This is a genomic window from Kordiimonas sp. (assembly GCF_048260245.1).
Taxonomy (GTDB): Bacteria; Pseudomonadota; Alphaproteobacteria; order Sphingomonadales; family Kordiimonadaceae; genus Kordiimonas.
In genome coordinates this window covers 1-57,671 of sequence record NZ_JBLXGZ010000021.1, presented here as the reverse complement: position 1 = coordinate 57,671, position 57,671 = coordinate 1, and the positions used below count along the sequence as shown (strand labels likewise).

Below are 57,671 nucleotides of genomic sequence, written 5' to 3'. Positions count from 1 at the left end.
AAAAACGCCGGGCCGAGACGCCCAGATCTTTGCACAAATCATGCACAGCGTCCTGCACCTTTCGCGCCTCAGGCTCATAGGACCGGGTCATATGCACAGCACTCGCATCTGCCGCAGAAATCAAGGCTTTCAGGCACTCTATGGTGTCACCATAGCGCAGAACCAGCCCACTGCCCGCCTTCCGCAGGGAAGCTTGCAGCGACGACAAAGACTTAAGAAGCCACCACCTGCGAGCACCACCCAGTCGCCATGCTCCGGCGGACGCATCATCAAGGATAAAAACAGGAATGACAGGGGCGCCAGTGTCGCGTGCACGGGCAAGAGCCGGATGGTCATCCAGCCGAATAGCGCCGTTCATCAGGATAATAACCGGTTTCACAAAAAGCCTCTGGATCAAAAAATACGACGTATATGTTCGTAAAACTGTACGTCAGAGATCCATGATCCGATCAATATCTTTTGGCAACGGCTTCGGCTTTTCCAGTAGTGACACCCCGATAAAGAGAATGAGCGACGAGAGCATAGCGAGGAACCCCGGCGAGATCGCGTATGGTACCGCAACGTCGAACAACTGAATGCCGAGGTTAATGGTCAAACTGGCTGCAATGGCAACGATGGCCGCCCGCGCGCTGGCCTGCTTCCAGTTGAGGCCAATAACCACCACCGGCACAAGCGCCGCCGCAAAAGTGCCCCAGCCAAAGGCACCAAGGATCGCCACCAGCGCATTGCTGCCATAGTAGCTATAGAGCGCGAAACCGGCCGACAGCGCCGAAAGTCCGATGGTGGCGGTGCGTGCCCAGAAAAGCTCATTGTCCAGCGAGCGGCCCCGGATGGCTTTTGGAATATCGTGGATGATTGCCGCTGCACCAATATTGAGGAAACCGTCGGCGGTGGACATGATTGCCGCGAAAAGCCCAGCGAACACAATGCCCGCCAAAAGCGGGTGAGCATACGTTGTCAGGAACGCCGGTGCAGCTTCATCTGGAGCGCCCAGAGGCAAGGCCACATCGCCAAGCACCAGCGCGCGCATCACCACACCAACCGAAATCCACAGCATCGCGGCAACAACATAACCCAGCACAGTCATCGGCATGATGATGCGGTTATCGCTCAGCTTACGGTTCATCATCATTTTTGTGGCCACATGGGGCTGGCCGGCAAGACCCAGACCAAAAAGGAAAAACCAACTGAGCGACGCCATGGTACCGAGCGTGCCAAACGGCATGATATCCTCACCGTCCCGCTCAAGCAGGATGGCGCTGACCTCGGTAAAACCGCCATCGAACACGCTGGCCGCTGTGATCACCACAAGTGCACCAGAGACAATCATCACAATCCCCTGCACAAGATCCGTATAGACGGAGGCAAGTATACCGCCTGTCACACAATAGAAAATCAGCACCGTGGAGGAAATCAACACACAAGAAATCAGGCTGATATCGGCCAGCATTTCCGTCGCGGACAAGATGGACTGCAACACCAGCGCCATGGCCAGAATTTGTGTCGCCAGATACCCAAGTACGCCGAGAAGGATAGTACCCGCCGTCAAAAGCCGCGCTGTATTGCTGCCATACCGGGCAAACACCACATCCGGTAGCGACATGGTATCCCGCACCTCCGCCACCATACGGATCCGTTTTGAGATCAGATAAAAGCCTGTCGCAAAGCCCAACGCCGAACACACGGCCATCCAGATCGAACTTAGTCCGGTTGCATATACAAGCCCAGGCCCACCCACAAAGCCAAAGCCGGACAGCGTGGACGAAAACACCGCAAGGCTGACAACAATGGGCCCAAGGCCACGGCCAGCCACAAAAAAGTCACCCGCCGATTTTGTGCGCCGCATGGCCCACAGGCCAACCCAGATGCACATCACCATGTAAAGCCCCACACAGGAGAGGATAATCGCCTGACGATATTCTTCCATTAGGCTTGCTCCTCGTCTGCCTTAAGCTCGGCAACGAGGGCATTGAACGCGGCCTCATCTTCTTTGGGCAGGAAATAACGGCGGAATGCCACCACGTAAAACAGGTCAAAAATCGCGAAGCTTCCCCAAATGCCCCAGAACATCCAGTTTGTGGGAACAGGAAAGCCAAACACGACATCCGTTTCTCCGGTCGCAAGATAGTCCTCATAACCGCTATACAGCATGTACCAGATAAAGAGGGCGATCGCCGTCATTGACAGAATGGCGGCTTTCAACACCTTGTCACGCCGATGTTCCGCGATGCCCATATAGAGCAGGGTCGCCGCAAAACCGATCACGCCAAGCTGGAAGTAAAAAGGTGCCCGGCCAATGCTTGCAAGACGCGCGGCGCCGTCACCGCCAAGCTTCATGCCGGCAATGGCATCGTGAGCTACGCCGCTTGCGCCCATCGGGGGATCACTCATGAGAATGAAGACCGTAATACCGGCGATCGCCAGTAAAAATGCAAAGGCTAGATGAATTGCTTTCACAGATGGCCTCCCCTCCACCAGTTGGACGCAGAGCCTAGTGGCCTTTGGCCATGACGGTCAAGGGGAGATCCGTAGAAATTTCAACGATCGTTCAAATTATTAAAGGATATAGGGTTTCACAAGCAGTAAACTCATACCGATCAAAATCAAAAGCGTACCCAAAGCTGATACAAACCTCGCCATTCGACGCCACGCAACAGGCCGCGCGTCTGCTTTCAAGCTTACCGCATGGAGAATTCTCAGGAACAGAAGCGAAGAACCAATGGCATGTAAAAGAACGGCTCGCGTGTGAGCAAGCTCCAACACAAGGAACATGACGACCATCATCGGCATATATTCTGTATAGTTACCAAACACGCGTATTTTTGTTTGTAAATCAGCATGTCCGGCGTCGCCGAACTCCACATCAAGCCGGGCGCGTGAAAACGACACCCGGATGGAGAGGAACGCCATGAGCAAACCATAAAGGCCCGCATAAAGAATTGTGACCGGTATAACGCCCATTATATGCCCCCGCCTGACCAAAGCCTTATCAAACAGTGCCGCGCGGCAAAAAGCAATCAAGCGTGTTGGTTTTAAACAGCTTCAACTGCCGTCCGGGCCAACTCGCGCACCAGCGCAAGATCAATCGCACCGCCTTTACCCCGAGGGGTTATCCAGGAACCGCCCACAGTCGCCACGTTCGGCAATGACCTGTAGTCCGGCGCGGTATCAACTGAAACACCACCGGTAGGGCAAAACACGAGATCCGGCAGCACACTATTCACCGCCTTGAGGAACCCTGTACCCCCGGATATATTGGCAGGGAAAAACTTAAGGGCCCTAAACCCCCATTCACGCGCTTGCATTGCTTCTGAAAGCGATGCTACACCGGGCAAGAAAGGCCAATTCAGCTTAGTCACGGCTTCCGCAAGACTGGCGGTCAGGCCGGGGCTTACGCCAAATTCAGCCCCAGCCTCAATTGCAGCCTCCGCGAGATACGGTGTGATAACTGTACCAGCCCCCACGCAAGCATCAGCAGGAAGGTCAGCTTTCACGGCATTAATGGCTGAAAGCGCACTGTCGTGACGCAACGTAATTTCAAGCACACTCAAACCTTCGTCGAAAAGCACCCGGCATACTGCCACTGCCTCCTCCTCGCTTTGGAATGCCAGAACCGGAATGACCGGTGACCTTTTCAGAACATCAACAACGTCAGACATTACTACCCCTCATTTTCGGTGAAAACAGATGCGCCCTTGCCCGCGGGGCCCACCAGCGCCCGCATACCTGCAAATAGATTACGGCCAAATGTTTCAGGATTATTAGGCCCTTTGGATGGCGCACGGCCAGCAAATTCTTTTTCATCAACCAAAAGCACCAGTTCGCCCCGCTCTGCGTCGACACGAATCATGTCGCCATCTTTCACCCGAGCAATCGGCCCGCCGTTCGCGGCCTCCGGTGTCACATGAATCGCGGATGGCACCTTGCCACTGGCACCCGACATACGCCCATCGGTCACCAGCGCGACCTTGAAGCCCTTATCTTGAAGCACACCAAGACTTGGTGTTAACTTGTGCAACTCGGGCATGCCGTTGGCGCGCGGCCCTTGAAAGCGAATAACTGCAACAAAATCACGTTCAAGCTGCCCGGCTTTGTATGCCTTCAGCAGGTCGTCCTGATCTTCAAAGACCACCGCCGGCGCCTCGACAAAACGATGCTCAGGTTTCACGGCAGAGATCTTCATCACCGCTTCGCCCAGCGCGCCTGTCAACAGCGCAAGACCTCCATTTGACTGGAACGGATTATCTATCTTGCGCAAAATCATGCTGTCAGAAGGCTCTTCCGGCGAAGCTTGCCATGTAAGCTTGTTCCCAGACAGCGCAGGCATTTCGGCAAACGGCTTGAGCCCGCGGCCAACGATAGTTTCCACATCCTCATGCAATAAGCCTCCTGCCAGCAATTGCTTGATAACAAAGGGCGTCCCCCCGGTCTCATGGAAAGCATTCACATCGGCGGTGCCGTTGGGATATACCCGCGCCAGCAACGGAATAATCTCGGAAAGCTCTGCGAAATCCTGCCATGTGATCTCGATGCCCGCCGCCGCCGCAATGGCAACAATATGCAGCGTATGGTTGGTGGACCCTCCGGTGGCCAGCAGGCCGACAGCACCGTTCACAACCGCCTCAACCGTCACCATCTCGGCAAGCCCTGTACCGTTTTTTGCTTCTGACAGTTTAACGATGCAGTCCGCAGCAGCTGCGTCCAGCGCTGCGCGGATACCATTCTCGGGTGTGAAGAAACTTGAACCTGGTAGTTGCAGCCCCATCATTTCCAGCATCATCTGGTTTGAATTGGCTGTGCCATAAAATGTGCAGGTCCCGGGGCTATGATATGCGCGACTTTCGCTTTGAAGCAGAGCGTCCCGGCCCACCTCACCGGAGGCAAACTGCTGGCGCACCTTGGCCTTTTCAGAGTTTGAAATACCGGTCGGCATTGGTCCTGCCGGCACAAAAACAAATGGCAGATGGCCAAAAGCAAGTGCACCGATCAACAGCCCCGGTACGATCTTGTCGCATATCCCAAACAGAAGCCCGCCATCAAAAACGTTATGGCTCATGGCGATGCCAGTTGCCATGGCGATAACCTCGCGGCTGAACAAAGACATTTCCATGCCCGGCTGACCCTGGGTCACCCCATCACACATAGCCGGCACCCCCCCCGCCATCTGGGCAACACCGCCTGCCTTGATCACCGCCTCTTTAACCTCATCAAGCTTGGCGTGATAAGGCTGATGTGCCGAGAGCATATCGTTATAAGCGCTGACAATACCGATATTGACCATGCCTTCCTGCATCAGCTTCGCCTTCTCGGCTTCCGAGCAAGCCGCAATGGCATGCGCAAGGTTACCGCAAGACAGGTGAGGCCGCGCCGGGCCTGAGCCGCGCATGGCCTCGATACGTGCCATATATTCCGCACGGCTTTTGTTCGACCGCGCGCGAATACGTTCGGTGATCTCGGTCAGCTTTGCATTTGTCATGGTACGCTCCCGTCATCAAGACGTTGAGGCTGCCCGGGGACTTAGGGCGCCCAATAAACTGTTATATTGGCTACTTCCGCGAGCCGCGCAACCGGCAGGTGGGTATCCTTTTCAATAGCCCGTTCAAGGACCGTTTTTTTCTCTTCCCCTGTGATCATCAGGGCAACATGCGGGGAGGCTGCAATGGCGGAGGCACTCAGGCTCATGCGGTCGATCTCATCACCCGTTACCTCGCTTTTTTTTGCGGTCACGGCTGCACAAAGCGCATCTTTACGCGTATCCAGCGCGGCCTCCAACCCTTCAGCATCCGGGAAAAAAGATGCCGTATGGCCATCGGCGCCCATGCCAAGCAGCACGCTGGCAAAAGGTTGCGCAAGGCTGCTGTAACGCCTATTCACCTCGGCGACGGCTTCCCACGGGCTATCGTGCTTGGTCTTCATACCGACAAAATGCGCTTCGGCTGCAAGGCCTGTTTGCAGGGCACCGCGCATGAAAGCCTCATTGCTGCGAGGATGATGCGTATCCACCCAGCGCTCATCCACAAGCGCCACCTGCACATCTTCCCATGGCAACGCCACGTGTGCCATGGCCTCGAAAAGGGGCTTTGGCGTAGAGCCACCTGAAACAGCCCAGGCCGCCCGGCCATTTTTTCGGATCGCACGACTAAGCGCCTCGGAAGTATCTTCCTCAAGCGCATCAACCAGCTGTGTCCGGTCCTCAAACTTGCGCCAGTTGATCAACGCGCAGCCTTTCTATTGTTAGATTCATGGAACCATTCGCGCCGGTCTCGTGTCATCAGGTCATGAGCTTCATAAGGCCCCCATGTACCAGATTGATAAGTCTCTGGCGGCTCACCTGACTGATCCCAATGCTCAATAATGCGGTCAACCCAGCGCCAGGCATGCTCAACCTCATCACGGTGGACAAAGAGGCTTTGGTCACCCCTCACGGCATCAAGTATCAGGCGCAGATAAGGACCAAGACGAATGGTGTCGTCACCCGTGACATCAAGGTTCATCTCAACCTCTTTCAGCGTCTCGGCTTTCGCGGAATGGTTTTTAACCATCATACGCAGAGCCAGATGATCCTCCGGCTGCAGACGAATGATAAAGCGGTTCGGCTTGATGTTGTTACCCCAACCCGGGTGCGGTGAATGCGGGACCTGCTTGAACTGTATGACAATCTCGGCAAAACGGTCCGGTAATCGCTTGCCCGTTCGCAGGTAAAATGGCACGCCGGCCCAGCGCCAGTTCTCTATATGCGCCTTGAGAGCAACGAAAGTCTCGGTATTGCTCGGGTGATCAAGCTTCAAGTCTTCAGCATAACTTCCAACAGCAGCTCCGTTCATGGCCCCCGACGCATATTGTGCCCGCACCACATCTCTGTCGATCTCGGCCCCTGACAGTTGCTTCAACGATTTGAGCACTTTCAGTTTTTCGTCCCGGATGCTATCGGCATCCATGCGCGCGGGCGGCTCCATGGCCACCAAACACAAAAGCTGCAACAGGTGGTTCTGCACCATGTCACGCATGGCACCCGTACCCTCGTAAAAACCCGCGCGCCCCTCAACACCCAGATCTTCCGCAATGGTGATCTGAATGTGATCGATAGTGCGTCCGCTCCACAGTTCTTCGAAAAGGATGTTCGAGAAACGCAGAGCGAGCAGGTTCTGAACCGCTTCCTTGCCAAGATAGTGATCGATACGGAATGTCTGGTTTTCCTCAAATGCACGTCCCACGTCTGCATTGATCGCCTGCGCGGAGGCAAGATCATGCCCCAGCGGCTTTTCAAGCACGACACGGGCGCGTTCACCATTCAACTCATATTTACCAAGCAACTCACAGGTGCTGGTAAACAGGCCGGGCGGAATGGCAAGGAAATGCACGAGGGGACGTTCGTTTTTGCTGTCGAGCGATTCTTTGAGACTGATCCAGTCTTCACCCTCTTCTGACAAGCCAAGCTGGACAACGGAAACCATTGAGGCAAATGTTTCCAACTGCGCTTCTTCAACCGGACAAGCAGGCTGTGATTCGGCAAACACCTCCTGAAGCCACTCATAAACGTCGCCCTTGAGGCCGGAACGAGAGGTAAGATAAATCCGGCTTTCAGCCGCGACACGCCCTGCTACAAAACCCGCATAAAGCGCCGGCAGCAACTTCTTGCGCGAGAGGTCACCACTGCCACCAAAGATGACCAAATCGAAAACATCTAGCATCACATTCTTCCCAAATATTACTCGCGCCGGAAACTACGCCTAACTGACACCGCTGTCAATTTCACAATGGCCTGCATAAGCCAAAGCGTTGCAAAACCTATGATAAATTACTTACGTTATATTTTCGAGTACAAAACATTCTATTTTGGTATTTAATTGGTATTATATATGTGATAAAGATGTCTTCTTCCTCTAGCCAAGAAGATAAACAATGGCACTTTCAGACCTCATCGGAAACTTGGACGGCAGCAGCTCGCTGCCTAAATATCAGCAACTTGAACGCGCTATAGAACGGGCTATCGAGCGCGGAGCCTTGCCCAAAGGGGACGCCCTGCCGCCAGAGCGGGACATCGCAACCGACATGCAGGTATCGCGCATCACTGTTCGAAAGGCGCTGGACGGACTTGTGGAAAATGGCCTTCTGGACCGCAAACAAGGGGCTGGCACCTTCATATCCGGACGTGTAGAAAAGCCTTTCTCCCGCCTTTCGTCCTTTTCGGAGGACATGGCTGGCCGAGGTTGGTCCGCGCGCAGTGAGTGGGTAACCCGCGCAGAAGGCATTATCACACCGGAAGAAAGCCTGAATCTTGGCCTTGGCCCCGGCACAAAGGTGTATAGATTCACCCGCATCCGTTATGCCGACGACACGCCAATGGCGATTGAAACGGCCATTATTCCGGCCTTCGCCTTACCCGGCCTCGATACGGTCAAGACATCGCTATACACAGCGCTCGAAGGCACAGGACACCGACCCGTACGCGCACTGCAGCGCTTGCGTGCCGTGACCTTCACACCAAAGCAGGCCAAACGCCTGGGCGTTCAGGACGGAGACCCCGGCCTTTTCATCGAACGAAGAGGTTTTCTCGCGAACGGCACAACCGTGGAGGTCACCCAGTCATACTATCGCGGCGACGCTTACGACTTCGTCGCCGAACTACATGCATGAGTAAGGAAAGTATCATGACAGGCAATACCAACATCACCGCTGAAAGCACCTTAATGTACCGCGAAGCAAGGGAAGCCAGCCATGTAGTTGCCAGACAACTGGACTGCAATGAAACCCTCTTGCGCGATCTCGGCCAAAAGCTGCGCGAACTCAAGCCCCGTGCTGTGGTGACCTGTGCGCGCGGCAGTTCTGATCACGCCGCGATGTTTGCAAAGTATGTCATTGAGACAAATTTGGGCCTTCTCGTTTCAAGTGCCGCGCCGTCTGTCAGCTCCGTCTATGCTGCGAAACAGATGCTGGAGGGCACAGTGTGTATTGCCATTTCCCAGTCCGGCAAAAGTCCGGATCTTGTAAGGACTGCGGAAGCAGCCAGAGCTGGCGGTGCTTATATCATTGCCCTCGTGAATGTGGCCGAATCACCGCTGGCCAAAATCGCCGATACAGTCATCCCCCTGCACGCCGGACCGGAGAAAAGCGTCGCAGCGACTAAAAGTTATATCGCGTCTCTCAGCGCTATATTGCAGATGGTTGCAGCATGGACGGAAAGCGATACGCTGAAAACAGCCTCTGCCTCGCTGCCTGGCAAACTGCAGGAAGCCTGGCTTCTGGACTGGAGCGCCGCAACCCTAGCCCTTGAACACGCCCGCAACTTTTTTGTGGTCGGCCGCGGCGCGGGTTTCGGCGTAGCCCTTGAGGCAGCGCTGAAATTCAAGGAAACCTCAGGACTACATGCAGAGGCCTATTCCGCTGCGGAAGTCAAACATGGCCCGATGGCCATCGTGAATGCCGATTTTCCGGTCCTTGTTTTTAGCCAGAATGACGCAACCCGTGAGAGCATTGAAGACCTTGTAAAAGACTTCACTGCGCGAGGCGCCACAGTTATGACTGCCGGTTTCAAAGCGGCTGGTGTAACCGCCCTCCCGTATGTAAAAAACGCCGACCCAGTGATTGAGCCGATCCTGTTCATCCAAAGTTTTTACAAAATGGCAAACGCGCTGGCACTGGCGCGCGGTTACAACCCGGATGAGCCACCTCACCTCAACAAAGTAACGGAGACGGTCTGATGGCATTTGCATTGACTGAAGCCCGAACCTTCATTGGCCCGCGCTGGACAGACGAAATCGCGTTGGTCCTTGAGGGTGACACCATCAAGGAACTGCGTAAAACCACAGATCTGCCGCAAGACATGAAAAAATATCCGCTTGGTGGGCAAATGCTCATGCCAGGCTTTATCGATGTCCAGGTCAACGGCGGCGGCGGCGTCCTGTTTAATGACGCCCCCACAGCCGAAGGCATTGGGAAAATTGCTGAAGCGCATCGCCGCTACGGAACCACCGGATTGCTGCCCACGCTTATCAGCGATGACCTCACGGTCGTGGACAAAGCCATGCGCGCGGCCGAACAGGCGATCGAAGAAGGTGTAGCGGGGATACTTGGCATTCACATCGAAGGCCCCTTCCTCGCAAGCGCGAAAAAAGGCGTGCACGATGCAAGCAAGTTCCGTGCAATCGATGAGCAGGCTTTCAAGCTGCTGACCTCACTCAAGCACGGCATCACTCTCGTCACGATCGCGCCCGAGACCACCACACCAGAGATGATCCGCCGCCTGACAGACGCAGGCGTCATTCTATCCACCGGCCACACAAACGCCAGTTACGAACAAACATGCGCGGCACTCAAAGCCGGCGTCAGGGGTTTCACCCACCTTTATAACGCCATGTCCGGGCTCGAAAGCCGCGCTCCGGGCGTTGTGGGGGCCGCGCTTGAAAGCCGCACCACATTTGCGGGCATTATCGTGGACGGCTTTCATGTGCACAAAGCCGCCCTCAACGTGGCGCTGCATGCCAAAGGCGCCGACCACCTGATGCTTGTGACCGACGCCATGCCAAGCGTGGGGGCGAGTGAAAAGAATTTCATGCTGCAGGGCCGGGAGATCACCGTCACAGACGGGCGCTGTACTGCGTCTGACGGCACACTTGCGGGCTCGGACCTTGATATGGCATCCGCCGTACGCAACGCACACAGGATGCTGGGCATCCCCATTGAGGGCGCGGCCAAAATGGCCAGTGCAACCCCGGCGACCTTCCTGCGCATTGCTGACCGTTATGGCAGCCTGCGTGCAGGCATGCGAGCCGACCTTGTGCTTTTGAACGACAATATCGAAGTCCAGGACGTCTGGATTGGGGGCACCCGCTATGGCGGGCAATAACATGGGAACCGGGGAAAAGGAGAATAACGTTATGGATGCAGCATTACCCGAGGGGGATAAGAAAAACGGCACCATGATCCCGATGGCAATCATCGGACTGCTGTTCTTTATTTTTGGTTTTGTCACCTGGCTGAACGGGGCGCTTATTCCGTTTTTGCAGATCATCTGCCACCTGAACGAGTTTCAGGCCTTTTTTGTCACCACCGCCTTCTATTTCGCCTATTTCATCATGGCGTTTCCGATGTCATTGGTGCTGGGCAAGATCGGGTACCGGAACGGCATGGCACTTGGTCTTGCGATCATGGTCGCAGGTGCCCTTCTGTTCATCCCCGCAGCGCTCGCAGCCAGTTATCCCATGTTCCTGTTCGGGCTTTTTGTTCTAGGCACCGGGTTGACCATCCTGCAAACGGCGTCCAACCCCTATGTGGTACTGCTGGGTCCAAAAGAGAGCGCCGCGACACGCATCAGCGTCATGGGGCTGATCAACAAAGGGGCTGGCGTTATTGTGCCCATGGTATTCGCCGCGTTGATTTTCTCGGACCTTGGCGACACCTCCCCTGAAGCGCTGGAAGCCCTCACAGCACCGGAGCTACAGACACTGTCGGAAAAACTGATCATGCCGTACCTCTATATGGCGGGAGCGCTGGCCTTCCTGATCGCGCTTGTAAGATTTTCGCCACTGCCGCACATTGAACCCGAGGACGAACCTTCCATCGCTGCCGGTAAAGAAAAAGAGAGTATTTTTCAGTTCCCTCAGGTGGTGCTCGGCGCCCTGTCGCTATTCGCCTATGTCGGCGTTGAGGTTATCGCCGGCGACAGTATCGGGCTGTTTGGCAAAAAACTGGGCGTCAGCCACTTTGCCACACTCACCAGCTACACTATGGTGTGCATGACCATCGGGTATGTCATCGGCGTCACCTGCATTCCGAAGATCATCAGCCAGCAGCAAGCCCTCCTCGGCTCAGCGATTGCAGGCACTCTGTGCGTGATGGGCGTGGTTCTCGCTTCAACTGAAAGCCATTCGCTGTCCTTGGCCCTGATCGGCTGGTCAGGTATTCCCACAGTACCCAACGCGGTGATGTTCGTGGCGCTAATGGGCCTTGCCCATGCGCTGGTGTGGCCTGCACTTTGGCCGCTGGCGCTTGACGGCCTTGGCAAGTTCACACCGCAAGGCTCGGCGCTGCTGATCATGGGAATTGCGGGTGGCGCCGTATTGCCACCCATACTTGGCGCACTCTCGTCCAGCTTCGGTGACATGCAGCCCGCCTACTGGCTGTGCCTGCCATGCTACCTGCTCATCTGGTTTTATGCAGTCAAAGGCCACAAATTGCGCGCATGGAAATAAGCTGCACCAAACAAAAGAAAAGCCGCGAGATTGTTCGCGGCTTTTCTTCCCGACCACTGACCGGTCAGATCTTTTTCACAAATTCCGACTTCAGGCTCATCTGGCCAAACCCGTCTATCTTGCAATCAATATCGTGGTCACCGTCTACGAGGCGAATGTTTTTCACCTTGGTACCCACCTTCACCACATTTGATGAACCCTTGACCTTCAGGTCCTTGATCACTGTTACGGTGTCTCCATCCGAGAGTGGGTTTCCGTTCGCATCGGCAATAACCTTCTCCTGTGCCGCAGCGGCTTCTTCGGTCGCCGTCCATTCATGCGCACACTCCGGGCACACAAGCATGTCCCGGTCTTCATATGTATAAGGCGAGTTACATTTCGGGCAGGGAGCGAGTTCACTCATGTTGGATCCTTTCAAGCTTCCGCTCTCTATAAGTCCTGAAAAAATGCAGTACAATCACTAAGTCACGAGCTTGATGCATTCTCATGAGGTGCCGGCACGTCTGGAAAGCTCGGCATATGCGTCGCCAAACAGGCAAATCGGCCCTCTTTGAGCAGGTGAAGCTACAATCTCCAAGAGTATGCTTTGTGTTCTATTGATTTTTTGCAACACTGCTTGCCGCCTTGACCGATAAACTTATTTTTTATCAATTACATTCATCGACAGCCCGCTTGAAAATCCCTATAACTTTCTTCGTACTCAAATAATAAATTTAATAATTATCCTTTGCATTTGCGTAGCCGTGCTGACAACGGCTTAGGGCTGGGTCCTATGCGTGCATAAACAAAAAAATAGGAGACGCTCTGTCATGAACGCTAGGAAGGCACTGAAATTAAGCCTTTTAACATCCGCCTCAATATTGGCGCCTATCACATCTGCCTCCGCAGAAAGTGCTGCAGGCGGCCGCATCGAAGAGGTCGTTGTTACCGCAACAAAACGTGCCGAGAGCACACAGGACATTCCTGTTGCTGTGCAGGCCATGGGTATGACCGCGCTTGAGCAAACAGATGTGGATGTGTTTACCGACTACCTGCTCCAATTGCCCGGCGTATCCGCAGGCGGTAGTGGACCTGGCCAAGGCACGATTTACATCCGCGGTCTGGCTTCCACCACTCCGAACCTGACAACCGCTGGCGTTGCGGGCCTAGCTCCAAATGTTGCACTCTATCTTGACGAACAGCCTGTAACGCAGGTGGGCCGCAACCTTGACGTATACGCCGCCGACCTGAACCGTATTGAAGTGCTGCCCGGATCACAGGGCACTCTGTTTGGGGCCAGTTCTCAGGCGGGTACCATACGGTTGATCACCAACAAACCTGATACGCTTGAGTTTCAGGCCAAGGTTTCAGGCGGCCTCTCTTTCACCAAAGGCGGTGAGATGAGTGAGAAGGTCGAAGCAATGGTCAACTTCCCAATTGCAGAGGATAAGTTCGCTGTACGTGGCGTCTTTTATGTGGATAACCAAGGCGGCTATATCGACAACGTACCCGGCACAATAACGGCTGCCCGAAGCGCCCGCTTTGCGGGGTCAGTAGACCGCCCGAATGGTGTGCCGACATCGCCCGGTTTCCAGGCCGGAGCCGACTTGTCTGACGTTACCTTCCTTGAAGCAAACAATCAGGCATTGGTCGAAGAAAATTTCAACGATGCATCCTATACTGGCGCGCGGGTAAGCGCTGTTTACTATCCAAACAGCGACTGGTCGGTAAACATGAGCCACACCCGCCAACGCATCGATAGCGAGGGCGTCTTCTTCTATGATCCTGAACTTGATGACGAGGATGACCTGTCCGTACAGCGTTACTCACCGGACGAGATCATGGACGATTTCAACAACACCGCGCTGACAGTAGAAGGTCGGTTGGGTGCACTTGAAATGGTGTATGCCGGGGCTTACCTCAACCGCGATACCGACCAGACAGTCGACTACACCGACTATCTTTTCGTAGGTCAGTATCTGCCGTATTATATCTGTGACGCTTCCGTAAGCTATCCCGGCGATGCTGCGCCATCAGGCACATGCCAAGCGCCGAACCTTTATGTGGCATCGGAAACTGAAACAAAAGTTTGGACCCACGAACTGCGTTTCAATACGCCTTCAGAAAAACGTCTACGCGGTACATTCGGTGGGTTTTATAGCGACCAGAAGCTGGTTGAGCGTAACGATTTCACCTATCCAGGCTCCATCAACGTGCAAGGCTATGGCCCGGGTGAAGTTGGGTTCCCGCAAAATGGTCCCCTACCCGGTTCAAGCGTTAGCGACCCGACCCCAAGACCACAAGGTGTGATTTTCTTTAACGACATCACCCGCACCGACAAACAGGTTGGCCTGTTCGGGGAAGCAACTTTCGACCTTATTCCGGACACGCTTTCGATCACAGGTGGCGCCCGCTGGCATGACGTAGACGTACGCCTGAAAGGCAGCGCCAATTCATCTTTCAATAACCTTTTCTATCAGGAAGATGTGAACGACTTCGGCACCAATCTTGATACCCAGTTTGATGGTACTCAGGTAATCAACGGCGTCCCCGTGCCAAAGGGGGCAGAAGCCAAAGGCTGGGTGTTCAAAGGTAACGTATCCTGGACACCGAATGAGAACACGCTGTTCTACTTCACCTATTCCGAAGGCTTCCGTCCGGGCCTACCCAACAGACCAGCAGGTGCCGGGGGTGGTGCTGTTCCTGCTGTGGTGCGTACTGACGAGGTGGTCAACTATGAATTTGGCTGGAAACTTGACCTTCTGGATAATTCGCTCCGCTTCAACGGTAGCGCTTTCTTTGTCGACATCAAGGACCTTCAGACCACGATTTTTGACCCGACAGTGACCAACCTGTTCTTCTCTGACAATGCAGCGAATGCCGAGATCAAGGGAATTGAAGGCGATGTGACCTGGGTCCCTCAAAGTGTGCCGGGCCTGTCAGTTTTCGGGGCCTTCTCCTTCCTGGATACAGAGATCACTGAGCTGGTTGGCGCCAGTGTAGCGATAGCTGGCCCAGGCGAAGAACTCTCATATGCGCCGAATTTCCAGACAAACTGGCGTGCACGTTATGAGTGGTTCATCACCGAAGACCTGGAAGCTTTCATTCAACCCTCCATCGCTTATTCTGCGTCTTCTTGGTCGGACATTGTACTCATCAACAGAGCCAAACAGGATAGTTATGTGCTTGCTGGTCTTTCCTTCGGGATTCGCAAGGACAACTGGATGTTTGAAGTGTTCGGTGAAAACCTGACAGACGAACGTGCGCAACTGAACAATAACCTGGTGTTCGACCATGAGCGCATTTCAACCAACCGGCCACGCACATTCGGTGTCCGCTTCTCTGTAGACTACTAGGCCACAGATCAGAAAACACTTGAAGGCGCTCCACATCGGGCGCCTTCTCTCTTCCCCACCCGGTCGACAGGCCCTATGGTAAGCCTATGCAGCAAACCTCCCACATCACCGCGCTTAAAAAGGTACAGACGGCGATTTATGATGGCCGGTTTGGTGATGCGCTCACCATGCTGACCACAGCCCTTGACGCCAATCCTGTCGACCTTGATGCGCTTTATATGAAGGCCGTGTGCGAACGCTATTTAGGCGACACCGACAGCACGCTTGAAACGCTAAACCAGCTTAAGGAACTTGCGCCTGATTTTGGCAGGGCACTGCAGGAAGAAGGCCATGTATTCAGGGCGCTTGGGCAATCCAAAAAGGCGTTGACAGCTTACCGCCTGGCATGCCGTGCAAACCCCGCCCTGATTGCCAGTTGGCAGGCCCAAGCCGAACTCTTGCAAAACGCTGGTGAAATGGCAGCAGCCCAGCAGGCCGCTGCGCAAGCGACAAGGCTCGCGAAACTACCGCGCAAGCTGCAAGCAGTGACCAATTTTATTTATGAAGACAAGCTCCTCAAAGCGGAAAAACTGTGCCGGGCCTTTCTTAAGGGAAACCCCAAACATACCGAAGGAATGCGCCTTCTGGCAGACATTGGCACACGCTTCGGCGCGCTTGAAGAGGCCGAGTTTTTATTGGAAAGCGCGCTGGCTTTTGAGCCTGCGAACATTCAGGTACGGCTGGACTATATCGCGGTACTACGGAAGCGACAAAAGTTTGAGGATGCTCTGGCTCAGGCTAAAACCCTGTATGAGAGCGCGCCGGAAAACCCTGTCTTCCAGAGCCATTTCGCAATCGAGAGCCTACAGGCCGGCGACTATGACACCGCATTGAAAACCTTTGAAAAGATTCTTAAAATCCTGCCTGCCGATGCTGCAACGCTGACCTCCCAAGGCCATGCCCTTAAAACCATTGGCCGGCAGGAGGAAGCCATTGCCTCATATCTGGCGGCGGTGAAAGCCCAACCCGATCATACCGATGCATATCACGCACTGGCAAACCTGAAAACATACCGCTTCGAAGGTCCGGAACTGAATGCAATGCTGGCGCAGGCCTCGTCTGCGGCATTGCCGCTCGACAGCCGTATCCAGCTGAATTTTGCACTGGGCAAAGCGTTTGAAGACCGGGAGGACTATGGGCGTTCTTTCAGCCACTATGAAACCGGCAACAAGCTAAAACATCTTCAATGCCGCTATAGCGCCGACCAAATGGAAGAAGAACTGACGGTACAGGCAGAAGTTTGTACCGCCGAGCTATTCGACAAGTTCAGCGGCAACGGCAACCCGGCCCCAGACCCTATTTTTATTGTTGGTCTGCCGCGTGCAGGCTCTACCCTGCTGGAACAAATCCTGGCATCACATAGCCAGGTGGACGGTACGATGGAGTTGCCAAACATTCTGTCGCTCGCCCATAAGCTCCGGGCGCAACGGCATACCCGCGCGGAAGACGGTTACCCGAAAAACCTGTGGCAAATGGAGGCCAAGCAGCTTGAAGCCATGGGCGCTGCTTATCTCACTGACACCCGTGTCCACCGCCAAGGCGCACCCTTCTTCATCGACAAAATGCCCAATAACTTCCGCCATATCGGCTTGATCAACCTGATTCTACCTAACGCCAAGATCATTGACGCCCGACGGGATGCTATGGCCTGTTGTTTTTCTGGCTTCAAACAGCTGTTTGCCGAAGGGCAGGAATTCACATACGGGCTGGAGGAAATGGGCCGTTATTATCGGGACTATGTCAAACTGATGGACCACTGGGACCGGGCATTGCCAGGCAAGATACTGCGCGTTAGGTATGAAGATGTGGTCGAGGACCTGGACACGGAGGTCCGGCGCATTCTTGATTTTTGCGGCCTCGCATTTGAAGAAGCCTGTCTAAACTTTCACAAGACACAGCGATCGGTTCGCACGGCAAGCTCCGAACAGGTACGCCAGCCAATTAATCAAAAAGGGCTGGAGCCATGGCGCCCGTTTAATGAACATCTGGCTCCGCTGAAAAAAGCACTTGGACCGCTTGCTCAATAAACAGCAATATTCGATGCGGCATTACGCCCTCAAACCTGAAAGCTTCGTTATGCCCGGACAATGTTCAGGAAGTGAACGTGCTTGTCATATTGACTGAGGATGTCGTGGATCAACTGATCCTGCGAAAAACCAAACACACCATAGTGCTGACTGCCTTCCAGCAGGTGGACTTCCGCCCAATAAAAACGCTTACTTTGTGTCCCCTTACCCGTGTATGAAAAATCAGGCTGCAGCAATGGCCGAACCTCAATCGAATAGAGAAAGTCGATCTCATCGCCATGCAGGATACGGATTTCGGTCCCATCCTCGGATAATTCCACTTCTGCAGCATGGTCACAGCCCCGCATTTCAACCGCCACCTTTTCAAGGGCGGGTCTAACGGTTTCCATGACAAAAGCATCCATTTCCGCACGTGTTGGATAACTTAAAAGCGCGTCCAGGCGCTGCTTCCATGAGCCGCTGCCACCAACGATTTGTACATCAGGTGCCACACGCGCGCCCATGGCCTTGGCCGCTTCCATCCGAAGCCCACGCATCATCCCCATACAGGCCAGAGCGATCACCAGGGTGAATGGGAGCGCGGTGGCTATCGTGGCAGTTTGTAATGCTCCCAAGCCTCCGGTGAACATTAGCACCGCGGCGACAACGCCCTCGGTCACAGCCCAGAACACGCGGGTCCAGACAGGTGGGTTCATGTGGCCACCCGACGTGATGGTGTCAATGACCAGCGACCCTGAATCCGAAGATGTAACAAAAAAGGTAACGATCAGAAAAATTGCAATAAAGGATACGATATTTGAGAGCGGTAACTGCTCAAAAAATGCAAACAAACCCAGAGGCATATTTGCCGCCACAGCATCGGCCAGGCCCGCCCCGGCCATTTCAAACGACAGGGCGCCATTGCCAAAAGCAGTCATCCAGATAAATGTAAAAATTGAAGGTACCAGAAGCACGCCAAACACAAATTCCCGGATCGTGCGGCCGCGTGAGATGCGAGCAATGAAAATTCCAACGAAAGGAGACCAACTGATCCACCATCCCCAGTAGAACAGCGTCCAGCTTGCCATCCATTCATGATCGCCCGTATAGGCATTCAAGCGGAAGCTACGTTCAACGACAGTCCCTATATACAGCCCCAAATTTTGTACAAAGCTATTGAAAAACAGCACAGTTGGACCAAGCACAATAACAAACAATAACAGGAGGACCGCCAGAATCATATTCAACTCAGACAGGCGTTTAATACCCGCATCAAGGCCTGACACCACTGAAATCGTGGCGAAGGTGGTGATGGTAGCGATCAGGATCACTTGTACAGTTGAAGTGATCGGAACATCAAACAAATGATTCAACCCTGCATTAACCTGCGATACACCGACCCCCAGTGACGTAGCCACACCAAAAAGCGTACCGATGACCGCCAAAACATCGATCGCGTGACCAATCGGGCCAAAAATTCGCTCGCCAATCAGAGGATAAAGCGCTGACCGAATTGTAAGCGGCAACCTGTGGCGGAAACTGAAATAAGCCAATGCCAAGCCCACCACCGCATATACGGCCCACGCATTGATGCCCCAGTGGAAAAAGGTAATCTGCATGGCCTCTTTCGCGGCCTCAATGGTGCGCGGGTCCGCATCTGGTGGCGCCAGATAATGCATCAGCGGTTCAGCGACACCAAAAAACAGAAGCCCGATGCCGATACCTGCGGAAAACAACATCGCAAACCAGGAGATGAAACTATATTCAGGGCGCGAATGGTTAGGGCCCAAGCGGGTTTGCCCATGCCGACTGAACCCTAAATATAGGCAGAACACAAGAAAACCTGTGACCGCCAACATGTAAATCCATCCTGCGGTTTTCGATATCCAAGCCTGAACAGCGCCAAAAAAAGTTGCCGCATTGTCGCCCATCAAAATGGTGGCGATGACAAGAAGGCCAATAACTATTGCCGCCGGGAAAAACACGGGTGGCGAAATGCCCCACTTATTACGTGATTTTTGTGTCCCGTCAGTCTGAGAATACATCGGCACCCCTTTTAAAGTTTCGCTCTCTAACTATAATCAGAGAGGCCTGACATCTAAGGCCCCTATAAAAAATACCTTAATTCAACAGTTTATCCAATTATCATTCTGTTAAATGAACCTTTCTGTCAGTCTTAACTATTCGAACTCAACATAACAAGGCCCAACAATATCAATAGCAAGGAATGCGAACAGGCACCGAAGCGCTAAAGTCTGCAATCTAGCGTTTACGTCCTTATTAGAAAGCTGACCGCTTCCCGCCCTTCATCGTGGGTTTGTTAGCGCCGTTCCAGCTGCACCCAGTCGAGCGCCCACAAGGGTTCATAGTGGCTTGCCGCCACCTGAAAGCACAGCGCCTGCGCCTCTGCTGCACCCTCCAGCGGGGCCTCAAGTGTCGTCACGCCGTAGTGTTTGCTCGCCACTTCCAAGGGCAAGCGCGCCAGTTCCATACCGCTATCACAGCTATCCTTAAAGACGACAATTTCACCTGCCTCGGTTTGCGGCTCCTTCAGTTCAACCTTGTTGATCAGATCCCCGATCTGAAAATTATACGGCAGGTTGCCAACACTGATCCGGACCCCGGTCACCCCCGCCATATCCGGTGCTTCATAGACCCAGCACGGTTTGACGATATCGATCAGGAAGTTGGCGCGTTCACCATCTCGCGGCCAATCATCATCCAGCTTGATGGCAAGGTCTGCGGAACACAGCGCCAGTTCATCCTCGTTACGGAAAGTGCGGGAGGACCAGTCCAGCTCCTGCTCACGCACGTGTGACAAGGCTGTGCCTTGATAGAAACTGGCGGCACGCACCACCGCATCGTCCCCCAGCACCAACGGTGCCTGGTAGACCGGGCTGGCCGCATTTGGCTCACCTCCGTCCAGCGTATACCGAATGATACCCTGCCCTGACTGGGTATCAAGTGTAACGGTATGCTTGCCACCCGTTGCCGGGCTTACATCAAAGCGCACCGCATAGGTGCTGTCAGCAGGGTGCAGTCCGATAGCCTTCAACCGCGCCATATGGGGCATCAGGCGGCGAGCAAAATCATCAAACGGTTTAGCGCCTTCGGGAGACCAGACACGCTCCGCCAGCGCGAGCGCGCGCGGAAACGCCATTTTTTCAACACGCTCTTCGGTGCGCATATGCTCCGTGAAGACGGTTACCTGCGCCCCAAGCACGGCCTTTGCTTCCTCGTCTGACAAACCCTCAAATGGATCAAACTCATAAATGTCCTGAAGGGTTTGCACATGGTCGCGCCCCGGAGGTTCATCCGGCAGGTAACTCTGGCGGTAATCGGTATAATAAATCGGGCTTGGTGCCATCACAACCTGACGACCCGCCTTCGCCGCTTCCACCCCGCCCTTGATGCCGCGCCATGACATGATTGCGCTGTCGGCGATTGAGCCGCCTTCGAGGATTTCATCCCAGCCGATCAGACGACGGCCACGCTCGGCCAGATAGTTGGCAAAATGGCGGGTGAAATAGGGCTGAACTTCATGCACATTCTCAATACCCAGTTCTTCCATGCGCTCTTTGATACGCGCGGAGTTTTCCCATTGCCTGGTGGCAACTTCATCCCCGCCGATATGCACAAATGTGCTGGGGAACAACGCAAGCACTTCATCCATCACATCTTCAAGGAAGGTGATTGTCGCTGGTTCAAGGTTGAAGGTGCTATAGTATATGCCCCAGTCTGAACCCACAGCTTCCACTGGCTCTGTCCCGAATTCAGGGTAGGCCGCCACGGCTGCTGATGCGTGGCCGGGCAAGTCAATCTCCGGCATCACGGTGATGAAGCGCTCAGCGGCATAGGCCACCACGTCCTTCACCTGTTCCTGCGTATAAAAACCACCATACAGACGCGGCTCTCCTGTGGCGGGGTCTATGTCCGCCTGCGGTGCGTCACCTGCCGGCACACGCCACGCACCGATGCTTGTCAGCTTGGGGTATTTTTTAATCTCAATCCGCCAGCCCTGATCGTCCGTCAGGTGCCAGTGGAACACATTCATTTTGTGAACGGCCATCCAGTCGATGAAGTTTTTCACAAAGTCCACGCTGCGGAAATGGCGGCTGACATCCAGCATGGCGCCGCGCCATTCAAGCCGTGGGCTGTCCGTGATCTCCACGAACGGCATGAAGGTGCCGTGCGCCTGTGGGTCAGCCAGTTGCCAAAGCGACATGGCACCATAGAAAAAACCTTCGTCCGTGCTAGCCTGAACGATGCCCCCCTTGGCATCAACCGCAAGATTGTAGGCACCAGTTCCCATGGCGCCACTCGCCCGTGCAAACCGGATGCCCGCGCGGTTATCTCCCCCTTCAATAACCGTCAGGGTCAGGCCTGTCGTAGTGCGCAATTTGTCAGCCAGATATGCTGCTGTGCGGGCCAACACCTTGTCACCCGCGGGCACCGCAATGCTGGTATTGGCGGTCAGTTCAAAACTGCCCTCGCGAGTTTCAAGCTGCGCCGGCGCCGGGATAATTGCAGGTGCCTGTATAGTTTGTGCGGTGCCCTCCTCGCGGCAGGCTATCAGGAACCCCGACAACACAAGTGACACCGCGACCGTTACCAGCAATTTCATTTTCATCGTCTTCCCCCGGCCCAAGGCCCCTAACTCACTATCAGTATAAAAAATGGGCGGTGCAGTGTCCTACACCGCCCAGTTCCCCAATGTTCAGCCGAAATTCGACTGATTGGCTGGAAACAGGCTCCCGTGGGAGGTCATGCCCGGAGCCTGCAACCATCCTGGTGCACCGTGCGGGTGCTAAACTCGCAGTTTCTGCAAATAGGCGTCGTGGGGCATTGTCGCCGCCAGCGCCTGTTTGCTCATATTCCTGACCCCCGCAAACAACCCCTCTACCGCCACGTCACTCATGCAGAAATTCAGCTTCGGATAATGCTGCATGCCGTAAAGGATGTAGCGGTAGTTCTCGTCTGAAAACGTAGTCGAAAAGCTGCCCGCAAGGTCATGAAACTCACAAACCTTGTGCCGCCAGACCTCAAGCTGGGCTTCAAGCCACGGCACCTCTTTCACCGTTGCTGGCGCGGCGCGCCAGAAGTCACTATCGTCCCGGTCTGTCAGGCAATAGTGCAATACGATGAACTGCTTGAGATCCTGATAAAAGCCACGCATCAGACGGTTGAAGCTGTCGCGACTGGCCCGTGCGGGACTATCCGCCAGCAAGTGTGTGCCCATCAACCCTGCCGCTAGATTAATAAGGTGTAGACCGGTGGATTCAAGCGGTTCGATGAAGCCACCCGCAAGGCCAGTGGCAATGCAGTTGCCAACCCAGAATTCTTCCCGGCACCCTACCTTCATATTCAGATGTGTGCATTTCAGTATCTGGGAGTGCGGCCCAAGGAAATCTCGCAACTCGGCCTCTGCCGCTTCACTTGACAGCCTGTTACCGTCATAGACGTAGCCTGAGCCCTGCCGGCCCGTGAGGTCAATCTGCCACGCCCAACCGTTCGACAGCGCGGTTGCCGTCGTATAGGGTTTTGGGGCTTCGTCCGCTGCCAACTCCCGCTGGATTGCCACGGCTTTGTTGCACGGCAATGCGTCGGTGAACGAGTTCCAGTTGTCCGCCTTCAGCTTGTCGATCAACAGCCCACGGAAGCCGGTGCAATCAAGGAAAAAAGCCCCCTCGAAACGCTGCTTCCCCGCGATGACCGCTGCGATATTGTCGCCCTTAACCTGGACATCGGTGATCGTTGCCTCAACATGTTTCACACCCGCCTCAACCGCCTTGCGCCGCAGGAACCGCGCCAGCATGGTGGCGTCGATATGATAGCCGTAGGGCACCACCCCCTGATAGGCAGGGGAATTGGGGCCCTTTGGCCCATGCCCCGCACGGATGAGGGCGGCGCTCAGGCTCACGCCTTCATCGTAACGCTCGACCGCGTCACGGCCCGCGACCATCCAGGCGCTTGAAATATCAATGCCCCGGCCAAGCTTCTGCTGTTCAAACGGGTGGAAATATTCGTGGGTTTTGCCGCCGCGCGGTTTCATCCAGTTCCGGAAGAGTATCCCGGTCTTGAGTGTACCATTCGTTTCCCGTAGCAGTTCTTCTTCATCCAGCCCCATGGCAGCGAGGAAGAAGCGCACACTATGCACCGTTGCTTCCCCCACGCCAATGATGCCGATATCCGGGCTTTCAATGACCGTGATGTCAAAGTTCTGCCGCTCGCGGTTGAACAGGCGGTTAAGATAGGCCGCCGTCATCCAGCCTGCAGAGCCCCCACCCACGATCACCAGTGATTTAGGTTTCTGCGTGTCCATAAAGCCCCCTAAACTCGCTGCAACCCATAGTGTTTGATACGTGCGATAAGCTCGCGGTGCGGTAACAGGCCTGATGCCAGATGCTCGGCATAGGACCGCATGCGCCTGAAGTATTCCTGCGACGCCGCGCCCTCCTGATAACGTGATTTGAGCGGCGCCATGTTGGTCTCAAACCCCATGCCGTATAGTACATAGAGATAATTATCGAGGTTGAAGACATCGAGTTTGGACGCAAAGTCATAGCTGCTGGGTGGCTGGTCACGCCAGACGGCGAGGTTTTCAAGCAAGCTGTCCGGAATACTGGCCTTGTCGCGGTTATCCCGCCAGAACTGGCTATCATCCCGCTGTGACAGGCAATAGTGCAGCTTGATAAAATCGATCACCCGGTCCCACGCATTGCGGACGCGAGCATTGAAACGGGTGGCGAGTGTATCCATCGCCCGCCGGTGCGCCGGGAACTGGTCCGCCAGCATACGCGCAGTTGCGTCATAAATCAGGATGCCCGTGGCTTCCAGCGGTTCCACAAAACCCTGCGAAAGCCCGATTGCCACACAATTTTTGACCCAGTATTTTTCACGGTAGCCAATCCGCATGGGGATGCGACGGCAATCAAGCTTGTCTGCCATGTCACCGACGCTCGTGCGCAGGTAGTTTCGCAAAACCTCTTCCGCTCGGTCATGCTCCGTGTGCCGGGCGCTGTAGACATAGCCCGTACCGCGCCGGGCCGACAGCCCGATATCCCAAATCCATCCGGCTTCTCTGGCCGTCGCAAGGGTATGGCACGGTATTGGCTCATTTTCGCTCAAGTACGGCACCTGCGCGGCCAACGCATGGTCCACAAAAAGCACATCGTCCTTGGAGATGAAACCGACCCCCATGGCCTTTTCAATCAGGAGCGAGGCAAAACCGGTGCAGTCAACAAAGAGATCGGCTTCCAGCGCGCCTTCGCTGTCTGTCATCACTGCGGATATATCGCCATCCCTTGATAGTTTCACATCCGTAACGTTAGTGATCTTGTGGGCGACCCCCAGCCTTTCCGTGGCATGTTTGGTCAGGAAGGCAGCGAACTTGGCGGCATCCAGATGATAAGCGTAATTGACCGCCCCGTCATATTCGGTGTGCGTCATCACCTTCGGGCCAAAGTTACCTTCACACAGATACTCCTGCACCGACACGGCATCCGCAAAGGACGTGTTACTCACCTCCCCCATCAGCCAATAGGGTGTGGGGTCCAGTGTGCGTCGGTCAGGGTAGTCAAACACATGGTGGTAGGCATGACTTTCGCCCGCTCGCGGCGCGTGAAGCCAATCTACAAATTTGATGCTTTGTTTGAACGTCACATCACAGTCGCGCACAAAGTCTGTCTCGCGAATGCCAAGATGCTCGAGCGAGGCACGGATCGCCGGAACCGTGCCTTCACCCACACCAATGGTAGGAATATTGGCACTTTCAATAAGGGTGACCTTCACCCCGTCCGGCGTATCCGGCCTCAGGGAACGGGCAAGATGGCAAGCGGTCAACCAGCCGGCGGTGCCACCACCGACGACAAGAACATGCTTGATGTTTTTCTGCCCGCTGCCATCCTGCGTCATTTCAACCCCGTGCCCTCAATTCCATTAACCCCGTTCGGTCTTGAGTTGGCCAAGTCGGCGCATCTGGTTGAGCGAGATAAGATGCGCGTATATCACTGGCAGAAAACCCCGCCTCTTGAGATCCATAAACTTCTCGTCAGGCAACGCACCCAGTTTTTCCTCATCGACAAAATAGATGCCTGACAAGTTGATCTTTTCCTCACCAACATCAATGTTGAGCGTACGCTCAACAAGCAACTCCATCTCGGCCAGCAAAGCCATAAAGCCTTGGGTGACCTGGCTATGCTCAAAATATGTCTCAACGCCTTTTTGGCGCTTTTTGAGATATTCAGTCGGTTGACCGTCTTCGCCAAAGAGCAGTTCGCCCTCATCGTCATCGGCAAGGGTGCTTTCTTCATTAACCGCAAGAATAAGTTGCTCCTGATTATGACTGTTTGGCATCAGCCTAAAGGGAGACTGGGTAAGGATAGCCGGTACATACATACCAAGCCACTTGCCGTCTTTTGTGTACAGGTTTTCACCGGGCTTGATGCCCAACATGGCAACTGCCTGAAACTGACCTGTGTCAGTGTTTTTTACAAAAACAACAGGCATATCCGTGGCAGCCGCCACAAATTCATGCACAACAAGCGGAATAATATGCTCGCCTTCAACGAGGTGAAACTCAGCCCCGTCCTTGACTTTCAGTTTGCTGTGCTGATCAGGATGCAAAGGTACAATACGCGCCACAGGTCGCTCCCATATTGGAATTAAAATTGATCAGCCAACTTATACCGGTTGAGGAGAAAAGGGGAGTATATCTCCCCTTTTTCTTTGGCCTACATCTAGAGCTTGAAGCTGACCCCCAGCGTCACACGCCGCGCCATCTCAAACTCATATAGCGGGAAGCCTCCGGTAAAACCGCTATTGGGTGTTGCTTCCACATTGTTCCCAAACTGCTTCGAGCGGTCCTCAAGCAGGTTCACGACATCAAGGTTCAGGGAGACCTGATCGGTGATGAAGTAAGATGCACTCATATCCAGACTGCCATATGGCTTATGCAGCCGGTTGCCGTAAGAACCGGATTCGCGCAGCATATAGCTTGACCGCCAGTTGTAGGACACCCGTGTCTGAAACCTCTCAGCCTCATAATAGCCCGTCACATTGTAAGAGTGTTTGGAGCTGTCACTCAAGTAGGGGTTACCATCAACAAAGGTATCCGCATCGGTTGAGGTATCCGTATACGTATAGTTCAGGATCGCACCAAAACCATTTTGGAAGTCCTGCTGGAACTGGGCTTCAAAGCCTTTGATCGTCGCAGCCTTGCCGTTGATCTTTTCCTGCACGGTCCAGCCGTTAGCGGCCTCTTCCGCTGGCAGGTCAAACGGAATTTGCCCTGCATTTGCATGATATTCCGTGAAGTTCACGAAGTTTTTCACATCTTTCATGAACACACCCACGGAGAAGAGCGAGCCTTCAGCGAAGTACCATTCGACACCCAGATCAAACTGGTTGGCGACAAACGGCTTCAGACCCACGTTGCCAACAATCCAGAACTGGTTGTTCGGCAGGTCATCGTTGGAACCTGTCACGTTCGGGTTCACATACATATCCACATACTGTGGCCGTGCCATCGTGCGCGCCGCCGAACCACGGAGGATCACATCATCAGCCAGGTCAATCGCAATGTTGAAGCTTGGCAGAATTTCCGAATAGCTGGCTTCAGCCTCGGTCTGTGCACCATCCAGATAGTATGTAGAGGTCGCATCTGTATGCGCGTAACGAACACCAAAGTTACCGCGGAAGCCATCACCTTCAAACGCAGCCATGGCATATGCCGAGATGTTGATCTCGTCGATCTCGCTGTAGGCACCAAGGTCTTCGTTTTCACCGGTGATGCTCGCCTTTGCCCAATCCTTCAGTGCATCGGCGTCAATCTGCAGCATCTGATAATCACCCGCGCCAATGTCCATGGTGCCAAGGATCAATCCATCTGTAGAAATAGTTGGGTTGAAGCCTGCGGCCTGGATATACTCAAAGCGGCGGCTCGTGGAATTATGATCCGCGTATTTCAGGCCGGTCTTGATTGACTTCACCAGTCCAAAGTCCACATCAAACTCAAGGTCTGCCTGCGCGTATGTCTCCTGATCGGTTTTTGGCGTGCGGTTGAAGTTTGGCCCAGTGCCCATGGTCAGGCTGCCGGGATCATAACTTGAAATATCGAAGCCGTTTGTGTCCCACGTCTGTTCACCATTCGTGAAATCATAGGTGCCGCCCGGTACCGGCACGCCGCCAGAACCGTCATCAACCACCATCTCAAAGTCTGTACCGCCAGTCGATGTCGTGTGACCGCCCTGCAGTTCAAGCTGATAGCCGTCACCAGCATAGGTCGCCGTCACATCATAAACGCTGGAATTCATTGTCGCTTCACGCGGACGCGCTTGATAATACGCAAGTCCGATCGGGCCGCAAACCGGTGTGCCGTTCTGCAGGCAGTTATCAGGCACATCGACACCCGACCAGGACGTATTTCCTTGCGTCAGCCACAGCGCATAGTTGGTGTTATCGGCGCGCATCTTCATGTCCATGTAGTTGGCGACGATATCAAGATTCTCTGTCGGGCGGAATTGAGCTGTCGCTGTAATAGCAGAACGACGGCGATCCTGCTCAAATGCCACAGGGCCTGCGCCCCATTCCCAGAACGCTTCGTTGCCCTGACGCTGCAAGTGACGGCGCTGATATACACCGGAGACCATCAGGCCAAAGTTTTCCTTCTCGTTCTTCCAGCTTACAAGGCCCGAGAACTGCGGATCAATCTTGTCAGAGTCTGTCTGGTGCTGGCCTTCAACGGAACCATAGACGCTGAGCGAATCCATATCGAGCGGCTTGCGGGTGTTGATTACAACCGTACCACCGACACCGCCTTCAGCGAGATCAGCCTGTGAGCTTTTATAGACTTCAATGTTGCCAACAAGTTCAGATGGCAGCAGTTCATAGTTGAAGCTGCGCTTCGCTGGCTCAAGCACGAACCAGCCCGTTGAGGCCACATTCTGCCCGTTCAGGGTGGTGAGCGTCAGTTCGTTGCCGGCGCCCCGGATCGATACCGCAGCACCCTCGCCAAATTGACGCTGGATGGTCACCCCCGGCACGCGCTGCAATGATTCAGCGACGTTTTTGTCAGGGAATTTACCAATATCCTCAGACGAGACCGCATCAACAATCGCGTTATTGTTGCGCTTCATATCGAGGCTTTTACGCAACGCCCCTCTTATCCCCGTCACGACAATTTCTTCAAACTCCTGCACGGAGCCGTCTGCTACCTGCTCCTGTGCAAAAGCTGTGCTGGCACTACCCAACATGGCCAAAACGCTGACAGTCTGGTAGAATATTTTTTTACCCGTTTGCATATTTTCCTCCTGGTTCCCACTTTATCGGGCCAATGCCACTCCCATAACGGCACTAGCCATAAACTCCTTACTTGTTACCCACTCATCCAAGAGCCCTGAACACCCCCGTGCCTCAGTTGCTGCTTAGTGAATCCATGTACCAGCCAGCAGCGCCGATGACGCCTAACTGACCGTGCTCGATTAGGTTGACAGGAATGGCTTCCAGAAAAGGGCGCATGTCGCCCTTCGCTGTGAAGCGGTCCATGAACCCACTCTCAATGAGAAAATTTCTAATTTTTGGCAGGATGCCTCCAGCAAGATACATCCCGCCACGCGCGCCATAAGACAGCGCAAAGTTACCCACCGCACTACCCAGCATTTCACAAAAGAGAGAAAGTGCCTCGACTGCAGCGCTATCGCTGTTTGCAAGCGCGGCTTCCGATATCTCTTCCGGCGACGAAAGAGAGACCACGCGACCATTGATGGTGCCCAGCGCGTTATAAATGTTCAAAAGGCCAGGACCGGATAGTAGCTTTTCAACTGGCACAAAACCGTACTGAGACCTTAGCAGTTTGAATATTTCAACTTCGATATCTGTTTCAGGGGAGAAGCCGGACTGTCCTGCTTCTGTGTTAAGCGCTCTCGGTCCGGTCGCTCCCTGCATAAGGACAGATGCCCCAAGTCCGGTGCCCGGACCAAGCACTGCGATAGCGCCCTGTTCAGGTCGCACAGCACGGTGGTTAAGAGCAACCACATCAGCCGGGTTTAGATAAAGCGTGCCATATGCCACCGCAACGAAGTCATTGATCCCGCAAATTGCATCCAAACCCAATCGAGCGCGGATATCGGCGAGAGACACACGCCAAGGCAGATTTGCGGCAATCAGGTCATCACCAACAAAATATCCGGCGCTGGCGATCGCGGCGCCACGGATATTTCGACAATCAACCCCGGCCAGAAACTCATCCAGAATTTCGCCAAGGCTGCCATAATCGGCATTTCTAAATTTGTGATATTTGCGTATATCAAGCGGACGTGCGGTACGGTCCGCACGCGAGATGAGACTAAGTCGGGAGTGAGTTCCCCCAATATCCGCCGCAACGACAGGTGCCGTTTCAATCATTGCGGCCCCCCTTCGGGTCTATGCCGGATATATCTAGAATGATACTCAAACACATACTCTCCCCGGAGTTTTAACAAGTAATCAAACGCAGCTTTCATGTTTGCTCCTTGTCTTTTAGTTCGATTAATCCGACATCCACCCTCTCTAGAGAGGTAGAACAGAAAGCTGACTTGCTGTTCAAAGCAAACGCCTCATAGTGCCGAGTTAAATAAGCTCAAAAATGACAACGTTGTCCAATAAAATTTAAAAAAAATGTTTACGTTGTCATTTTTATGACATCGTTATCATTGCAAGTGTTTGAAAAGTAGGCCATTTGGAAGATCTTGACCGAATGGTCCACACCGTAACATTGACTAGCCCAGCCCCAGAAGCCATAAAGGTGGCAAGTTGTTTTCGTGGGAGAATCGGGCGAGCCTGCCCGGGCCGGATTTATTTAAGCGACCGCACTTCCGGTCCAGCGATCAGGGGTATTACTTGAGCAAGGCCACCATCAAAGACGTCGCCAGAGTCGCAGAAGTCTCTCTTAAAACAGTTTCTCGTGTGATCAATAACGAACCCACCGTAAAGAATGCCACGCGCACGAAAGTCCTGAAGGCAATAGAGGAACTCAGATACCAACCCGACATGTCGGCACGGAACCTGCGTGGTACCAAGTCTTATGCAATTGGTTTGGTATACGACAACCCAAATCCCTATTATGTTGTAGATGTGCAGGAAGGCGTGTTACGGGCCTGCCGCGAACTCGGTTATAGCCTGCAAATCCACCCCTGTGACGCCAAGACAGGTGATATTGTTGAGGAACTTTCGGATCTCGTGCGTAATTCACGCCTCGCGGGTTTGGTAATCGCCCCCCCTATCTCGGAAGATGATCGCATAACCGATGCATTATATGATCGCGGCATTCATTTTGTCCGAATTATTTCGGCGTCCCGCATACCAACCGGGGCTTCGCCCTGTGTATATGTCAATGACCGAGCGGCGGCCTTCGCGGTAGCCGATCACCTAATAAAAAAAGGCCACAGCAACATTGCCTTCCTGTTGGGAGAAGAGGAACACCACTCCAGCGGCGAACGCTTCGAGGGCTTCCGAATGGCGCTGGAGCAAAACGGCATTAAATTACACACAGACTTGGTTTTAAAAGGCTCATATAGCTTCGACAGTGGGTTTCGACGTGCAACATCTCTGCTGACCGGAAGCAAAAAACCAAGTGCAATTTTTGGCTGCAATGACGAGATTGCCGCTGGCGCACTTGCCGCCGCCAAGTCACTGGGCCTCAATGTACCTGGAGATGTGGCGATAGCTGGCTTTGAGAACAGTCCGTTCTCCCAACATGCACAACCACCACTCACGACGGCCGCTCAGTCGATCGCGGACATTGCCCGGCAGGCAATGATGCTGCTTATAGCCGACTTGCGCCCGCAAGCTGTGTCTGAAAACAATCGCGAACGCAAAAACGAGTTTATTCCGGAGTTGATCGTGCGCACCTCCACCGATGCAGAAGCGCGCTAAATACGGTTAGCCAAACGCGCCAGCCTTAAGCGCAATCAAGCCACTGATTTCCAACACCAGACCGTAAGCTAATTCCAGCTTATCAAAAATCTCGCGATGTGCGGCGACATACCCGGAGGATGCCCCGCCTTCATAAGTGGTTTCCTCGCCGTACACCTCATCATTGCTTTCGAAAGGGGCTTCCGGAAAAATTTTACGCAACTGGGTAATCGTGTCGGGGACTTCAAGGTGCAGCAGTTCCACCAACAACTCTTCAAGCGAAAAATCAAACCGGGTGCTGAAGCGCGGAATTTCCATCGCCTTGAGATATATATACTGAATAAGCCCGATACGGATTTGATGCAATTCAAAGAGTTCCGCATCCGGTGCACCGTCATCGAAAGCAGCTTCCATGGCCTCTTCTGAGATGCAATCTGTCAGGGTACCGGCATCACGGCGCAACTTGCGGATACATGCATCCACGGTATCTGCCTCAAACAGGTCCTCAAGCAACTTTGACAGCCGCCGCAACTGTTCGCGCCGAGCGGTAGCAGGCGTCTCGTCAGACCGGTCAAGCCAGTAGCCGGGGCTCAGGATTTTTGCATAGGATTCGATCACACCGACGTCAGAACGCGCAAGCGCATTCACCGCCAGATTAGTAACCATCTGCAGCCGGTCCGATTTAGCATGCAACGCTTCAAAAAGGTCAGGAGACCGCGCAATAGCGGTGCCGAGCCCCGCGCAACTGTTGGCCAGATAACCAAGCTGTTGCAGCACTGCATTATGTGGGATAGCGCGAATTTGCGAGATACGTTCCAAGCGCTGGTGTACTGCACCACCTGACTGGCGACGCAATGAGCGCGACCCGGTCGGATACAACAAGCTTCGTCCGATCCCGTCGATCAAGCGCACGTAGCCCTTATGGTCAGTCAGATGGTTCTGATACTCAACGAGGGTTAGGAAGAAATCAAGCGACCAACCTTTCTCATCGTAAAACGGGTCATCATCGGCGCTGTACTTGTCAAACCTTACCTCAAGAAAGTCGGTCAGGGTCGCAAGCGCAGTATCCTCTGCCAGAAACCACAGGAACCCCTCCCCGCCCTGAAAGCTGACTTCATGTTTTTCTGGCTGCTCAAGTTCCGCAAGCCACTGACGTACACGTGGCGGCTGAGTATATAGAAAGCGCTTCTTTAGACTTTCAGGATAGGCTCCACGCCCGATGCTCTCACCGTGAGTGTCAAAAAACAAAAGCTGCACATCTCCAAGGCCACGTGCTTTCCAAAGACGGATCACCCGCAATTTGAACCGCTCAATCGCCAATGTCGCTGCGGGCTGGCCGATATAACGCCCGCTGTCGGAAAAACCAAGCTGTAAACAGAAACGGCCTTGCTTCTTGATGTAAGCGAGAAAATGCGGGTTATCCAACAGCTCTGCAATGACACGATCACCGCGCTCCAGCCCCACAGCGGTCTCAAACAGGGGGGAGATTTCCACGTGACCTTCGACACCGAACAGTTTGGCATAATAAAGTGCCGTCAACAGCGTGAAAGGGGTATCCGACTCTGCCACTAGCATACGTATGCGCGTTGCGGCGTCAAAATGCTTCATGAACTGTGCCGCGGTCATAAACACCCGTTTCGCCGTCGTCTGTTCACGAGAGAGAGTGCCGTAATGCACTGACCTAGCCTCAACAGTATCTAACTTTTCTGAGATAGCAGCAAGAAAATGGCGCCGGGTCGCTGACTGATCCGGAGACTTTGTCATCTGTATTTCTGGGCCGATGGCATTGTGAAGCTGCGCTGCGTTAAGGCGGAAATGGATATGGGACAGCCCCAGCCCGATGGAACGCCACTCGGTATAAAGGGTTGCTGCAGCACACCAGCTTTCATGCGGGACGTCGAGCGTTAACAACTTTTCGAAAGCGTCGCCGATACGCGCCGCGGCTGCTTCCTTTCGGGACCGGTTCTCAACCGCGACCTGATTCAGTTTCCCAAGACTGGAGCCTGTGGCTTGATGTTCCTCCAGCGTGCGCGCTCCCATCTCAAAACACGAGCGCAGATCCTCAAAACCAGAGCGAATAGTTGCCCAACAGTTGCCCGCTTCACCGGTAAAGTCGGTCGTATTTGCCAGCGCAAGACACTCGCCAAGCCCATGGAGCGCTGACCGATACCTGAACAATAGACCAAGCGACCAATCAATATCTGTTCGACCATCAAGGTCAAACCCTACCCAACTGGCGACTGTCGCCAACCGTGGGCGTAACGTTTTATAGTCATCCGGGTATAACTTAGCCGCTTCTTTAAACACGATAGTATAGAACCGACGAATGGCGCGGCGTATGTTGCCAACCGCTATACGCGCGTATTCAAGTTCCTCATGCAGGGTCGGCGAGCGCGTCGGGTGCACTGTATCAACTTCAAGGTTTGCTGTCGCTGCGGCGACAGCATCCTTGCCGCCAGACACGGCCCCAAGGTAGGACCGGGCATAAGTCCAGGCACTGTCCGAAAGCGAGAAAGTGGGATGAGCGGTGATCACCAAGCCCGCGAGCTCATCTTCAAGCAATCTGCTGAAATTCGAGAATGGTATGACGCCTCCTTCACCGTCCTCGGCGAAGCTCCGCACCAACGCGGCAAGTCGTTCTTCATTTTCACTTCGGGAAATAGAAGTCCACTGATTAGACAACGCATCCAGGCGGGCGTCAAGGCACCTCTTCCCACGTGACGCAAGGTCCTGAGCCAATGTATCCAGATCATGCTTGCCATCCATAAGTCCGGCGGCGATATCAAACGCAGCAGCCAAATGTTGGCGCCTTGCTTCACTTTTTCCCTGGCCTGGATGGTCAAACATGCATGGTCCCTTTTGTTGGTATTTATACGAATGTCAGGTGACATCGCTGTCAATTTCGCGTGTTTTACCAGAACTCACAGCGATGTCACCTAATAAAGTGTCTCAATACACTCCATTTTAGCATATTTTATTACGCGAATGTGGCGATAGATCGTCGAAACGCATGCCCGGTACAAGCTTAATCTTGCTGTCGGAAAAACAGCATATATGTGGCCGGAACGAAAAGCAGCGTCAGTATCGAAGCGACGGCGAGGCCGAACATCATCACGACGGCAAGTGGTTCCCACAGAGGGCCGCCAAACAAGTATAGCGGCATCAAACCGACAACTGTTGTAATCGACGTGAGCAAAATGGGCCTCATGCGTTGCCCACTCGCTCGCAGGATAGCATCCATTAGCCTGTATTCTTGCCGCTCAATATCAATCTGATCCACGAGTACAATAGCGTTATTAATGATTATGCCGGCGAGGCTGATCAGCCCGAGCATGGCAAAAAATGACATTGGTTGTCCCGTAATCAAAAGTCCAAACGGTACGCCAACAATGATAAGAGGTACACTCATGAAAATGATCGCAATTCTGCGATAGCTGTTGAACTGGTACATCACCACAATGATCATCAACAGAAGGGCAAACGGCAAGCCCGCTCCCAGTTTACCATATATTTCGGCCGAATCCTTCAGCTCACCTGCCACCACCACATCATAGGCATCATCAAGTTCCAGCTGGTTTATCTGCAGCCGCACCCGGTCGTACAATTCAGCTGCGGTAAGAAAGGTGCTTTTCGCCGTCACGGTAATTGTAGGCTGCTGGTTTTTGCGCCAAATCTGCGAATACTCGAGCGATGGCCGAAGCACAGCTGTCTGCTCCATCGCTACCATATCTCCGTCGCTAGGGAGAATAATATTTAGTAAGTCCTCCAAGCTGTCCCGGTCGCGTTCAAGAGCGCGCAAGACAATCGGTATCGTACTGTCATCGTCACGGAAATCAGATACTTCAAAGCCATCAAAATAAGCATTCAAATTCTGTGCGAGAGTTTGCGACGACATATTGAGCCGACGCGCTTTATCCTGATCGACTTCGATCACCATTTTGACCAGCTTTTCGCCCCAGTCGCTTTCATTTTGTACAATACCGGGCACATCGGCAAAGATGCGCTCAACCTGACGGCCGGCCAGCAAAAGAGGTTCATGATCCGGGCCGGAGATTTCAATTTTCACCTGCCCGGACTCACTCGCCCCCATCGCCAGACGCTTGATCGTAAAGCGCGCATCCGGTACCTGTTCGAAGAAATATCGTTTTGCACGCTCACTGAAGGCCGAGGCCGCCTCGGGGGACGTCGCATTCACCAGGACGAAAGCTTTGGATGGTGATGGGTCCACCGGATTGACACTCAGATAAAAACGCGGACCACCTTCGCCTATATAGATAACATGGTTGTCAACTTCCGGATTGACGAGCTTATCCGATATCCAGTCAGACACCTCAAGCGCAACGCGCTCAGTAGCCTCAAAATGGGCACTCTTAGGCATATCGAGATAAATCAAAACTTCGTTGCGATCACTCAGTGGAAACATTTCCTTCGGGAGGGTGGTGAACAACTGCCCCGTTATAACGACAAGTCCATAAGCACCGATCACAACGAGTGCGGCACCGCGTAGACATGGCGCCAGAATTTTTTGGTACCTGCTCACATACTTGGGCACATGGTCATCGTGCGCGGTTTCTTCACCCTCCGCATCTACCGTGCGTTTGCGCAGCACTCTCGCACAAATGAGGGGCAGGAAAAACATTGCGGTAATCCAAGACCCAATAAGGGTCAGGGCCAGTACCGCCCCGAGAGAAAAGGAATATTCCCCTTCCGCACCATCAATAAGGAAAAACGGCGTAAAGGCGAAAATGGTTGTGAGGGAGGAAACCAAAAGCGGTACTGCGTATTGACTTCCAGCCGCCAGCGCAGCCGTGCGTCTTTTGCTCCCGCGATCCACCCGACTGAGAATATCCTCCACAATCACAACACCATTATCCACCAACAAGCCGAGAGAGATAATAACGGCGGCAATTGACACCTGCTCAAGAGCGATGTTCAGGACTTTCATACCGATCAGGGCAAACATCACCGCGAACGGCACGATAGACGCAATCACCATTCCTGACCGCAAACCCAGAAACAACAACACAACTATCAAGACCGCAATAAATGTCTGGGCAACGTTTCCGATCGCACCGGCAACAGTTTTGGAAACTTCCCTCGGTTGGTAGGTGGCATAATCCAGCTCATAACCAATAGGCAGTGTTGACTCGAACTGATGCATTGCCTGCGTCAGGCGTTCACCTACATCTTCGATATCGTAGCCAGGCTGCATTTGCACACCGAGCACCAAAGCGGGCCTTCCGTTATAATAGGTACGACTTTCTGGAGGGGAAACATAGCCGCGCCGCACATTCAAGAGGTCTTTCAGGCGCACAAAATCGTCACTACCGACTGGACGGGTGAGCATGTTTTCAATGTCACGCACATTTTTGAAATCGCCCGTCGCTTCCAAAAGAATCGAGGCTCCCTCCGCATTGATTTCTCCGGCGGGCAGCACCACATTCTGGTTCTGAAGGTCATCGATCAGAATATTGAGCTGCCCCCCAATTGCCTTGAAACGTCGAGCGTCCAGTTCAAGCCAGATGCGCTCCTCCTGCACACCGAAAAGCTCAACCTTTGCGATGCCATCAACTGTATAAAGCATTCGCTGCATGTCCTTGGCGCTTTCCTCCATTTCGCGGTAGGAAAACCCCTCGGCTGTCATTGCGATGCTAGCTATAGTAACTTCGCCGAAGTCGGTGTTTACAAATGGCCCCATCGCACCATCTGGTAGTTCCCGGCTGATGTCAGACATCTTATCCCGCAAAGATTGCCAGACGGGTTCAAGATCGTCGACACTGTCTTTGAGTTCCACATAGCTGCGCATACGACCAGTGGTCAAAATTGTGCGAATTTCCTTAACTTCGGCAATCTCGCGAATCTTGCGCTCGACTTTTTCGGCGACAAGGTTCTCCACTCGCTTGGGTGGCATGCCGGGATAGAGCGCAGAGACAATAGCCGTACGAATAGTGATCTCCGGCGCTTCCCGCTTGGCGAAATCTTTGTACAGAAGGAACCCGCTCATCACGAGTGCGAGCATAAGAAGAAGAGTAAAACGGCTACGACCAAGCCCAAGCCTCGTGAGAAAATTCATCGCGTCCCCCCCTTAATGACCAGCTGGCTTCAAACGCCGGACCTTCTGTCCGTCGTGCAGATAGGAAACGCCCGCCGCGGCAATTAGCTCGCCCGCCTTTAAGCCTTCGGTAACGATGATCATGTTCTCCCGGACACCAGCTGTGCGTACAGTTCGCGCATTGACGGTCGATGTGGCTTCATCGAAAACATAAACCTGCGCATTGCCGCCATTAGTGTGACGGACGCTTTCTGCGCGCTGTAACGCTTCGGATTTCTCCAGCGCAAAGCAGCGTACCGGCACCAAAAAGCCTTCTTCTCCAGTCAAAAGGCCAACATCAAGGGCAACCTCTGCCGCCATGCCTGCCTTCACACCCGGATGGGTCTCTTCAAGGATTACCACTGCAGGAAAGGCTGAGACCTGACCTGCTCGTGAACCAAGTTCCTTGATACGCCCCTGAAGGCTGACCCCCTCAAGATCAGTGACAACAACCCTGGCTTTGTCGCCGGTTGCAAGGGCATTGATCACCGTAGCGGGTACGCTGAATTCTACTTCAAATGCGCTCTGGCTATAAAGTGTGAGCACGGTACCACCTGGGGAAACATTGGAAAAAGACTTCACGTCGACACTGGAAATGACGCCATCGAAGGGGGCCTTCAGCGTGGATTTTTGTAGACGCTCATGCGCTATCGCAAGCTGCTGACGCGACTGCTCCACTTGGGCCTGCGCACTTTTCAGATTGCTCTCGGCGGCATCAAAGGCGGCCCGAGTTACATTGCCAGACTTCAGAAGTTCGGCCTTGCGCTCATAATCCTGCCGTGCGTTCGACAGGCTTGCCCTACCCTGTTCGAGAGCGGCCTGCGCCTGCTGCGCCTCATAACTAAGAGTCGTTGGGTCAAGTGTCAGCAACACCTGACCGGCGTCGACCTTTCGCCCCACCTCAAGCGTCACTTCCGTGAGTTGGCCTGCAATTTCAAAGGACAGTCGGCTCTCGTCAGCGGGAACAATCACACTAGGATAACGGCGTACCATATTATCCGCCGTCTCAGTCACAACAAAAACCTTAAGGCCCCGAACAGGTTCAGCCTGTTCCTTCTGCCTCTCGTCGGCGCATGCGACCAATAGAAAGACGGAAAACAGCACCACCGAAAAGCGGCTGATAAGACCCACGGCAGGATAAATCATGGAAGAGCCCCTAGCTTGGAAAAACAGAATTACTCAGACTAACCTATCCCGTAGCACCATCAAACATGTTTGCCATACTTGGTAGTCCATTAACCTGTTCTAACTATGACATCAACTTCCCTGTCCATCGAAAAACATTGGGCGCCTCTTGCAAATTTACACACTAATATTGCGCAACATGCACCAATCTGGTTTTGCCCAGATAACAGTGACGCTTCCACGTGGGAACGGCTATCGTTTCACCCGGCTTTATAAGACGAAATACACTACGCATGAAATTGTCAGAGAACCGGTAACCGCAGTAGCCACGGGTCATTCAGGAAACCACTGTGAGCGCTCGCTCACAACATAAGGATCCCACCACTGCCCCTGGACCCAAGCCTCAACGGGAAAACGACGCATCACTCACTCGGCCCTTAGTGTTGATCCGCGTAACTTAAGTTCAAAATCAAACCGATCCAGCACTTTATGGTTTTCGGCAGCCCCCTTGCCATTTCCGAGCCGCTCCATCAGAAGATCCGCGGCCTGATGCCCCATTAAACGAATAGGCTGACGTACTGTGGTAAGACCAGGCCATATCTGTCGAGAAAGCGGTGTATCATCGAACCCTGCCACGGCCAGATCTCCCGGCACTTCAAGCTTGCGGCTGTGAGCTTCAAAAATTGCAGCTGTTGCCATATCGTCGTTGGAGGCAAAAATTGCTGTTGGACGATTCTCCAGATTCAACAAACTCGACGCAGCCTTCTGGCCTGAGGCAAAATCGAAGAAACCCTGCTCAATATACCTTGCCGGCACCTCAAGGTTTTCGTCCTTTAATGCTCGACGGTACCCCTCTTCCCTTAGCCCACTGGCATAGTGATCCGGATGTCCCTTGATGAATGCAATCTTGTTATGCCCCTGTGCGATCAGGTGCCGCGTCATCTCGTAGGCGGCGGCTTCTTCATCAATAAGGGCTGCAGGGGCATTCCCTGTACCAAGAGACGATATTACGATTGCAGGGATATTTTCCGTCTGTAAAGCCTCAAGGAGCTCGGCGCTATCGGTCAGGGGGGGGGTAATAACCACACCATCAATAAAAGACTGGCGCACCCAACGGACAACCGTTTCTACCAAATCTGGGGCGTGAAAGGAAACTGGATTCAGAGCCAAGCCATAGCCCTTTTCGTGGCAAGCCTCCAAGACGCCGCCTTGCAAATTTGCCAGGTAATTGGGGCTGGGATTGTCATACAAGAGGCCTATCATGTAAGAGCGCCGAGCGGCAAGTCCGCGCGCAGACTGGTTGGGCCGGTAATTCAGTTCCTTGATCGCTGCATCGACTTTTTCTTTGGTCGCAGCGCGCACATTCGGCTCCCGGTTGACCACCCGGGATACCGTTTTGATTGAAACACCAGCCTTTTTGGCCACATCGTCGATGGTTACAGAGCGCATGTGGTTCCCTTTGCCCTAATTATTCCCTCTTGGTGATAACCGGGTCATCAGGAAAAATAAATCCACATTCCACCAATAAGTACCAGAACGCCGATACTGGCCCATTTGGACTGCGGGGTTGCTCCCACGACAGCCGCGCCGCGAGCAGACATGGTAAGCCCAGCTACCTTTTCCTCATCCGGCTCCTCTGTCATCAAACTGACTATCACCAATACGGCTACACAGATCAGGAACAAAAAGATTGCTACATGGAGAAAGTTGATCGTCGCCAAAGAGAGCAGTACGCCATCGAGGCTGCCTTTGTTGGCCTCAAGCACGAGACGGGTCACGCCTAAGACCAAACCAGTCATCAGCGAAGCTAGCGCGCCGGTAGCGTTCGCGCGCTTCCAAAGGATGCCGATCAGAAAAACGGCTGCAATCGGAGGCGAAATATAAGCCTGGACACTCTGGATATAGGTATAAATTTTGTCGGAGATCAGCTCCATTAACGGAATCCATGCCATGCCCAGAATAACCATTATAATGGTTGCCACTTGCCCTACCCGTTTCAAGTTATGATCGCTGGTTTCTGGTTTGAGGCGCTTATATATATCCATAGTGAATACCGTGGAACAGCTGTTGAAGACACTTGAAAGCGAACTCATCAGAGCGGCGAGAAGCCCTGCGACGACGAGCCCCTTGACCCCAACAGGTAGAAGCGCGCCCATAAGCGCAGGCAAAGCCTGATCTGGCTGATCCAGCGTAATGACGCCCTTGTTCGCCAGCGCCATGGCGATGATACCTGGCACCACGAAAATGAAGATCGGCAATTGCTTGAGATACGCGGCAAATATGGTTCCTTTGCGCGCATCATCCTGACTTTTCGCCGACAACACCCGCTGTACAATATATTGGTCGGTACACCAGTACCAAATCCCCAGAATGGGCGCGCCAAAAAGGATGCCGGTCCATGGAAACTCGGGATCCGTCATGGGCCGCCACAAACTGAACGCTTCTTCTCCCACACTTGCCCGCAATTCACCCCAACCACCAATAGCTTCCAAGCCGAACCATGTAACCGCCACGGCACCACCCAGCAAAACGAACATTTGTACCATATCCGTATAAAGGACAGCCCGCAGACCACCCCAAACCGTGTAGACCGCTGTTGCGACCACGACAATCGTTGCTCCGGTCCAGAAGTCGATACCCATCAGGGTTTCAAAAACGAGGCCACCAGCCATGACAGTCACGGAGATTTTCGTCAGAATATACCCTGCAACCGAGATAATCGCCAGATAGGTACGGGAGCCCTGAGAATAGCGACGCTCCAGAAACTCTGGCATGGTAAACACGCCCGACGCGACATAAAATGGTACGAACAGCCATCCAAGCAAAAGCAGAACAAGGCCCGCGATAATTTCAAATTGTGCCACAGGCACACCGGAAGCAGCCCCTGTACCTGCGAGGCCGATTAGGTGTTCAGACCCGATATTGGATGCAAAAAGCGAAGCCCCGATTACAAACCAGCCCACGTTTCGACCAGCCAGAAAGAAGTCCTCTGACTCCCCGCCTTTGCGTTCCTGACGCCCGGCCCAGATGGCCACACCAAAAATAATAATGAAATAAACGGCAAGAACGCCCCAGTCGACGGATCCCATCACCAGCTCCCCTGAACTTGTTTTCTTCCAGCTCCCCACAGCGAACTATCCGCGCGGGATTTCCGTGCTGAAACTTCCCGGCATCAACATATATTCAATGTGACAGCGCTGTCAATAATTCCTGCACGCAAGTGAACCTTGGGTTGGGGAGTGGGCGCGCGCCTAAGTTTACGGAAGCCTGCCACAACTCGGCGAATGATCAGAACAGAATAGACGGGATGAGACTATCAGGGAGCTTCGGCTGCAGTCGTTTCTTCAGCAGCCGGCGACGGCTTATGCGCAAGAAACCCCGCAACGGCGTGACGTCCAACGGCCTGCTCCACCTCGAGCACATACCGCACAGCAGACTTATAAGGTTCTTCAAGACCGATCACCTCACTGGGCTCAACAGTCATGCGCACTCCCTTGCCGTGCAGCCGCCAAGCATTGGGGGTACAGAACACATATAACGGCTGAGTTGGTGTAGCAATGAAATAATATGGTGTATTTGAAACGATAGGGATGTGACGTGAATATCGTACATTGTAGAAGCTGCAGGATTGAAAGTCCTGCGGTCCAGCCATGCCGCCTATAATACAGTCGCTGAAGCTCGTATCCAATACGCTGGAACCCTCAAAGCTAGTGCATGTGAGATTAGAGGTAAAAAATTCACAGCTTTCTATGTCACATGCCGTAAATCGGGCCCCTGAAAAATCACACTTAAAGAAAATCGCGCCCGACAAAATAAGTAAATGGAACTGGGCTTCAGAAAAGTCGCAGTTCACAAAAATTGTATCGGCCCAACGCAACACGCTTTTAACTTTGAGAGCACTGATATTTTCCTGCGCAAACTGCTCATCCATGACAAGCTTGTGCGAAGGGAACATATTCGTCAGCGTTTTGAGGTCCATACTCACTGTTACTCCGGCACCACGATTTGAATGTCTCTCTCTGGTTTCACAATAGTATACCCAAAGTTGGTGTTGAATCTGTAAACAATTAATTCAACTTTTAACTAATTAGGCATTATTGCGTCAGCCACGGCCTTTGCGAAAGACCCGAAACGCCGCACCTACTCAGCCAAAGTGTCAATGTAGTCCCCTTCTCCCAGACCCTCAAGTGAGGCATGAAAACTCGCAACGGTTTTGCCTGCCTTCTCTGTATTATCAAATTCAGCGACATGGAAAAGCGCGTCTCCTTCATTGACGATTGGCAAATTGGTACGACCAATCACCACACCTTCTTGGGTCGCCTTGACCTCGGATTGCTCATCGCCAAGAAGGTCCGACAATAAAGCCAGCCGGTCGCCTGCCTTCACACGACTACCCAGCTTGATGGCGTCACGAATGAGTCCTGACCGGTTGGCGCGCACCCAGTGCGAACTCTCTGCTTCGAGGCTAACATGTGGGCGCCGCTTGACCTCGCGTTTGATCATACCCACCAGACCAAGAACATTCAGGATCCCCCGAACCCCGGCTCTCACGGCTAATTTGTCGAACCGCAGAGCCTCACCAGCTTCATACAACAGCACCGGAACATTTTTTTCCACCGCATAGCCACGCAACGACCCATCGCGCAAACTGGCGTTCACCGTTACCGCCGTATTAAAGGCCCGAGCAAGGCTGGCCGTCTCTGCATCTGCGAGATTCGCCCGAATGTGGGGAAAGTTGGTCCGGTGATTGGAACCAGTGTGCAAATCAATACCGTAGTCTGAACGGTCTATAATCTGTTTTCGGAAAACATTTGCGACACGGGATGTTAGCGAACCATGTTCAGTTCCCGGGAACGCCCGGTTCAGGTCGCGCCGGTCGGGCATGTAGCGCGTGTGTTGCAAAAAACCATACATATTGACAACGGGCACACATAACAACGTACCCCTCAAGCGGTTAAGAGATTTTTGCTTCAAAAGCTGGCGAATGATTTCGATACCATTGATTTCGTCGCCATGAATAGCTGCGCTGACAAACATTGTCGGGCCACCTTTCCTTCCGTGGATAACGTGAAGCGGCATGGAAAGAGGTGTGTAGCGCGACTGCCCCGGCAGGATCAAGGAAAGGGACGCCCTGCTTCCTGCTTCAACTTTTTGTCCAGCAATCTCAAATGCGGCCCTCCGCGACATGTATTAGCCTTTCCCTTTGGTCTTGGTGCGATGCGGGCGGGCATTCGCTTCGATAAACTCGATAATCTTACCGGCAACATCAATATTCGTTGCCTTCTCAATACCTTCGAGCCCCGGCGAAGAGTTTACTTCCATAATCACCGGCCCATGATTGGAACGCAGCATATCAACACCAGCAACATTGAGCCCCATCACTCGGGCAGCACGTACCGCTGTTGAACGTTCTTCCGGTGTTATTTTGACCGTATTGGAAGATCCTCCACGGTGCAGATTGGAACGAAACTCGCCTTCTGCACCTTTGCGCATCATGGAAGCTATCACCTTGCCACCAACCACGAGGCAACGGATATCCTGAGCTTTAGCCTCTTTAATATATTCTTGAACCAGAATATTGGCTTTCAGCTTGCCAAAGGCCTGTATCATGCTTCTGGCCGCGTCTTTGGTGTCGGCAAGGACCACACCTACCCCCTGCGTACCCTCAAGCAATTTAATGACGACGGGCGTACCGCCGACCATATCAATCACGTCATCCGCCTCACTGGTACCGTGCGCAAACGCAGTGAGAGGCAACCCCAGGCCACGACGCGATAAGAGTTGGAAACTGCGCAACTTATCGCGCGAGCGAGTTATTGCGACCGACTCGTTGACAGGATATACGCCCTGCACTTCGAACTGGCGCAATACCGCAGTACCGAAAGAGGTAATAGAGGCACCAATCCTCGGAATGACCGCATCGTAACCTTCAAGAATATCGCCTCGATACCGCATTTCCGGCCGATGAGACGCTATGTTGATGTAAACCTTAAGCGTATCTATGGGGTCAATCTCATGCCCTCGTGTTTCAGCAGCCTCAATCAAGCGCTGGTGGGAGTATAAATTGGCGTTACGTGTCAGCAGCGCAATCCGCATGGTATAATCCTTATTGTCATATATGGTCGCCGGGTTCACCAAGACCATAGGACAGGCTGCTATCTACCAGATACCGCTTGGCAAGTGCCTGTCGCCCAATCAAGAGACGAAAACCCATTTCGTCCCGGTTTGTTAGTGTCATTTCAATCGTTCGTAAAAATGGGCCCAACTCCAGCCTGGCTGAAACGACGAGCCTCGTTTGGACCACACCGTTAGAGCTCCTGACCTCTCGCTCATCAACAATCGGAGCCGCGCATTTAATCTCGGGGCGTTTACGCCGCTGCACCGGATGCACAAAAAACTCTGCCCACGGACAACCATCCCGCATGACTTTCTTTATGCGGAACGCATGAAGCGCTGATGTCTTCGCCCCTGTATCAATTTTCGCCTTGATTTCGGGAATATCAAAATCCGGTAAACCAGCCCATTCGCGCCAACCAACTATCAGCTTACTTTTCATTCCACTGCCCCATCAAATCGCCGGACCTAAAGCCAATGCCATGCCAGTATCTGCCGGGGCGCAGCGTTTATCTGAATTTGTTTAACATTAGAAGCTAAATAATTAATGTCGCAAGCACGGATTAAAATCAGCGGGCAGAATTCGGTGCTTATACCGATAAGCCAAAGTATTTTGCATGGAGACACTATGCTTCAATAGCGCTGTTGCTCAACTCCACCTTAGGGCCTGATACCGCAATCAGGAATTAGCGGATAATGAGGGCCATTCTATGGCCTGCTTGCCAGCTTGGCAAATAAACCGTAGCGCCCGAAGTGCGCACAAGCCCTGATGAAAACCACCACCGCACATCGCGGGACCAGAGAAAAGAGGACTGACCCCAAAAAGCAATCTATTGAACTGTTCAGATATAGCGGTGATGCGTTAGCGTTTACAGCACAGCTGCCCCGATCAATGCTGCATACTTTGCAGTGATGAGTTTCACTGGAATACGGTCAAGGTACGGCTGCATCGGACCTTTTGCCACAAACCGCCGCAATAGATCACTAGATGGTACCATATCCATAATCTTTGGCAAAATACCGCCGCCGAGATACACGCCACCCGTCGCCCCATGCGCAAGCGCGATATTGCCAGCTGAGCTGCCTACAATCGATAGGAAGAGCTGAACTGCCCGTGTACATGAAGGCGCGCCGCCCTCTGCGGCAAGTCTTGTAATCTCCGACGGAGTTAAACCACGGTCACCGCCGCCGCCGTAATCCACCAGAAAGCGGTGAATGCGGGCAATCCCCTCACCACAGAGGAATGTTTCGACGGAAACGTGTCCCATCTCCGCACGCAAATGCTCTGTTAAGTCATGCTCAAGCCGCGTCGTCGGGGCAAAGGCCATATTCCCGCCTTCGGTCGGCACCGTGATCCACTCGCCATCCACTGGCACCAGCAATGCAACACCGAACCCTGTACCCGGCCCCATCACCGAGATCGGGCCAGCAGCAATGTCCACCCCTTTTTTGAGCGAGACGTAATCAATACCGTCCTCAAGAAACTGGCATCCGCCTGCAAGAGCACCAAAATCGTTGAGTAACGTCACATTTTCAAGATGATGCTCCACCTCCAGAGAGGCTGCATCTGCCTGCCAACTGATGTTGGTTAACCGACCGTGGCGGGCAGTAGTCGGTCCGGCGATGGCAAGCCGCGCCAATCTGGGGCGTTCACCCTTTAATTCATTCAGATACTTGCCCAACATATCGCTGATACTGAGGTGTTCAGCACATGCGAAAACACGGACGTGTTCAATACGCGGCTTTTGCTCCCCGGGAAGGAACCGGGCTACGCCAAAGCGTCCGTTGGTGCCGCCAATATCGGCCACAACACAAGTCTCAGTGTTTGTCATAGCTTCCCCTTCCCGCACGCCGCGCTCATTAACATGCCCGACGTCTGATATTTCTTTTCCCACCCTGCTGCTGCAAGACCTTCAGCGCCCAGTGTCTTTAGCGACAAAAGACAGCGCTGTCAATTCGACTTGATACCATTGTTATTTCAGTAAATTGCGCGCATGACCTCGCGCTTACACTGCTCTTTGCAATATTATGCTTGCATCAGGCTCTTGGTTAGGCAACGACAGGATCAAACGAGATAGCAGCGCCGGAGTGTATGTGGGCAGGGAGGTCTAGGTGAAACGTGAAATTCTGGCAGGCGCGCTCCTTTGCTTGGTTGCCTGCAGTACTCCAGATTCGGTGATCGAAAGCGCGGCCATGCAAAAGCGCCTCTCCCCGGTTCCTGTATCGATCCCAAAAGGGCAGTGCGCGCTTATCCTGACCTCTCGCAACACCCCAACCGAGCCCATTTTCTTTCAAATACTTGGGCGTCGGAAAGCATTCGTAGCCCTCGATAACAAGCTGCGGCACTTGACACTGAGGCGTGCGAACAACAAGCTGGACAACGGGCTGTGGCTTTCGCAAGAATTAGAAGGACACAGATTAACAAGCTCGCTCACGCTGTATGCTGTTTCCCCCGCTGGTCCTCAAGAGGGCGATGAGCCGCATTATCGCGGAGTGGTCTCGCTGACAAGACCAGATGGTTGGTCCACCGCAATGCCTGTAGACGGAAGATTAGAATGCCAGAGCCGCAAATAACCGATTTTGATATATTCGTAATTGGAGGCGGCATCAATGGCGCAGGCATCGCTCGCGATGCCGCTGGCCGAGGTCTCCGTGTATGCCTTGTAGAACAAAACGACCTTGCAAGCGCCACATCAAGCGCAAGTTCAAAGCTGATTCATGGCGGCCTTCGTTACTTGGAAAATTACGAGTTCGGCCTGGTGCGAGAGAGCTTGCAGGAACGTGAAATTCTGATGGGCATGGCACCGCACCTCATTCATCCCATGCGTTTCATCCTGCCTCATCATAGTGGACTTCGCCCAGCATTCATCCTGCGTATCGGCCTTTGGCTATATGACCACATTGGGGGACGCAAACGTCTTCCCGCCACAAAAACTGTAAAGCTGGGCGCAAACAACAGCAGTTCGCCGCTACGAGACGAATTTAAAAAAGGTTTCGAATATTCGGACTGTTGGGTGGATGACAGCCGCCTTGTCGTCGTCAACGCAATAGATGCCAGAGAAAAGGGCGCTCAGATTTTACCCGGTCATCGCTTTCTTCATGCCTCAAAAGCCGGTGAAATGTGGCAGATCGAATACGAGACTCCGTCCCGCCAAAGAGCCACCGTCCGTGCGCGTGCATTGATCAATGCAGCAGGCCCCTGGGTAGACGCAGTACAGGAGCATGTCCCGGTCATGAGCGGAACGGTGACCAACATGCGGCTTGTTAAGGGCAGCCACATTGTCGTCCGTAAGCTTTATGAGGGCTCCAACGCATACACATTTCAAGGCAGCGATGGCCGAGTGGTTTTTGCAATCCCCTATCGTGACAAATATACTATGATCGGAACAACTGACGTTCCCTTCACCGGCGACCCGGCTAAAGTGAAGATTGATGCGAACGAGGTGGAGTACCTCTGCAGGCTTGCTTCAGACTATTTCAAAAACCCAATTCTACCAACAGATGTTGCATGGAGTTTTTCCGGTGTGAGACCGCTTTATGATGACGGGGAGAAAAGTGCCTCGAAACTCACTCGGGACTACGTCCTTGATCTTGAGGCCGATCACCATAGCCCGCCCTTTCTCAGCATATACGGTGGCAAGGTAACAACCTATCGTCGGCTGGCTGAAGATGTCTTGGAAAAACTGGCACCCTATATCCCGCACGGGCACCAGACTTGGACCGAAGGGGCTATTCTCCCCGGTGGAGACCTCAAGTATGAAGACTTTGAAACGTTTTACAGTGCCATGCAAAACCGCTTTCCCTGGCTGGCGTCCAAGATACTACGCAGACTCTGCTTGGCTTACGGCACAAACATTGATCAAGTCATAGGCAACGCCGCCCACGCTGACGATATGGGCATCCATTTCGGGGCCGACCTTTATGAACGGGAAGTTTCATATCTCATGTCTCATGAATGGGCGCGCGGCGCAGAAGACATTCTCTGGCGACGAAGCAAGCTTGGCCTGGACCTCTCACCGGCAGAACAAATTGAGCTAGAAACATGGATGAAAGCACATCCCGTGCTTTAAGCTGAAAACGCCTGTGCCGCTTTCACTGCCCGTTGCCACTTTTCAAGCCGGAGTTGGCGAGTATTGGTGTCCCCCGATGGCTCAAAGCGCTTATCGGCCCGCCAATTTGCACTGAGTTCATCCAAGGAACCATAAACCCCGGCCTGAAGGCCCGCAAGATAAGCTGCTCCCAATGCCGTTGTTTCCATTACCATTGGCCGATCTACTTTCAGAGCAAGAGTATCCGAAAGGGTTTGCACCATCCAGTCATTGGCAACCATCCCACCATCGACGCGCAGCACAGCGGGCTTGATACCGTCATCTGCCATAGCGGTGAACAGATCATAGGTCTGATGGCATACGGCCTCTAGCGTTGCGCGCACAATCTCCGCCCGGCCAGTACCACGTGTCATACCAAAAAGCGCCGCCCGCACTTCCGGATCCCAGTGCGGCGCACCCAGCCCGGTGAAAGCCGGCACCATAAACACTCCGCCGCTATCACCCACCGACATCGCCAGTTGTTCGCTCTCTTGCGCATTTTCAATAATCTGGAGCCCATCTCTGAGCCACTGCACCGCGGCACCGGCGATAAAAATAGACCCCTCAAGCGCGTAGGTAGTCTCACCGGACAGGCGATAGGCTACAGTCGTCAGGAGCCTGTTTCGGGAACGAATAAAATCTTTCCCCGTATTCATCAATACAAAGCAGCCTGTCCCATATGTACTTTTGATCGCCCCTTCCTCGAAGCAGCATTGACCTATCGCAGCGGCTTGCTGATCACCCGCCACGCCCAGAATTGGAATGCTTCGGCCAAACAGGCCAGGCTCGGTTTCGCCATACTCCGCTGCGCAGTCAAAAACCTCAGGCAAGATAGATGAGGGTACGTCAAACAACCGCAGAAGTTCATCATCCCATGTCTGGTTTCGGATGTTAAAAAGGCTGGTTCGGCTGGCATTTGTGGCATCCGTTGCATGTACCTTCCCCCCAGTCAGTTTCATAATGAGAAAACTGTCTACAGTGCCCCATGCCAGTTTGCCGTCACTAGCTGCTCGCCGCGCGCCGTCTATATTGTCAAGCATCCACGCTACCTTGGTTGCGGAGAAATAGGGATCCAGCAACAGGCCTGTCTTGCTTTGAACATCGTCCTCAATCCCGTCAGCCTTTAAGTCTCGGCAGGTACGTGCTGTACGGCGGTCCTGCCACACGATTGCGCGGTTAAGCGCCCTGCCACTCTCCCGCTCCCAAAGTATGGAGGTTTCACGCTGATTGGTAATACCAATCGCTACCACCCGAAAACCTTTGCCTTCAGCCTCTTGAAGAGCCTCCCGCGCAGTCTCTAGGCTCGTGGACCATATCTCCTCTGCATCATGCTCCACCCAACCGTCGGCTGGATAGTGCTGAGTAAATTCCGCCTGTTTCAGCGCGACGACCTCGCCCGCACTATTGAATGCAATCGCTCGGCTTGAGGTAGTTCCCTGATCCATTGCGAGAATGCAGTCCTGCATATAATCCGTCCTCAGAAAATAGTGATGTGCATTCGCGCACATAACCTTCTGATGACAGTCTGTCAGAAGCAGACGATACCTTCAACCTGCGGGGAAGATTTCTCCCTCAGAGCTTGGCGCAACACGGAAGCAATATAGCGGGCTAACTTGTCACGCTGCAGCGGAGAACACGACAAATCGTTCCGGACGGAAATTGACACCGTGAGAACGTTTCTGCCGCCGCCATGGCGGCACAGAGTATAGGACTGCGCGTCTGCGAGGCTATCCCGCCTATCAAGGATAACCTTATAAGTTCCGTCACGGACAAACGTATCATAGAGGAGACTGGCAAACCGAACATCTACACCATGCCCCAGCTTCAATTCCGGAGAGGTTTCCGGAACAGCAGGAGCCTCGAAAGACCGAATACTAACCAGCAGGGCATGCGGGCTTCGCCGACTGACTGAGTTCAGGCAAGCTGAAATCATGCCATGGAAAGGCTCTGATATCTCATCGCGGCGGATCAGCCGATCAACGTCGTCGAGCCCTTGATTGCCCGGAATAATATGACCCTGACAACGCTCGGGCACTACATCCGCAGCATCGTGAGCACGATTGCAATCATACACCAGACGCGAAAACCGTTGCAAAACAGCGGACGCGTCCAGAAGATCAGATAAACGTTCTGTTAGTTCAGCAGCTCCGGCAGCACGTGCTGCCGTGCCATCCAAAACGTCACGCATCAACCCTAGGGATCCGAGGCGTTCAGGCAGGCGATTGGAGGCATACTCACACACGAGCATGATGGATGCCTGCCCCTGCGGATTCAGACGCTCAAAAGCAAGGCCATCATTCACACCAAGTAAAGCTGTCATATGAGAAACGACTTTGTGTATTAGGTTGCGCACCCGTTTTGCAGGTTCTTTGTGACATCTGTATGAAACTGAAAATTGCCAGCCCGTTCTAGCGGGATGCGTTACCGAGCAAAACTCGCTAACGCTTGCAGAAATACCGCACCGTATTTTTCTGCCTTTCTGGGTCCTACACCACTGATAGCCAATAATTCCTCTTCATTGCGCGGCTGCCTGGCCGCCAACTCCATCAATACTGCATCGTTGAAAATCACATACGCAGGCACACTTTCTGCACGTGCGAGTTTCAAGCGCGTCGATTTAAGGTATTCAAATAGCGGTTGGTCTGCGTTCTCGATCTGTGCAACTGAACGAACGCTCGATAAGGGCCGGGCACGCGGAACTTTTTGCTCAACGAACTGAACCGCAGCTGTGTTGTTCATGATGTCCCTGCCATATTGGCGGATCTTGAGAGAGCCATACTCAGGGTCAACGTCAATCAGGCCCGATGCGAGCATCTGCCGGAAAATATTTTGCCACGTCGCGGCAGAGTGTTGCCTTCCTGTCGCAAAACAAGCCAAACCGTTGTGACCAGACGCTAATATTTTTTTGGTTTCCGCCCCCGTCAACAGATCAATGATATACGTTCGGCCGAACATCTGTCCTGTGGCGTCTATTGCGCCAAGCGCCAACTTGGCTTGATCCGTACCGTCATAAGACGCCGGCGGAAAAAGGCAAGTATCGCAGTACCCGCACGGGGGCTTCTCTTCATCACCGAAATATCGCAACAACACGTTTCGTCGGCACGTAGCAGCTTCGCAGAACGCCAGCAAAGCATTCAGCTTCTGAAGTTCGGACCTCTTTTTTTCGTCCCCCGCCACCGACTTGTTGATCATGTCACGGCGAGCTCGAATATTGTCGAAGCCATATAACATCAAGGCACGCGCAGGTTCACCGTCACGCCCCGCCCGGCCCATTTCCTGATAGTAGGCCTCCATACTGCTTGGCAAATCCATATGCATGACAAAGCGCACATCGGGTTTATCAATTCCCATACCGAAGGCAATTGTCGCCACCATTATGATGCCTGCACGGCTTAAAAATAGCTCCTGATTCTCCTGCCGCACTTCGGCCGGCAACCCGGCGTGGTAGGGCAGCGCCTTGTATCCTTTCTGGTTCAAAAGCTTCGCCGTTGCTTCAACTCGTACACGCGACAAACAATATACAATGCCCTGCTGCCCGTTGAATTCCTTTACAAAGTCAATAAGTTGCTTATTTGCATTGTTCTTTTGCTGTACGTCGATCCGGATATTCGGCCGATCGAAACCCTGCACCACCACAGCGGCGTCACCACCCAGCAGGTTATCCAAAATCTCTTGGCGAGTTCGCTCATCCGCAGTCGCTGTAAATGCCCCCACGGGAATATCAGGAAAAGCTTGCTTCAGCGCATTCAACTGCCGGTACTCCGGGCGAAAGTCATGCCCCCACTGCGATACGCAGTGGGCTTCATCAACAACAAACATGGCGACATGCTGCTTCTTTAGCGATGAAAACACGCGGGCATTCATCAGTTGCTCGGGTGATATATAAAGAAACTTCAGTTCACCCGCCGTCAACCGCTTCCAAATAGCAATCTTTTCATCGCGGCTTTGGGTGCTGTTGATTGTCTCTGCAGCTACACCATTAGCTTTCAGGCTCGCCACCTGATCATCCATCAGTGCCAGCAGTGGCGAAACAACGATCGTCACACCAGGTCGCATCAGTGCCGCAATTTGGTAGCACAAGCTTTTTCCCGCGCCCGTCGGCATAATGGCCATAATGTCACGGCCCCCAATCAGGGTGTCCGCGACATGCTGCTGCCCACCTCTGAATGCCGAAAAACCAAACACTTGTCTCAGAGTATCCTTCAGCCGGCTTGGGGCAGAAAAAGCGGTGGTCATGCGGCAGCCTATACGTTGTGTGAGCAAAAGTTCTGGAACCATACAGGCGTCGGGGGTTCCAGCAACCGCAAATATACAGACACGCCCCTTCTCGGAGCATATCGCCACCTGAGACATGGGGTCTTATGGCAAACATACACTTGGACGCGACTACTATTAAGGGATTGGGAGTACCAACCTAATGACAGAGTTAGAAAGACCGTAAAATCCCGGTGGGTTTATGCATATTTTCCGGTTGTCTCTCAATTTCAATCCTGCTTGGATCAGGAAATCCTCTTTCGACAAGATCGGGCGCTGCCAGATTATTGAACCGTATGGTAACAGCCTGCCTGAAGCCGCCGCCTGTCGGACTGCTGCCATGCGCTAAAAAACACGAAAACAGGACTGCGTCACCCGCCTTGATCTCCATCCGCTGGGGTGCCACATCGGGCAGATACTCCGGAACAATTCCCGTGCCACATTTCGTCCGTTCGTAGGGCAGCATCCCTTTTTTATGAGTACCGGGTATCAAGTGCAAAGCGTTATGTTGATGCGTGATATCGTGCAGCGCGATCCAACACACTAAGGCGTCAGTGCTTCCTTGCATAACTGGCCACTCCTGATGCAGTGGCCGCAAGTTGTAACCACCTTCGATATGAAGCTCATCCGAGACCAGCACAGGAAAAGGCTTCAAAGCAACAACAGGCTCTGCCAAGCCTGCATCTTTAAGCGCGCGCTGAACGCCTTCTGCTCCAGGAATGGACAGAATATTGTGATGGTTCTGAGAAATTTTTATCGTGTTAAGATAGTCTTTAACGCTCAAGTTCTTGAGCGCAACCATAGCACGGTGCAGGCTTTCGTCATCGCCATCTTCCGGCACGGGAAGCCCCCTTTTAGCGCACAACAACTGGAAAGGACGAGCAAGGGCCGCTTTTGCCCGCAGCACCTCCTCCGGCGACAGTACGGCCTCGACCGTCATGTAGCCCTGCTCGCAGAAAGTTTCGTACCTTGAGTTTGCTGTGGTCATGAAATCTCTACTTCATCTCAGGGTTAGTTACTATTCCTGCAGGAATTTTTCGAGTTCTTCAAACTCGAACTCCTGCTGTGCACTCGCCTGCAATTGTTCATGGGTTTGATAAAGAAGCTTCACCACTTGAGGGAAATCACTGCTTTCTTCATTACTATAAAATGTCGCTACAGGATCGAGCTTTCCAATAGATTGAGTTAAGGCTTCTAATCTAGCCGGGTTAGCAATCCAGCCGAGAGCGGTCTGATAATATTCCTCCAAAGACTTAGCTATTGTCTCGTCAGGCGCGCCGATCTTACGTAACAGGCGGCTGTCCGTCCGAGCATGAGGCTCTATGCCGTCAAGCGCCAGCATAGGTTTACCCGCAAGCAACGTATCTATTGTGCCATTGGTGTTTCCAAACGGAAAAGTACTTAGAATAAAGTCCATGGAAGCAACGTTATTCATATATGTGGGATAGGCTGCGCTATCATGAAAAATGGCCTCAGGCAGCATCGTCTGCAAGCATTTACGGTAACCCAGGTTATCTATGCTTCCAGAGCCGGAAAAAAAATGAAACTCTAACTTTCTGGAGGCATTAATCTCCAGTTTTTTACATAAACGAACAAACTCCGAACTTACCTTGGCGGGAAAAGCGAGAACACCAATGCGGACCACATCCTCATTGGACTCCATGGCTTGCTCAAGCTGTGACATTTCCCACCCAGGGTATGGCGTGTAACCAGCACTTTGTTTGCGATGAATTATCTTCTCAGAAAAGCATGAGGGATCCGGCCTCAGATCATTGTTGAGAATTACATAGTCCATCTCGCTTGAAAAAGTTGAGGCGGGGTGTCCCATGGAAAGGAACTGAATTGCCGCTAGTCTCATATTACAAAGATAGAGTGTGTTGAGGTGCATGCCTACGCTGGGATAATATATCATGTCTGGGGCGATTTTCTTAATCAACTTTGCATTTTGGCGGATGCAATCCCTGCTACTATCCATGGGCAAGACCCGGTGAAACAAGTTCTGGCCCTCCAACTGCAGGCCTTTCGGGTCAGTGATCAGTATGGTGTTAAAGTGCTGTTTCAACGCAGAAGCAGATTTGCCGTGACACCGAAACATAGCATGCGTAGGGCTGAATCTCTCGGCGAAGATTACGATCGTTGGCCTCTTTTTTATCCTTCTATCCCTAAATGATCGTTGGCCAGCTATCTTCTGACTGTCTGCCCAGCGGGTAATCATTCTGTTTAAAGATTGCTTAAACAGATGCTTTTGTGGCCAGAAAAGATAACTGCATAGCATCCATGCGCGAAAAGTTTGTGTATCATTAGTTCCCGAAACTTCGGCGCTGGAATAATGCTCGCTTTCCGCAATTAACCATCTTTTATTTCGGCTTTGCTGTTCACTCAAGGCATAGCGTTGCCCTATGCAGCCCATAGCCATCGGAGCAATCAATTGCTGGTCAATCTTTCTTATCTGTCCACCGGGATAGACATGAACGTTTGCTAACGTGACGTAACAAAGGCTGCGTACAACGGCCATCGCTCCGGTTGTGTTTTCAGGAACAGCGTAGTTTTGCCAGAACTGGCCGGGAGTGAAATTCCCTGAACCTGCGGCATCATGTAAAGCGCCCAGCATTGGCTTTACAGAGCATATGTAAGCAAAATTATTTTTGATCAGCTCAATATCTGCGCGATGGATGAAGAATGCGTAATAATGAAGTATGTGCCTCGCGATCACTGACAAATTTTCCGAATTGTCAGTGATCGGACCTACTGAAGCACCATGCAGATAGTCCATCGCGTTAACGAGGTGCAGAAGCCCCTCATCATATGCTTTTTTTTCTTTGAAATGGCGCCATTCTTTCATCCAACGTTGAATGGTTTGGGCCGTTTGCTGAGGGGACGCAGATTGCAACATAATTCAACAACACCGAAATACTAGTAAGTTAATTGTGCGCGAGCTTATTATGCTTCTATAGGATTTCCATATGATAAAATAAACTCTTCACTTGTGTATATACTGACAGTTTTCTAAACCACCCCTAAATGACATCTTACAAATCGGCCGAAATGTTGATGATGGAAACCATAATATGAAAAAAGTTTTGATAACAAGCGTGGGCAGCAATGTCGGTGGCAACTTTATGTTATGCCTTGCACACAGACGCGGCGAATTTTACTTTATCGGCACTAATTTGATTTCAGAAACAGCGTTTAACTACATGTGTGATGAGGTGCATATTGTACCGCGTGTCGCAGATGAAGCTGCATTTATTGCAGCACATGAGAAATTGATTTTCGACCTGAAGCCTGACCTCGTCGTCGCAGGCCGTGATCAGGACGTTTCCGCACTAGCAAAAATGAAAGAAAGCGACAAGTTTCCGCACACCATCTTTTTGGCCCCCTCTCAGGCAAGTGCTCGGGTCTCTAACGATAAATATCACTCCTTTGAGTTTGCAGAAAAGTATAACCTACCCTTTGCAGTTAGTGCCGTCACCATAGCGGATGCCAAGGCGCTAGCAGAGGCTGCTGGGTATCCGTTAATCGCTAAACCCAGAATGCACGGCCATGCATCAAAGGACGTGTTCATCGTTCGCAATGAAGCAGAATTGATAGCTTCAGTTGAAGCTGGTGGTTTTGTTATTCAGGAAATGATTGGCCAGAAAAACGCACCGGAAGAATATAATCCGATTTCCGAATGCGGGGTGCCTCTGTATTATTCCTATGCGATTACAGATCAGATCAGCTGTCAGGCGTTGATCGGGCATGATGGAGAAGTACTTTATGGTATTGCATCACTGAATTATTATAGCTTCGGACGCTCGCATAAATATGAACCCATAAACGACCCTAAGATTATAGACGTCGTTAAAAGATACGCTTCAGCCCTTGCCGAACATGGGCATTTTGGTCCCCTGAACCTCCAGGGTAAAATGGACAAAAACGGTGATTTGAAAATCTATGAAATTAATATGCGGTTCACCGGCGCCACGCAAGGGCGCACTGTCTTGGGCTGGACTGAGGTAGAGTATGCAGTAGACTATCTTTTTTCTGCCAAGCATCCAGAAATTGACCTCTCAATCGCCGGCAAATATGTCGCTGTTAGAGAGCCATATGCCTATGCGCTCAGCCTTGAAGAAATGAGCGAACTTGAGCGAACCGGTTCCTGGTATGCCCAGCGCTAGGCCCCCTTTTTGTTCAATTGCTGTCATCACAACAGAAAACGCCGCAACGCCAAGTAGGTTAACCGTTTGCGTGCGACGGTAGGGATCGGACAGATCAGGCAGGAACTCGACCCAGCCATGCCGCCGGGCGGCCTTCAGCACCATGCTCATGTCACAATCTCCTTGTGAAGGATGTTGCGGGCCGGAGGCTTCCACGGCTTGTTCTCACCTGTTTCAGCATCCGTATGATCATCATCCCAACCAATGGGTTTGGTCATCCGGTAAACGCGGTATTCCTGACCAACCCCGAAGGTAATATCCTTGAGCCGCTTGCTACCGAGACAGGGGAGGAGATGGAGGCGCAGCTGGTCTTTGTGCCCCTGCACCCATTTGGGGCTT

Annotated in this window: 41 protein-coding genes and 1 pseudogene (1 of these 42 running past the window's edge); 10 read left to right on the top strand and 32 right to left on the bottom strand. The window is 53.0% G+C overall.

All coding sequences use genetic code 11. From position 1 onward, the window contains the following. From ACN0VM_RS11695 to zwf, 8 genes are all read right to left on the bottom strand, one after another. Window positions 1-379, bottom strand: the beginning of a protein-coding gene (locus ACN0VM_RS11695) for a cryptochrome/photolyase family protein (protein WP_417451066.1). Its footprint begins 1,067 nt before the window's first position; the window shows 379 of its 1,446 coding nt (coding positions 1-379); the start codon lies at window positions 377-379; its stop codon lies off the left edge, out of view. Between the two features lie 51 nt (window positions 380-430). Further along, window positions 431-1,927 carry a sodium:solute symporter family transporter gene (locus ACN0VM_RS11690; RefSeq protein ID WP_417451065.1) on the bottom strand — a complete coding sequence of 499 codons (1,497 nt, stop codon included), beginning with the start codon at window positions 1,925-1,927 and terminating at the stop codon, window positions 431-433. Next, window positions 1,927-2,457 (bottom strand): hypothetical protein, encoded by a 531-nt coding sequence (locus ACN0VM_RS11685; RefSeq protein ID WP_417451064.1) that lies wholly within the window; start codon window positions 2,455-2,457, stop codon window positions 1,927-1,929. Before ACN0VM_RS11685 ends, ACN0VM_RS11690 begins: the two co-directional genes overlap by 1 nt. Window positions 2,458-2,556: 99 nt before the next feature. Then, window positions 2,557-2,961, bottom strand: a complete 405-nt coding sequence (locus ACN0VM_RS11680; protein ID WP_417451063.1) for an MAPEG family protein — start codon at window positions 2,959-2,961, stop codon at window positions 2,557-2,559. A 71-nt stretch (window positions 2,962-3,032) separates the two neighbouring features. Further along, complete coding sequence (locus ACN0VM_RS11675; protein ID WP_417451062.1) at window positions 3,033-3,659, bottom strand: bifunctional 4-hydroxy-2-oxoglutarate aldolase/2-dehydro-3-deoxy-phosphogluconate aldolase; 627 nt, start codon at window positions 3,657-3,659, stop codon at window positions 3,033-3,035. 2 nt (window positions 3,660-3,661) lie between these two features. Beyond that, window positions 3,662-5,476 carry a phosphogluconate dehydratase gene (gene edd / locus ACN0VM_RS11670; RefSeq protein ID WP_417451061.1) on the bottom strand — a complete coding sequence of 605 codons (1,815 nt, stop codon included), beginning with the start codon at window positions 5,474-5,476 and terminating at the stop codon, window positions 3,662-3,664. Window positions 5,477-5,517: 41 nt separating this feature from the next. Continuing rightward, a complete protein-coding gene (gene pgl / locus ACN0VM_RS11665) occupies window positions 5,518-6,216 on the bottom strand; it encodes a 6-phosphogluconolactonase (RefSeq protein ID WP_417451060.1) in 699 nt (232 codons plus the stop codon). Beyond that, window positions 6,213-7,691: a glucose-6-phosphate dehydrogenase gene (zwf, locus tag ACN0VM_RS11660; RefSeq protein ID WP_417451059.1), complete on the bottom strand. Its 1,479-nt coding sequence runs from the start codon at window positions 7,689-7,691 to the stop codon at window positions 6,213-6,215. Before zwf ends, pgl begins: the two co-directional genes overlap by 4 nt. A gap of 211 nt (window positions 7,692-7,902) precedes the next feature. Here zwf and ACN0VM_RS11655 point away from each other — a divergent pair, with 211 nt between their 5' ends. From ACN0VM_RS11655 to ACN0VM_RS11640, 4 genes are read left to right on the top strand one after another with little or no spacing between them, the layout of a single operon-like run. After that, a complete protein-coding gene (locus ACN0VM_RS11655; RefSeq protein ID WP_417451058.1) occupies window positions 7,903-8,637 on the top strand; it encodes a GntR family transcriptional regulator in 735 nt (244 codons plus the stop codon). Between the two features lie 14 nt (window positions 8,638-8,651). Further along, a complete protein-coding gene (locus tag ACN0VM_RS11650; protein WP_417451057.1) occupies window positions 8,652-9,701 on the top strand; it encodes an SIS domain-containing protein in 1,050 nt (349 codons plus the stop codon). After that, window positions 9,701-10,846, top strand: a complete 1,146-nt coding sequence (gene nagA, locus ACN0VM_RS11645) for an N-acetylglucosamine-6-phosphate deacetylase (RefSeq protein ID WP_417451056.1) — start codon at window positions 9,701-9,703, stop codon at window positions 10,844-10,846. The genes ACN0VM_RS11650 and nagA overlap by 1 nt, the downstream gene beginning before the upstream one ends. 31 nt (window positions 10,847-10,877) lie before the next feature. Further along, window positions 10,878-12,191, top strand: a complete 1,314-nt coding sequence (locus ACN0VM_RS11640) for a sugar MFS transporter (protein ID WP_417451055.1) — start codon at window positions 10,878-10,880, stop codon at window positions 12,189-12,191. A 64-nt stretch (window positions 12,192-12,255) separates the two neighbouring features. Here ACN0VM_RS11640 and ACN0VM_RS11635 read toward each other — a convergent pair whose 3' ends face one another. Then, window positions 12,256-12,594 (bottom strand): zinc ribbon domain-containing protein YjdM, encoded by a 339-nt coding sequence (locus tag ACN0VM_RS11635; protein ID WP_417451054.1) that lies wholly within the window; start codon window positions 12,592-12,594, stop codon window positions 12,256-12,258. Between the two features lie 406 nt (window positions 12,595-13,000). Here ACN0VM_RS11635 and ACN0VM_RS11630 point away from each other — a divergent pair, with 406 nt between their 5' ends. Next, a complete protein-coding gene (locus ACN0VM_RS11630; RefSeq protein WP_417451053.1) occupies window positions 13,001-15,526 on the top strand; it encodes a TonB-dependent receptor in 2,526 nt (841 codons plus the stop codon). An 86-nt stretch (window positions 15,527-15,612) separates the two neighbouring features. Then, window positions 15,613-17,592 carry a sulfotransferase gene (locus ACN0VM_RS11625; protein ID WP_417451052.1) on the top strand — a complete coding sequence of 660 codons (1,980 nt, stop codon included), beginning with the start codon at window positions 15,613-15,615 and terminating at the stop codon, window positions 17,590-17,592. A gap of 47 nt (window positions 17,593-17,639) precedes the next feature. Here the strand turns inward: ACN0VM_RS11625 and ACN0VM_RS11620 are convergent, their stop codons facing one another. From ACN0VM_RS11620 to glk (ACN0VM_RS11590), 7 genes are all read right to left on the bottom strand, one after another. Further along, window positions 17,640-19,616 (bottom strand): BCCT family transporter, encoded by a 1,977-nt coding sequence (locus ACN0VM_RS11620; protein WP_417451051.1) that lies wholly within the window; start codon window positions 19,614-19,616, stop codon window positions 17,640-17,642. Between the two features lie 275 nt (window positions 19,617-19,891). After that, window positions 19,892-22,201, bottom strand: coding sequence for a beta-N-acetylhexosaminidase (locus ACN0VM_RS11615; RefSeq protein WP_417451050.1), 2,310 nt, complete (start codon window positions 22,199-22,201; stop codon window positions 19,892-19,894). Window positions 22,202-22,378: 177 nt separating this feature from the next. Continuing rightward, on the bottom strand, window positions 22,379-23,893 hold the full coding sequence (locus tag ACN0VM_RS11610; RefSeq protein ID WP_417451049.1) for a tryptophan halogenase family protein: 1,515 nt from the start codon (window positions 23,891-23,893) through the stop codon (window positions 22,379-22,381). A gap of 8 nt (window positions 23,894-23,901) precedes the next feature. Then, complete coding sequence (locus tag ACN0VM_RS11605; protein WP_417451048.1) at window positions 23,902-25,485, bottom strand: tryptophan halogenase family protein; 1,584 nt, start codon at window positions 25,483-25,485, stop codon at window positions 23,902-23,904. A 24-nt stretch (window positions 25,486-25,509) separates the two neighbouring features. Continuing rightward, window positions 25,510-26,214, bottom strand: coding sequence for a SapC family protein (locus ACN0VM_RS11600; RefSeq protein WP_417451047.1), 705 nt, complete (start codon window positions 26,212-26,214; stop codon window positions 25,510-25,512). Between the two features lie 95 nt (window positions 26,215-26,309). Beyond that, on the bottom strand, window positions 26,310-28,871 hold the full coding sequence (locus ACN0VM_RS11595; RefSeq protein ID WP_417451046.1) for a TonB-dependent receptor: 2,562 nt from the start codon (window positions 28,869-28,871) through the stop codon (window positions 26,310-26,312). 112 nt (window positions 28,872-28,983) lie between these two features. Further along, window positions 28,984-29,973, bottom strand: a complete 990-nt coding sequence (glk, locus tag ACN0VM_RS11590) for a glucokinase (RefSeq protein WP_417451045.1) — start codon at window positions 29,971-29,973, stop codon at window positions 28,984-28,986. Window positions 29,974-30,447: 474 nt separating this feature from the next. Between glk (ACN0VM_RS11590) and ACN0VM_RS11585 the strand changes: the two genes are divergently transcribed. Next, window positions 30,448-31,482: a LacI family DNA-binding transcriptional regulator gene (locus ACN0VM_RS11585; protein WP_417451044.1), complete on the top strand. Its 1,035-nt coding sequence runs from the start codon at window positions 30,448-30,450 to the stop codon at window positions 31,480-31,482. A gap of 6 nt (window positions 31,483-31,488) precedes the next feature. Here the strand turns inward: ACN0VM_RS11585 and ACN0VM_RS11580 are convergent, their stop codons facing one another. The 10 genes from ACN0VM_RS11580 to glk (ACN0VM_RS11535) all read right to left on the bottom strand — a co-directional run bounded on the left by ACN0VM_RS11580 (window position 31,489) and on the right by glk (ACN0VM_RS11535) (window position 46,623). Then, a complete protein-coding gene (locus ACN0VM_RS11580; RefSeq protein ID WP_417451043.1) occupies window positions 31,489-34,308 on the bottom strand; it encodes a phosphoenolpyruvate carboxylase in 2,820 nt (939 codons plus the stop codon). Between the two features lie 178 nt (window positions 34,309-34,486). After that, window positions 34,487-37,534, bottom strand: a complete 3,048-nt coding sequence (locus ACN0VM_RS11575; protein WP_417451042.1) for an efflux RND transporter permease subunit — start codon at window positions 37,532-37,534, stop codon at window positions 34,487-34,489. Between the two features lie 12 nt (window positions 37,535-37,546). Then, entirely contained in the window at window positions 37,547-38,698 is a 1,152-nt protein-coding gene (locus ACN0VM_RS11570; RefSeq protein WP_417451041.1) for an efflux RND transporter periplasmic adaptor subunit, read from the bottom strand. A 405-nt stretch (window positions 38,699-39,103) separates the two neighbouring features. Next, window positions 39,104-40,126, bottom strand: a complete 1,023-nt coding sequence (locus ACN0VM_RS11565; RefSeq protein ID WP_417451040.1) for a LacI family DNA-binding transcriptional regulator — start codon at window positions 40,124-40,126, stop codon at window positions 39,104-39,106. Between the two features lie 47 nt (window positions 40,127-40,173). After that, the gene (locus ACN0VM_RS11560) at window positions 40,174-41,766 is read right to left on the bottom strand and encodes a sodium:solute symporter (protein WP_417451039.1); all 1,593 of its coding nucleotides are present in this window, start codon (window positions 41,764-41,766) and stop codon (window positions 40,174-40,176) included. Between the two features lie 227 nt (window positions 41,767-41,993). Then, the gene (locus ACN0VM_RS11555) at window positions 41,994-42,656 is read right to left on the bottom strand and encodes a pentapeptide repeat-containing protein (RefSeq protein ID WP_417451038.1); all 663 of its coding nucleotides are present in this window, start codon (window positions 42,654-42,656) and stop codon (window positions 41,994-41,996) included. Between the two features lie 161 nt (window positions 42,657-42,817). Then, on the bottom strand, window positions 42,818-43,864 hold the full coding sequence (locus ACN0VM_RS11550; RefSeq protein ID WP_417451037.1) for a succinylglutamate desuccinylase/aspartoacylase family protein: 1,047 nt from the start codon (window positions 43,862-43,864) through the stop codon (window positions 42,818-42,820). A 3-nt stretch (window positions 43,865-43,867) separates the two neighbouring features. Further along, on the bottom strand, window positions 43,868-44,773 hold the full coding sequence (gene rimK, locus ACN0VM_RS11545; protein ID WP_417451036.1) for a 30S ribosomal protein S6--L-glutamate ligase: 906 nt from the start codon (window positions 44,771-44,773) through the stop codon (window positions 43,868-43,870). Window positions 44,774-44,789: 16 nt separating this feature from the next. Then, window positions 44,790-45,233, bottom strand: a complete 444-nt coding sequence (locus tag ACN0VM_RS11540; RefSeq protein ID WP_417451035.1) for an ATP-dependent zinc protease — start codon at window positions 45,231-45,233, stop codon at window positions 44,790-44,792. 427 nt (window positions 45,234-45,660) lie between these two features. Continuing rightward, entirely contained in the window at window positions 45,661-46,623 is a 963-nt protein-coding gene (glk, locus tag ACN0VM_RS11535; RefSeq protein WP_417451034.1) for a glucokinase, read from the bottom strand. Between the two features lie 280 nt (window positions 46,624-46,903). Here glk (ACN0VM_RS11535) and ACN0VM_RS11530 point away from each other — a divergent pair, with 280 nt between their 5' ends. Next, entirely contained in the window at window positions 46,904-47,365 is a 462-nt protein-coding gene (locus ACN0VM_RS11530; protein ID WP_417451033.1) for a hypothetical protein, read from the top strand. Further along, on the top strand, window positions 47,347-48,861 hold the full coding sequence (gene glpD / locus ACN0VM_RS11525; RefSeq protein WP_417451071.1) for a glycerol-3-phosphate dehydrogenase: 1,515 nt from the start codon (window positions 47,347-47,349) through the stop codon (window positions 48,859-48,861). Before ACN0VM_RS11530 ends, glpD begins: the two co-directional genes overlap by 19 nt. Here glpD and glpK read toward each other — a convergent pair. From glpK to ACN0VM_RS11500, 5 genes are all read right to left on the bottom strand, one after another. Further along, entirely contained in the window at window positions 48,858-50,345 is a 1,488-nt protein-coding gene (glpK, locus tag ACN0VM_RS11520) for a glycerol kinase GlpK (protein ID WP_417451032.1), read from the bottom strand. The genes glpD and glpK overlap by 4 nt on opposite strands. Before the next feature lie 62 nt (window positions 50,346-50,407). Next, the gene (locus tag ACN0VM_RS11515) at window positions 50,408-51,199 is read right to left on the bottom strand and encodes an N-formylglutamate amidohydrolase (protein WP_417451031.1); all 792 of its coding nucleotides are present in this window, start codon (window positions 51,197-51,199) and stop codon (window positions 50,408-50,410) included. 101 nt (window positions 51,200-51,300) lie between these two features. Further along, window positions 51,301-53,115 (bottom strand): DNA helicase RecQ, encoded by a 1,815-nt coding sequence (gene recQ / locus ACN0VM_RS11510; protein ID WP_417451030.1) that lies wholly within the window; start codon window positions 53,113-53,115, stop codon window positions 51,301-51,303. A gap of 190 nt (window positions 53,116-53,305) precedes the next feature. After that, entirely contained in the window at window positions 53,306-54,121 is an 816-nt protein-coding gene (locus ACN0VM_RS11505; RefSeq protein WP_417451029.1) for a phytanoyl-CoA dioxygenase family protein, read from the bottom strand. 30 nt (window positions 54,122-54,151) lie between these two features. Beyond that, window positions 54,152-56,026 (bottom strand): hypothetical protein, encoded by a 1,875-nt coding sequence (locus ACN0VM_RS11500; RefSeq protein ID WP_417451028.1) that lies wholly within the window; start codon window positions 56,024-56,026, stop codon window positions 54,152-54,154. A gap of 175 nt (window positions 56,027-56,201) precedes the next feature. Here ACN0VM_RS11500 and ACN0VM_RS11495 point away from each other — a divergent pair, with 175 nt between their 5' ends. Continuing rightward, window positions 56,202-57,293, top strand: coding sequence for a hypothetical protein (locus ACN0VM_RS11495; protein WP_417451027.1), 1,092 nt, complete (start codon window positions 56,202-56,204; stop codon window positions 57,291-57,293). Window positions 57,294-57,439: 146 nt separating this feature from the next. Here ACN0VM_RS11495 and ACN0VM_RS11490 read toward each other — a convergent pair. Further along, window positions 57,440-57,671: pseudogene (locus tag ACN0VM_RS11490) on the bottom strand (hypothetical protein); the annotation flags it as partial.

Bases quoted from the DNA above. Each gene is read 5' to 3' on its own strand.
- edd (WP_417451061.1), bottom strand. From the start codon at position 5,476: ATGACAAATGCAAAGCTGACCGAGATCACCGAACGTATTCGCGCGCGG.
- ACN0VM_RS11630 (WP_417451053.1), top strand. From the start codon at position 13,001: ATGAACGCTAGGAAGGCACTGAAATTAAGCCTTTTAACATCCGCCTCA.
- ACN0VM_RS11575 (WP_417451042.1), bottom strand. From the start codon at position 37,534: ATGAATTTTCTCACGAGGCTTGGGCTTGGTCGTAGCCGTTTTACTCTT.
- ACN0VM_RS11555 (WP_417451038.1), bottom strand. From the start codon at position 42,656: ATGGACCTCAAAACGCTGACGAATATGTTCCCTTCGCACAAGCTTGTC.
- ACN0VM_RS11640 (WP_417451055.1), top strand. From the start codon at position 10,878: ATGGATGCAGCATTACCCGAGGGGGATAAGAAAAACGGCACCATGATC.
- ACN0VM_RS11505 (WP_417451029.1), bottom strand. From the start codon at position 54,121: ATGACCACAGCAAACTCAAGGTACGAAACTTTCTGCGAGCAGGGCTAC.
- glk (WP_417451045.1), bottom strand. From the start codon at position 29,973: ATGATTGAAACGGCACCTGTCGTTGCGGCGGATATTGGGGGAACTCAC.
- ACN0VM_RS11635 (WP_417451054.1), bottom strand. From the start codon at position 12,594: ATGAGTGAACTCGCTCCCTGCCCGAAATGTAACTCGCCTTATACATAT.
- nagA (WP_417451056.1), top strand. From the start codon at position 9,701: ATGGCATTTGCATTGACTGAAGCCCGAACCTTCATTGGCCCGCGCTGG.
- ACN0VM_RS11500 (WP_417451028.1), bottom strand. From the start codon at position 56,026: ATGTTGCAATCTGCGTCCCCTCAGCAAACGGCCCAAACCATTCAACGT.
- ACN0VM_RS11495 (WP_417451027.1), top strand. From the start codon at position 56,202: ATGAAAAAAGTTTTGATAACAAGCGTGGGCAGCAATGTCGGTGGCAAC.
- ACN0VM_RS11540 (WP_417451035.1), bottom strand. From the start codon at position 45,233: ATGAAAAGTAAGCTGATAGTTGGTTGGCGCGAATGGGCTGGTTTACCG.
- ACN0VM_RS11560 (WP_417451039.1), bottom strand. From the start codon at position 41,766: ATGGGATCCGTCGACTGGGGCGTTCTTGCCGTTTATTTCATTATTATT.
- glk (WP_417451034.1), bottom strand. From the start codon at position 46,623: ATGACAAACACTGAGACTTGTGTTGTGGCCGATATTGGCGGCACCAAC.
- ACN0VM_RS11570 (WP_417451041.1), bottom strand. From the start codon at position 38,698: ATGATTTATCCTGCCGTGGGTCTTATCAGCCGCTTTTCGGTGGTGCTG.
- ACN0VM_RS11620 (WP_417451051.1), bottom strand. From the start codon at position 19,616: ATGTATTCTCAGACTGACGGGACACAAAAATCACGTAATAAGTGGGGC.
- ACN0VM_RS11605 (WP_417451048.1), bottom strand. From the start codon at position 25,485: ATGACGCAGGATGGCAGCGGGCAGAAAAACATCAAGCATGTTCTTGTC.
- ACN0VM_RS11615 (WP_417451050.1), bottom strand. From the start codon at position 22,201: ATGAAAATGAAATTGCTGGTAACGGTCGCGGTGTCACTTGTGTTGTCG.
- ACN0VM_RS11595 (WP_417451046.1), bottom strand. From the start codon at position 28,871: ATGCAAACGGGTAAAAAAATATTCTACCAGACTGTCAGCGTTTTGGCC.
- ACN0VM_RS11650 (WP_417451057.1), top strand. From the start codon at position 8,652: ATGACAGGCAATACCAACATCACCGCTGAAAGCACCTTAATGTACCGC.
- ACN0VM_RS11690 (WP_417451065.1), bottom strand. From the start codon at position 1,927: ATGGAAGAATATCGTCAGGCGATTATCCTCTCCTGTGTGGGGCTTTAC.
- ACN0VM_RS11625 (WP_417451052.1), top strand. From the start codon at position 15,613: ATGCAGCAAACCTCCCACATCACCGCGCTTAAAAAGGTACAGACGGCG.
- ACN0VM_RS11655 (WP_417451058.1), top strand. From the start codon at position 7,903: ATGGCACTTTCAGACCTCATCGGAAACTTGGACGGCAGCAGCTCGCTG.
- recQ (WP_417451030.1), bottom strand. From the start codon at position 53,115: ATGACCACCGCTTTTTCTGCCCCAAGCCGGCTGAAGGATACTCTGAGA.
- zwf (WP_417451059.1), bottom strand. From the start codon at position 7,691: ATGCTAGATGTTTTCGATTTGGTCATCTTTGGTGGCAGTGGTGACCTC.
- ACN0VM_RS11580 (WP_417451043.1), bottom strand. From the start codon at position 34,308: ATGTTTGACCATCCAGGCCAGGGAAAAAGTGAAGCAAGGCGCCAACAT.
- ACN0VM_RS11675 (WP_417451062.1), bottom strand. From the start codon at position 3,659: ATGTCTGACGTTGTTGATGTTCTGAAAAGGTCACCGGTCATTCCGGTT.
- glpD (WP_417451071.1), top strand. From the start codon at position 47,347: ATGCCAGAGCCGCAAATAACCGATTTTGATATATTCGTAATTGGAGGC.
- ACN0VM_RS11550 (WP_417451037.1), bottom strand. From the start codon at position 43,864: ATGTCGCGGAGGGCCGCATTTGAGATTGCTGGACAAAAAGTTGAAGCA.
- rimK (WP_417451036.1), bottom strand. From the start codon at position 44,773: ATGCGGATTGCGCTGCTGACACGTAACGCCAATTTATACTCCCACCAG.
- ACN0VM_RS11515 (WP_417451031.1), bottom strand. From the start codon at position 51,199: ATGACAGCTTTACTTGGTGTGAATGATGGCCTTGCTTTTGAGCGTCTG.
- ACN0VM_RS11565 (WP_417451040.1), bottom strand. From the start codon at position 40,126: ATGCGCTCTGTAACCATCGACGATGTGGCCAAAAAGGCTGGTGTTTCA.
- ACN0VM_RS11680 (WP_417451063.1), bottom strand. From the start codon at position 2,961: ATGGGCGTTATACCGGTCACAATTCTTTATGCGGGCCTTTATGGTTTG.
- glpK (WP_417451032.1), bottom strand. From the start codon at position 50,345: ATGCAGGACTGCATTCTCGCAATGGATCAGGGAACTACCTCAAGCCGA.
- ACN0VM_RS11610 (WP_417451049.1), bottom strand. From the start codon at position 23,893: ATGGACACGCAGAAACCTAAATCACTGGTGATCGTGGGTGGGGGCTCT.